This is a genomic window from Sphingobacterium sp. HSC-15S19 (assembly GCF_050433745.1).
Taxonomy (GTDB): Bacteria; Bacteroidota; Bacteroidia; order Sphingobacteriales; family Sphingobacteriaceae; genus Sphingobacterium; species Sphingobacterium siyangense.
In genome coordinates this window covers 1-57671 of record NZ_JBNPWQ010000015.1, presented here as the reverse complement: position 1 = coordinate 57671, position 57671 = coordinate 1, and the positions used below count along the sequence as shown (strand labels likewise).

Sequence of the window (57671 nt, the reverse complement as noted above, 5' to 3'; positions counted from 1 at the left end):
TAGCATTAAAGATAGGAAAATCCTGAGCACACGTTCCAAGACTAAAACAAAATTTTACTTTCCTGGTGGTAAACGAGAGAATAATGAATCCGATATTACCTGTTTAAAAAGAGAAATACTGGAGGAGCTTTCTGTGCACATCGTCGAAGAATCAATGCGCCTTTTGGGCACCTTTGAAGCAATCGCCGATGGACGAAATCAAGGTACGCTCGTAAGAATGATCTGCTACTTTTCTGATTTCGAAGGAGTATTGCATCCAGCGAATGAAATCGAGACATTTGAATGGTTAACCTATAAGGACAAACATAGGACTTCTGCCGTAGATCAGATTATCTTTAGCCGATTAAAGGAAATGAATCTTATCGATTGATAGAACAGATGAGCGTTGTTTCTCATACCAAAATATCAGACAACGCTTTTCCGTAATGTAATAACCGTAATTTCAGGCCAAACACCTATCCGACCTTTTAGGCCGTGAAAACCAAAACCGCGGTTGACATAAAGATATTTTCCTTGTTTTTGATAGAGTCCAGCCCACTGTTTATAAAAATATTGAATTGGACTCCATTTTAACCCAAATAGTTCTATCCCAAACTGCATACCATGCGTATGTCCTGCCAGCGTCAGATGGACATGTTGGTCATAGTCCAAAGTAACATGATCCCAATGTGAAGGATCATGAGACATCAAAATTTTGAAGGTATCCGCGTCCAATCCAAGGGTTGCTTTAGCAAGATCACCATATTGATGAAACCCTCCTTTCCCCCAATTCTCAACTCCAATTAACGAAATACGCTCACCTTGCTTTTCTATTGCTATCGATTCATTTAGCAGCAATTTAAATCCCATTTCATGATGAATTTCCTTAAGCCTATTCAAATTTAAGGCTTTTGATTCAACACTTTCCCATTGTACGTAGTCCCCATAATCGTGATTTCCAAGGACTGAAAACTTGCCCGAAGGAGCTTCTAATCGGTTGAAGTCCGAAACCCAGGGTTCCATTTCGGAAGCTTTATTATTGACTAAATCACCCGTAAACAATACCAGATCACTGTTTTGTGCATTTGCCAATTCGATACCTTTACGTACCCTTTTGATATCAGATAAACTACCAGAATGAATATCCGATAGCTGCGTAATTTTAAAACCGTCAAACGCCGTAGGTAGATCAGGAAAACTCAATACTTCCTCTCTCACTTTATAAAAATAACGACCTTTCGTTAAACCGAAAAAAATAACCAATAACATGGCCCCCGCCAAAAACAATACAATCTCACTCAAAAATATACTACGTGGAGGAAAGGAACGAAAAATACGCATCAGATCTTCAACAAATAAAAAGGGAACAGCAAGCAATTTTGGTATGAAAACAATTAAAAATGCTGTAATCAGACTTGTTGCTGTCTCCTGGACATCATAACCCGCTCTCCGCAAAAAAATTAATGTAAAAACACCAAAAAACAACAGGATATCAATCCCCCAATACATGTTCTGCCAAATCGAACCACGAATAACTGTACTGAAAGCCTGAAAAAAATAGATATCACCCAAAACAAATAAGAATAATATCAGTAAAAGTCTCTTTGCCATATTAACTAAAATATTGATTTTAAATTGCTAATGATATGCCAAAAGAGATTTTTGAGCTATTACAGCCCCTTTCATCGTAAATAGTGATGTCTATGTGACAATTGAAACTTTTTGCACTCCAATCAATCAGAAAACTATCCATAGTTTCCTCCAAAACATGTCAAGATGTCTGATTATCCCATAAATGAACCCAACCGAAATACTGCTTATTACTCCAAAATTCCAGTCTTTTGCATACATGCTCTCATTTTTTGGTAGGTACGCTCAATGTCTTGATCTAGACCAATGGAAAACCTGATCAATCCATCGGAAATACCCATCTTCAAACGATCTTCCTCAGGAATTTCTGACGACGTAGAGCTACCCGAACAGGAGAATAGGGTCTTATAGAATCCTAGGCTGACAGCTAAATACCCTAAATTTTCAGCCTGCATCAGTTCCATTAGTTCATTGGCTTTTTCGGTTGTTTCCACATCAACTGTCATTAAGCCACCAAAACCATAGGTTTCATGCATCATGTTTTTCATTAGTTCATGATCTCGATGCGACTGCAAGCCCGGATAAGATACCTTTAATCCATCTTTCTCAAACCGTTCGGCAAGATACATTGCATTATAACTATGTTGTTTCATCCGTATATGAAGTGTTCTTAAATTCTTCAATATACTTGCCGAACGTAAGCTGTCCATCGTTGGCCCCAATAACATACAGGCACCTGTGTTCACATTTTTCGTTTCATTAATAAACTCCTGACTTCCACAATAAACCCCACCGACTGTGTCACTGCTGCCATTGATAAATTTCGTTAAACTATGAATGACAATGTCCGCTCCCAAAAGTGTTGGTGAGATGGATAATGGAGAAAACGTATTGTCGACAATCAGTTTTAGCTTGTGTTTTTTACAGATGGCCGAAAGTTTTCTTAAATCTGCCACATGCAATAAAGGGTTGCTCACACTTTCACAATACAACACTTTTGTATTAGGTCTTATCGATTTTTCGAGTTCTTCGACATCATTAATATCCAAAAATGTCGTCTCAATCTGGAAAGGCGGGAGAAAATTTTTAAGAAAGGCATAAGTTCCACCGTAGATTGTCCTACTTGAAATGATATGGTCACCACTTTTACATAGTTGTAAAAGAACTGTTGTAATCGCTCCCATCCCCGAAGATGTTACATTGGCCGCAGCGGTATCCTCCATTTTTGCTAAGGCTTGTGCCAAATACAAATTCATCGGCGACGAATGCCTTGAATAGAGATAACAGCCTTCCGCATTCCCTTCAAATGTGTCGAACATTTTTTTAGCGGAAAGAAAAGTATAGGTAGAGCTATCTGAAATTGACGGGTTCACACCTCCAAACTCACCAAAGTATTGCAAATCTTGAATTTCATTTGCTGCATTAAAATTTTCCATGTTTTTATCTTTAAAATTGAGATATTTCAAATTATATTACAAGTAATTTTACTTATCTTAGAATATAAATCTATTATACAAACAATAATTAGTTAAAACATCTAGCTGATTTAAAACGAGCTAGTAAAAACCAAAAAAAAATCTATGCAATTTGACGAGATTGACCGTAAGCTATTGCGTTTTCTACAGGAAGATGCCAAACAAACGACCAAAGAACTCTCCTACAAACTGAGCTTGTCTGTAACAGCGGTCTATGAAAGAGTCCGTAAACTCGAAAATACTGGAATTATCGCGGGCTATGTCGCCATACTTGACAAAAAGAAAATAGCAAAAGACTTCCTTGTATTATGCCACGTAAAATTAACACAGCACAAAAAGGAGTATATTTTACAATTTGAAAAAGAGGTCATGAACCTTCAGGAGGTAACCGAGTGTTTCCACGTGAGTGGCGACTACGACTATATCCTAAAGATTTGTGTCCAGGATATGGCAGATTATCGCAGTTTTATGTTAACGAAATTAACGAGCTTACAGCATATTACAAGCACCCATAGCTCATTTATGATCGCTGAGGTGAAAAATACGATTGCAATTGATCTGTAAGAAAATTTAAACCAAAACACCATTTTTTGATGCTATTGCTTCCGGAAGATCCTCATCTCCCACCATTTGCAACACATCAATTTCTATGGTTCGACAAATCGAAAGCATAGGCACATCAAACATGAGTCCTCCAAAAGGATTTTCGGTATAATCGCCGACCAATTCCATCACAATATAAATCCATCCAATTACCACACAAAAAGGAATACTCGTCCATATCCCCCAGTCGCCCAATTTCGCAAATTCATTTACTAGGCCCAATGGGAGCAGAATGATGAGAATAACATTAAAGACAAATGCTGTACTGGCAAACTGTCTCGGTGAAGGAAATTTTTTGATTCTTTCTGCCTGACCTTGATAGTCGTAAAATTGATTCAGGCAATTCTGCAGTTGCGTTTGGTTAAAATCCGAAATGATTTGATCATTTTTCAATGCATTAACTTCCTTTGCTTGTTTAGAAATCAAATACGTTGCAAAATTTTTATAGGTACTCTGCAACTTAAACTCATCTGTAGAAAGGTATTTGCGCAAAAAAATCGATGTTCTACTGTAATCAGGAAAGCCAGCCTTTATCAGCCTGTTCCGTTTAACATTCATTGAACCAAAGTGTTTTTTCAAACTGACATGCTCCCATTCTGTCGGGATCAACAACTGCTCACGAAAAGTATATAACCAAGCGATATGGCGATAGGCAATCCTTTTCCTCCGCTCCTCCAAATCGGTATGATCACCATCTTGAGTATCAAAGGCATATAACATTGCAGTGAAAGAGCGACTTGAATTGACAATCCCTCCCCAGATTTTCCGGGCTTCCCAAAGTCTATCATAGGCCTGATTATTCTTAAACCCGACATAAAAAGCCTCAGCGGTTCCAATCAAAGCCAATGGCACCCAAGGAATTATCATCCACTGCCAATTAAAAAAATAATAGATGACCGCCACCAGAGAGCACCAAAGCGTCAGCCATATTAAATGTGCGCCCGCTAAATTAAATATTTGTCGATGGTTAAAATACTTGGTTGTGATCATAAAAATTAAATATCTTCCTTTATTAAAAACGTTATGAAAGTACAATTTAAATTGTAACTGTCCAATACGCTAAATTGTTTTCGACACGATGATATTTTATTCCGCTCATTTTTATAACAATAAACCTCGTCGCTTTTAATGGCTTATCCTTAAATTTACGGCTTCCATCCCTAAAAGGTTTCCTTATATCCAAAAAAATTGAAATAAGCCACCAGCGAAACTAGTTTTGAATAATTATTCAAAATTTATGATCAAATTAATTACTTTCAGTCTCATCACCTTTCTTCTTAACAACTTCCTGTTCGCCCAAACCGCCATTGTTGGTAAAGTCTCGGATCAATATGGCGCGTCGATCCCCTATGCTTCATTAGCCTTTCGTGCACTAGATGTAAAGAAAGATTCTCTCATTGAAAAAATAACAGATGAACATGGAAATTTTCAGTTAACGCTTACCGAAAAAGGGACTTACCTCGTTTCGATTCGCGTGGAAAATGTACTCAAAATGCAACAAAAAATTGAAATTAACGACCTTAAAGCCCCGCTAGCGTTCATTGTCCCAAAATCACTACTATCCAACCTCATGTTAGATGAAGTAACAGTAAATAAGCGCAAACCAACAATACAGCGAAAAATTGACCGCATCATTATGAACGTAGCACAAACCGCCAATGCTTCTGGAAAATCAGCTTTGGAATTATTTAAAATGGCTCCCGGGGTATTCGTTAACAATGGTCAAATCTCCATTAATGGAGTTGTAGGAACACGTATTCTTGTCGATGGCAAAAGTATTAACCTCGCGGGAAATGATCTCAGGAACTACCTTCAAACCTTGCGTTCCAACGACATCCAATCCATTGAGATTATCGCACATCCCTCGGCAGAGTTCGATGCAGAAGGCAGTGGTGGTATCATCAATATTGTGCTAAAAAAGCAAGATAAACAGGGACTCAATGGTTATATTGGCAATGACTATGCAATTGGGCTTGGAAAATATGTAACGTACACTCCTTATGCAGGTTTGAATTATCAACTAGGTAAAGTTGGTTTAATGGCAAGTTATTCCCATAGTCGTGCAAAGTCATACGAGGAACTAAAACAACGACGAGATTTTCCAAATCAGGGATTATATCAGCAAGAAACGGAAAACACTCAGACCAACAAAAACGACCGTATACGGCTTGGTGCGACCTATGATTTCACGGGGAAACAATTTCTAGGCTTTTCCTACACCGGTCAATACAGCAGTTTCCTTGGACCATCCATGGCGCATTCGACAATTACCTATCCCGATGCGGCAAAAAACATCCGCTCGCAAGGTAGCTTCCCATCTGAATCAAAATCTAACTACCAAAATCTCGGTTTAAATTATGTTTTGGAAACAGACAGTTTACATTCGAAATTCAGCCTTGCCATCGATTATACACACAATCAACGAAGCGGAAATAGTATCAGCAATAGTGTCGATTTCGATGCGAATGGTAACATACGCAGTGATACTTTGTTCAGATTGGATTATCCCAGCGAAGCAAAAATTTTTACTGGCGACGCAAAGTATAATTGGATAACTAAATCTGGAAGCAATTTATCAATTGGTGTAAAAGCGACCGCAACGGATATCATGAATACCAATCGATACCAGGTCTTTCATCAGGCCTGGATGCCAATGCCTGCCCTTGATTTCCAGTTCGATTACAAAGAACGAATTTATGCTACCTATGCAAATTATACGGGAAAATGGGCCCAAATAGATTATCAATTGGGATTAAGAGGCGAGAAATCCAATATTCAAGGACAACTTTTGAGCGAGCAAAGGGACAAACTCGCACAAGGCTATTTCAATTTGTTCCCAAGTTTTTTTTTAAAGAAGAATTTAAACTCGCAGGGAAGCAATTATGTATCACTTACCTACAATAGAAGAATTAAACGGCCCTCATATTTTGATTTAAACCCTTATAAATATTATATAGATAATTATTCCGTACAGACAGGAAATCCCTTTCTGAAACCGCAGTTCACAAATTCGTTCGAAATTAGTGGATTATGGAAAGAAAAATATTATACTGCTTTGAACTATTCCCATACCAAAAATGCGATCTCGCAAATTATACGCAACCAGGCAGAAGAAGAACTGTTAACGATTATTAAAGACAACGTGGGGACTCAAGGAGTATGGACGGCCACTCTGAGCGCTCCCATTTCATTGCTACCCTGCTGGTCAAGTACGAACACGATTTTATTCACTCATACACGTTCAACTTCCCCCTATTTTAATCTAAAGAAAGCTTCTTTTATATTACAGACAGAACAAGAAATTTCCTTTGGCAAAGGATATAGTATAAATCTGAATGCTTTTTACACCCCCCAAATGTTACTTGGAAATATTGTAACTAAAGCCATCGGCTCCGTTGATCTAGGGATTCAGAAAAAATTAATCAAAGATCAATTGGTTGCCAAGGCAAATATTAGCGACATCTTTTTTACCAATAATTATCGGGCGACAAGTTATTTTAACAATACTAAAATCTGGATAATGCACAAGGAGCAATCGCGTGTATGCTCCATTTCTTTACTATATAACTTCAAAACCGGCACTACCTTTAAAGCAAAACGAATGGAATCAAGCAGTATGGAGGAGAAAGGAAGATTATAAATGTACCACTATTTTTTATCTTTGCGGCTCATTGAGCCGCAAAACTGAACTATCTAAGGATTTATGAAACAATCTCGACTTAATCAATACATCACTAAAGCAGATACATTTTTCAGGAAGCAAGATTTCGATACTTTTTATACAACGAATGTACGTATCCTACTTCATTTTGGAATGTGGTTTACATTTACCCTGCTCCTGTTCAGCAACTACTATTATGTAACTGGAATATCCTCAAACCAATCAATATTTTTGTCATCGCGTGTTTTATTGTCTTCTCTTGTTGTGTTTTACCTATTTTTCTACTTGGTTATACCTTACGCGAGGAACTTAAATTTATGGATATTACCTTTCTTAACTGCGCCAGTATGTATTTTTATTTGGTTATTTATCAATAATTTGTTTTATGTGCTAGCTTACAAATATGATTTTGATATTTCTAATTTGTATCCATTAATGGGTAAGGAAAAGGATTTCATTCCCAACCTGTGGTCCGTATTCAGCTTTAAAGCGGTGCTATTAAATGCATTGTCGGTTATCTATTCATTGTCTCCTTTTTTCTTTACCAAAATATTAATAGACATCAGAAGAATAAATAAAGACCGAATGCGAATCCTAGAGCAGAAGTCAAAATTGTTATTGGAAAATATTAGCGTAGAGAAGGCTTTTTTAAAAGCGCAACTCAATCCACATTTTTTGTTCAACACGCTCAACAACCTCTATCGTTTGACGCTAAAAAAAGACGACACAGCACCTGAGGTCGTATTAAATTTATCCGAAATTATGGGATATACACTATACGATTCGGATGCAGAATACGTCTCCTTAGCTAAAGAGCTGGATTTTATAGAGAATTACTTTTCATTGGAAAAAATGCGTTACCCAAAATCATATAAGATTGAACTAAATATAGAGGGGCGAGCGCATGCTCACGCCTTAACGATTGCTCCGTTATTGACCTTCACCCTTATCGAAAATGCATTTAAATATGGGCTAAAAAACGAAGAAGCATCCTTTGTCATACTTACTATTCACATCAGCAAAGATCAGGTTGCCTTTAAAATAAAAAATGACAAAGATGTATTCAATACCGTGAAAACACCTAGCTTTACGGGTATCGGTATTAAAAATTTACAAAAGCGTTTACAATTGATTTACCCAAACCAAAGCGACCTTCACATCATAGATAGCTCCAATGAATTTAGCGTTGCATTGAATATCGCATTACCACATGATTGAAAAATATAGTTGCATCATCATCGATGATGAACCTTTAGGCATTGAACTTATTACGGATTTCGTCGAACAAGTACCTTTTTTGGAATTAAAAAAGACCTTCAGTAAGCCACTGGAGGCAATGGCTTTCCTGCAGGAAAATCCGATCGATATTGTGTTTAGCGATATTGAGATGCCCCGCTTAACTGGTTTAGATCTGTTGGAAACGCTGGCCCAAAAACCTTACTTTATTTTTATAACTGCCCATCGACATTTCGCCATTGACGGATTTGAAAAAGGTGCCGTAGATTACCTTATTAAACCCATTCGATTTGAACGCTTTTTGAAAGCTGCAAATAGAGTAAAGGAACAAATATCACCCTTTAACAAACTAAATAACCACCCAATAAAAACAGAACGAATTTTTATAAAAAGTGAAAATAAATTTATAAAGATTATGCTTAATGATGTTCTATATATTGAAGCTCAGGGAAACTATTTGAATATTGTCACACATAACAGTGCACATCAAACCCTATCTACCCTTAAGGCGATGGAAGAAATTTTACATAACACCAGTTTCTTTCGAATTCATAGAGCATTCATTGTCAATACAGATAGCATACAATCTTTAAATGGAAATATAGTCCAGCTTTCAAATGGAAAAACTATCCCCATTGCGAGCAATAAAAAAGATCTCTTATATGCGCTTTTAGGATTAAATTAGATCGATTATAGGCGATACGCATGCTGAAAACTTTGGTTGATCCCGCTATCAAAACAAGTATAAAGCACTATTGTATATTGTTACTCGTTTGATTAATTTTAATCTAACGGACATAAACAACTGCCAAACATATAACAAGGATATGATGAAGATAAAAGCATTTACATTAAATATAGGCCTTTTCCTTTTTGCTGCAACGACTTTCGCGCAGAACAAAGCGGAGTTAAAATCATTGCTAAATAAAAACAGTGAATTTGTATTTCCCCAGACAATAGATAAAATAGCGGCTACATTAAACGTAAAAACAGTCTTCTATGAAGATGCCAACGAAGAAAAGTATGCAAAATGGATCACAAAATCCGGCTTGGAACTTTATAGCAATTATGGGGCTGATAAATCCGTCAATGAACTATTTTTTGATATCCCTGAAGACAAGTTTCTGGTTGTCGAAGGGTTGCCTTTTGATCTTGCGATCAATAAAACAACAGTCAAAGAGGCGCTCTCAAAATTCAGCCGACACAATGTTAAAAAGGAAAAACTTGATGCTGGAAGCTCTTTTCCGGGTGGTACCAGACTAACAATGAAAACAGGGACACATTTTACCACTTTACTTTTCGATAGCAAAAATCTTTTAAAGTTCATAGGCTTGACAACCTCTTTAATTGACCCCGCTGCCAATTAAAGACAAGGGGTCAATATACAATTTATTAGCTAGGTTGCCCAAGCATGATCACCCTTTTGATAAGGGAAATCGCCGTTATATTTCCCTGGGATTTTCACATAACGGAACACTTCCGTAGCGCCTAATTTTGAGCTAAAAAAAGTAAGCAGTGTAAGCTGTTTAAACAGCGTAAAAAAATGGGGCAGTTCATTAGCTGCTTTCTTTTTATCGTAATCTTGCGCTTCCTTGTCCAAAATATCAACAAAAGCAGTTTGGTCTTTTTTGTCGAGTTGCTGAAAATTACGCCCGAATTCTTTCTTGGCACGTTCGTCAATTCCGGCTGATCCAGTCAAAAAAACCTGCTGTTCTTCAAGTTTATAGCAGTCTCGCACTAGAACGGGAATTTCAGAACCTACCCCAGCTTCTTTCGCCCCTGGGGTAGTAGTTTTAGGAAGAATCGCCTCCGCGAGATCTCCCAAAAAATCGATTGATTTTGGATCAAAGAGCATTTCTATATCTTTCGAAGCAGACCTCTGGCATCCTTCCAAAAATAACGAAGCACCAATAACTGTTCCTCCCATGAGCATGGCCACACGTTGTATTGCTTCTCGTCTATTCATAATTATTGCATCATAAAATATTAAAGATTCCCTTTTTTTAATTCATTAACAGCAAAATCTACGGCCCTTGCAGTAAATGCCATATAGGTAAGCGATGGATTCACACAGGAAGACGAAGTCATAAAGGCCCCGTCTGTCACAAAAACATTTTTAGCATCCCATACTTGGTTAAATTTGTTTAATACCGAGGTTTTCGGATCATTGCCCATCCGTGCTGTTCCCATTTCATGAATTCCCTGTCCCATACTAAACCCGTTGTCATAGGTTGTTACGTCTTTGACACCAATAGATTCCAACATTTCCTTCATTTCATTGCTTGCATCAATCCGTATTTTCCGCTCATTATCCCTAATCTCTGCATCTATAGCCAATACAGGAAGCCCCCACTTATCTTTTACAGATGAATCCAATACGACTTTATTTTCGTGATATGGAAGTATTTCGCCAAATGAAGTAAAACCTACTCCCCAGCTTCCGGGCTCGGCGATAGCATCTTTCCAAGCCCCACCCACGCGCTTATTATCGACCTTACCTGACCATTGTCCCCTTGAAGCTCCGCCCTGATAGCCAAAACCACGTATGTAATCTCTCTTCTTGGTATCGCCGGCAATATTGGCAAATCGGGGTACATATAATCCATTGGCGCGTCGCCCAAAAATATATTTATCCTCAAATCCTTCAACTCTTCCCCCAGCTCCACTATTTAACATGTGATCCATCAGATTATGTCCCAGTTCACCACTGCTGCTCCCAAGACCACCTTCCCATACATCAGTAGCTGAATTCATTAACACCCAGGTGGAATTTAAAGTCGAAGCACATACAAAAACAATCTTAGCAAAATACTCGTAGGTTTGATTCGTCTCCGCATCAACAATTTCGACTCCTTTAGCTTTCTGCGTATCGCGATTGTAAATAATGCTTTTTACAATTGAAAGTGGTCTTAGGGTAAGTTTTCCAGTCTTCACTGCTGCGGGCAATGTTGCAGACTGTGTGCTAAAATAAGCGCCGAAATTGCAACCCAGCCAGCATTTGTTCTGGTATTGGCAATTAACACGGCCGTGATGGGGCACTGTTATGTTGGCTACCCGGCCAATTATAAAGTGTCTTTTTCCCTGATAACGCGATTTCAAGCGCGCAGCAAGATCTTTTTCCACAATATTCATATCCATTGGCGGCATAAATTCGCCATCGGGCAGCACCGCTATACCGTCTCTATTACCTGAAATACCCGCAAATTTCTCAACGTGACTATACCAAGGTGCTATATCTTTATAACGTACCGGCCAGTCAATACCATGCCCGTCTTTGCTATTTGCCTCAAAATCAACATCCGACCATCGATAACTCTGCCGCCCCCACATAAGCGAGCGACCGCCAACGTGATAGCCCCTGAACCAATTAAAGGGTTTTATTTCCTTATATGGACTTTCTGTCTCATTAGTCCAAAAGTCGATGTTCCCTTCGTTCATCCATTGATTTTTAATTCCAAAAGGTAAGTAGTGCTGTGCTCGATCCAAAGGTACCCGACCCCGATGCGGAAATTCCCAAGGATCTTTGTTTGGTGATGGGTAATCTTTGATATGCTCAATATTGCGTCCTCTTTCTAACATGATGGTTTTCAATCCACGTTCCGTTAGTTCCTTGGCTGCCCAGCCACCTGTGATCCCAGACCCGATGACAATTGCATCATAAACATTATTTGCCATTTATTTATAATTGGTTTATTTGGTTATTACTCAAAGGGAAGTTTCCCTTTAAAATAAAGTCTCCTCCACAATCAAGCGCTGCAAAGATGCCTGACAGTTATACCTAGTTTAGACGCTCCATTCTTATATTTTGGAAAGTGTAAGCATGAATCGTCTAAACAAGTTTAAGGTTTTTTTTTGATTTTATTGCAACCGGTTGCAAATTTTTGTAATATTGTATTAAACAAGCAGGTAGCTTGGATAACCAAATTATAAAGTATAAACGACAGACTGAGCCATTTCTTCCATCGCATTGGAATATTGATCTGTTTTGTACGTAATATAGTCTTTTTCAAAACACAATACATATGACAACAATTAAAGGTCCTGCCATCTTTCTCGCACAGTTTATCGGTGATGAAGCTCCGTTCAACTCTTTGGACTCAATCTGCCAGTGGGCAGCAGCCCTTGGCTATAAGGGTATACAACTACCAACTTTGGATGCCCGTTTTATCGATCTAGAAAAAGCAGCGCTCGATAAAAGCTATGCACTTGATCTAAAAGCTAAAGTACAGTCATTTGGATTGGAAATCACCGAACTTTCAACCCATCTCCAAGGGCAATTGGTGGCTGTGAATCCAAGTTTCGATGATCTATTTGATGCCTTCGCACCACAGCATTTACATGGTAACCCTCAAGCAAGACAACAGTGGGCGATCCAGCAATTAAAATATGCCGTACAAGCTTCCAACAACCTCGGACTTAAAGCGCTAGCAACCTTTAGTGGCGCCTTTCTATGGCCATTTATATACCCTTGGCCACAAAGACCAGCTAACCTTATCGAAACGGGTTTTGCTGAACTTGCAAAATTATGGTTACCCATTCTCGATGAATGTGACTTGTATGATGTCGACCTATGTTATGAATTACACCCTGGAGAAGATCTCCATGACGGTGCTACTTTTGACTTATTTCTCGAAAATGTAAATTACCACAAGCGGGCAAACATTCTCTATGATCCCTCCCATTTTGTTCTTCAATGTCTTGACTATCTTCAATTCATCGACATTTACCATGAGCGAATTAAAATGTTTCATGTTAAAGACGCTGAGTTCAATCCTTCTGGTCGTCAGGGTGTCTATGGTGGCTTCCAGAGCTGGCAGTCAAGAGCCGGTCGTTTTAGATCAATTGGTGATGGCCAAGTGGATTTCAAATCTATATTTACCAAACTCACACAATATGATTATCAAGGCTGGGCTGTACTGGAATGGGAATGTGCATTCAAGAATGCTGAAGATGGTGCGCGGGAAGGCGCGCTGCATATTAAAGACTATATTATCCGTGTTACTGACAAGGCATTCGATAATTTTGCTGCCGTCGAAACCAATGATAGCCTTAACCGTAAACTATTGGGTTTATAATTACAAAAGATATCGGCATTAAAAATTCAACTTTATGCACAATACAAAACTAAAAATGGGCATGGTCGGCGGTGGAAAAAATGCATTTATTGGGGCTGTACATCGTATGGCTGCAGGAATTGATGGTCAGATTGAATTATGTTGCGGCGCACTGAGCGCTGATCCCCTCGTTGCAAAAGAATCCGCCGCGCTTTTAGGTCTTCCAGAGGAAAGGAGCTATGGAAGTTATCAGGAAATGATTGTCAAGGAAAGTAAGCGCCCAGCGGATGACCGCATGAACTTTGTCAGTATAGTCACGCCGAATTTTGCTCATTTTGAACCAGCAATGATGGCGCTGGAACATGGATTCCATGTCGTGCTTGAAAAGCCGATGACGCTGACAACAGAACAGGCCGTATTGCTCCAACAAAAGGTAGCTGAAACAGGATTGATACTCTGTGTTACATACACCTACTCGGCCTATCCGATGGTAAAACAAGCTCGTCATCTTGTCAAAGGGGGCCAATTAGGTTCGATTAGAAAGATTATGGTAGAATATCCGCAGGGTTGGCTCAGTAAGATGATCGAAAATGGTCTTTCTTTGGCCTTTTGGCGAACAGATCCCGAAAAGAGTGGGAAAAGTGGTTGTATGGGCGATATTGGAACACATGCTGCCCATCTAGCAGAATATATTTCAGGTTTAAAAATCACTAAAATGTGCGCCGATCTTCAAACATTTGTGACCGGAAGAAAACTTGAAGATGACGGCAATATATTACTTGGATTCGAAAATGGAGCCACAGGCGTACTATCGGCATCTCAAGTTGCCGCAGGAGAAGAAAACGCATTAAAAATTAGAGTATATGGTGAACTTGGGGGATTGGAATGGAACCAGCAGGATGCAAATACACTCATCTTTAAACAGCTCGATGCGCCGACCCAGCTATTTCGTGCAGGTCAACAGTACCTTTCACCAATCGCCAAACATAACATCCGTCTACCAGCCGGTCACCCCGAAGGATATATAGAAGCATTTGCCAATATTTATAGAAATTTTGCAGCCACGCTATTGGCATCTATGCAAGGTATAGAGCCGCGAGAAGAAGATACAGATTTTCCTACCGTAGCTGATGGTCTGCGTGGCATGAAGTTCCTAGAAACTGTGATTGCCTCGGGAAAATCAACACAAAAATGGACCGATTTTATTCGTTAGATATATACTTACCATAAGTGGCCAATGTCATTTGCTACCTGAACAAACGACATTGGCTGCACACTTTAATTTTTCTGTATTGACTGAGACATCTGGTTCAAATATCCCTCATAGTTTGAATAAGGTTCCTTGATCCTACCATTTGGTTTCAGATAAAGAAATCCTTCCTGATTATCCAAAATGACATTAAAATGGTTCAGAATCTGATTTCCAAATAAACTTGGTCTGCCATTACGCTTGGCCGGATCAGCGGCATTCGTCACAATATCTTTAAATTCAACACCAGCTATTGAAGCATTCAAACGGATAATCTTCCGGTTACTGATCATGGTAAGTGGCTCTAGATCGTCCCAATTGTGTCCTATACTGGTAAAATCTTCACCTAACAACATCGTGCCATCACGACCTGTATCAAAAAGGAACCAAAAATCAAATTGCCGTTGATTATGTCTAAAAGCAGCTTTAAACTTTGGTCGATTTTGTTCGTAAAATATCGGAAGCTTTGTATACTCCTTTGCTTTGGTGGGGAGATCGCGATGAATTACCAATTCCATTTTGTCATAATCGATTTCAATAATGTGATTTCGAAAGAAACTGTTACCTATAATAAGATCTTCAAAGGACTTCATATTGCCGACCTCTGTCATTGATACATTTTTCCATACCATAGACCCAATACGCAATTGATTGCCTAGGCTTGTCCGCTCGCTATTGACCCCGTCGGTATTCGAAACTGTCGTAAACGATGAAAATGATAAATCCAGCTGCTTTGAGTTATTTCTATTAACAACACCTGTTCCTGCTCCTAAATCAAACTGTATCGCGACATTTTTCTTGTTAATTGTTCCATTCAGGAAAATCCTTGAGCCAATAAGACGAAAAGGTATTGGCATAGGAAACGGATCATTTTGATCCAATACAGGTAGATCAGGTGGTAGTTGAGCATTTATACGAATGTGACAAGAATCCGTACCATTCAATAGTACGATGAACTCATACATTGCTCCAGGTTTAGTCATAACAGTTAATTCCTCCTGATCTGTTTTAAAAACGACTGTGCTTTCTTTCGTTGGAATATTCACGAAATAGACATCAGGGTTTGCTTTAGGATCTAATTTCCAGTCGACATGGCAATAGGCGCCATCTTTAATACCGACTTTCTCAGATGAAGCTTTGATCAAAGGTATCCTATTTTGTGGAAAGACGTTCGTCATCGTAAAAAGAGAAAGAAAAATAACAAAGGTAGCCAAGGCCATATGGCTTTTCCTTTTTTGATAGCGTGTTTTCATAATTTTGTATTTTTTTCAAGATCAAAGAAAAAAAATACCAGACGAAGAGTACACTTTTGCATCCCGACAATGTCCCGACAGTTACCCGACAATTGTATAATAGTCGCTATAAAATACAAATATCGGGCAAAATCCGTGCATTTTCACCTTTATTTAATCCGATCGCATTTCGCAGTATAACGATTATATTCATAAGGATCCAACATAGCGGAATAAGCAATTTCACATTGCTTTTAATACCTAGCCAATCGTTGAGTATAAAAATAACAAGCATCAGTAACACCGCGATTAAGGTAGATAAGATTTGTATTGAGATTAACTGACGGACCTTATACGAATGCTGTTTTTTTAACAGCATGATTGCAATGGGCACCAGAACATTTAATGGAGGCAATATAGAAAAGGGTAAGGAAGAAAGGTTGATAATCTTGATCCATGTGAGATTTTCGGATTCAGCAGGCATATCATATGCGGAAAACTCCGATTCGTCCACATGCAATGCCTGTGCAAGTGCACGAAGGGTGTAGCCCTTGGGTGGCTGCCCCGCTTCAATCCGCTGAATTGTTCTTACTGAAATACTTGATTTTTGTGCTAGTTCCTCTTGGGTTAAATTGAGTTTCTCACGTAATAATTGTAATTTGTTCATAAACAATAGATCGATCTTACGACCAAATTTACAGAATTTGGCCGTAAAAATTCATCAAATCTAAAGTTTATGGTTTCTTGGGAAAGTTAGCATCCTCTTCGGTAACCGTCTGCTCGTCAAGCGTTAAAGGAGCTGGAGGTATTTCGGTTACATTACGCTCAATTTCCTGCGTTTCAACGTGCACAGCATATTGCGAGGGTTCAATAGGGATTCCCATTACAGTGGCATACTCCCTTGTGTAGATTGCACCAAAATATAAAATGGCTGCTGTGTAATAGACCCAGAGAAGGATCAGCACAAATGAACCTGCCGCTCCATACGTATCTTGGGTTGCAGAATGCTCCAGGTAGACTCCAATTAAATAACGTCCCAATACAAATAAAATTGAAGTAAATAAGGCGCCCGCACGTACTGTCCGCCAATGTATATTGACATCCGGAAGCGCTTTAAATATGACACTAAATAACAAGAATATAATTCCGAAGGACAATGCAAAGTTAATCCCATCCATTAACATCACCGTTATGTCCGGAAAATAATGCTGTAGCTGATCTGTCAATGCTAATATTACACCATTTACAATCAATGTAACAACTAACAAGAACCCCAAACCAATTACCAAAGATGAAGACAATAATCTATCCTGAATCAATTTTAGCCAGCCTTTTTTCGGCTTCGCCCTTACATGCCAAATCTTATTGATCGAATTCTGTATATCCCCAAAAACAGTCGTTGCTCCTAAAATCAATGTAATACTACTGACAAGCAATGCCAGGTTTGACTTTCCTGAAAGTTGCAAATTCTGAATAACCTCTTGAATCTGTCTTGCGGCACTGCTTCCCACCAATCCACGGAGTTCCAAGAATACTTTCCCTTCAATCGCATCCTCACCATAAAAAATTCCGGCTAAGGCAATCATTAAAACCAATATTGGACCAATAGAGAAAACAGTATAATAGGATAATGAAGCACTATACTTCATCGAATCCTCATTCAAAAATCCCAAGACCGTACTTTTTAAAATTCGCCAATAGGTTTTCACCTTACTTCTACTTTTAGTTCGTTCATCCATGTTCTTGTACTTTGTACTCAAGAACAAACCATTGAGAAGCGAAGAAAGTTTGTAATTAGTGTGTTTTAATGCGAGTAGTCCGCTATAGTTCCCTGGAGAACCAAGCGATTGTGGTCTACAACTTTCAGACTCAGCGTAATATCTGAAGCGATGGTTTTCAATAATAGAATCGGTGATATTTTAGCTTCATTTGGCCAATCTACCAAATGAACTGCAACATGGGATAGCTCAGCTGTTTTATTGTAAGCCACATTAAGTTTATCTATATCCTTTGACGTGGTCAGCAGACTAAACTCCTTATCTTGTTTTTGAAACCATTGATAAAATAATTTACTGGGGAGGAACCTGCGCATGTCGTTATCTCCACGAATCGCTAATCTTACTTCGGGAACTTTCGTTTCGTAGGGTGTTTTCTCTTCGATCGTTTCGAAATTTTCGTCAACCGCATAATTAATAATGGTATCTATTTGAATGACCTTGTTTTTCAAAATTTCAATATCGACGTAATTTCCATCCAAATGTGCCATAATAGAATCAGCGGCTATAGGAAGTTCGCTAACTAATTGCTTTAGCTGATTTTTAAGTTGACTATTAGGGATATTGATCCAAGCTTTACCTATGTATTTTGCGGAAACAAGTTCTCTAACAAGATATTCCTTCGGAAAGTTCCAATCTGTTGAGAAAAATTCGCCAGACACATCGAGATGGTTTCCTTTCAAATCAAGCTCAATAAAATTATCCGTTGAAATATCACTATAACGCAGTGATTTACCTGTCAATGTACTTGGACGGTTAATAAATTGTTCGATGGTAACCCGGTCTTCTTTTGATTGAATTAGCTGAAGCATTTCTTCTTTCTTTGTATCAAGATCAAAGCCTAGACTTAGCAGCAGATCATCCCCTTTCCAGATAAATGCGATTTTGCTCGGTTGATGATAGGCATAGCTCACATCAGGGACTAGATTACTTTCCACTGCACCAACCTGTATCACATCTTTTAGAAAGGTCAAAAATTGTTGCTTATCCTTTAGCTGAAAAAAAGCATAAAAGTTTTTGGGATGGGGCTCCAAAGCAAAAAGAAATACATTCGCTTTGATATCAATTCCGTTGTCTTTGAGTTTACTTAGTTTTTGGCCAAAATCTTGCCCCTCTTTCGGCGCTGACTGCCATTTATTAAAAAACTGATTCAAAAGAATATCATCTAATGATACGGTCAACAAAGCCTTACTTTTTTTATGGACCAATGATTTGTAGGATTCTTGCTGTCGTAGTATGTAACCGCCCCAGGCAACGATCGCCAAAAGTACGAGGACAGCTACCGTCCAAAGTATTATTTTTTTAATCATATCAATTGAATCAGTAATTTTGGTTGTTTATCTCCTAAAAGCTCCTCTGAAAGATCCCTCAAGCTGAAAAAGTTATATTTCGCAGTATTAGGCGCTCTAAGAAAAACCTAGATTCGAAATTTTGTTCTGAAACAGATTCTATTTAAAATAGACCGATGAATCTTAAAATAGAGCAATGAATCGAAGACCGAAACAATGTCTTCTCTTGAAATAGCGCAAAATACTAGTTTTCAACAATGCACTTGATACCTCCTATTTTAAATCAGTAATAGCAAAAGTATCAAATGCCTGGAGATCTTTTCATCCCTGAAATCAGGGAATTGGGGAATTTAATTAGGTTTCCCGAATTAATCCGTATTCAATAGCCGATTTTACTGCAGCAGTAACACTTTTGGTTTGAAATTTCTCCATTAGATTCTTGCGATGGCTTTCTACCGTATGTGAACTGATAAACAATGAATCTGCAATTTGGTTTGTTGTCATTCCTTGCGCTACGAAAGTAAGCACTTCTTTCTCACGACGTGTTAATTTTGGCACTTGCTTAAGCCCCATTTCCACTTTCTTATTCAAGATAGCCTGAGTTTTTTCACAAAGATATCTTCTTCCAACAAGAACAGCGGAAATGGCAGCAAGTATTTCATCACCATTCGCATTTTTCTGTAAATAGGCATTTGCCCCCTCATTTAAAATGCTGTTGATCACTGCAAATTCATTGTGGACACTAAACGCAATAATTTTTAAATCCTTATTACTATCCTTCAGGTCTTTAACCAAATCGATACCGTTAGCATCCGGTAGATTGATATCAAGTAGCAATACCAATGGCATATCAGTGGCAATACGATGGAACAGTTCAGTCGCGCTCGAATACATGCCCACTACTTCAAAATCCTCATGCGCATTTATTATGTTTTTCAATCCCTCAAGTAGCAAAGGGTGATCGTCTGTAATCGCTATTTTTATCATTTTCCAAAAATTTAAATCATGGGTAATTCCAATTCAATGGTTGTACCCGCTCCATTCTCCGACATAACCTTCATTTCCCCGTTTAGAAACGAAAGTCTTGATCGCACATTATGCATTCCTGCAGAATGCTGCAAATCGACACTTTCCATATCAAAACCCTTGCCATCATCTTCAATTGTAATGTGTAAACGTTTATTATGTGAAGAAAGCTGTATTAAAATGTTGGTCGCATTGGCATGCTTCAACGCGTTATTCACCAATTCTTGAATAATTCTATACAAAGAAATCTCCTGTTCCGTACTTAGGCTTGATTCAAATTGTAAAAATTCACATTCAACTTGACATGTAGATTGACTCATTCGGCTTGCATAGTCTCTTAAAGTTTCTTTCAAACCATATTTTACAATTAAATCGGGCATAAGATTATGCGCAAGACGGCGAAGTTCATCGACAGCCCCGTCTAGCAAATCAATGCTTCGATCGATTCCTGCTTTCATGGTGTCTTGCTCCAAAGCATTTTTATTGATGGCTGATAATCCCAATTTGGTATTTGACAGTAAACCTCCCAATCCATCATGAAGGTCGCGAGCAAGACGGGTACGCTCTTTCTCTTCCCCAGCCAACATCGCAGTCAGGTTTTTAATGGCATGTTGTTGATTATTCTTTTCTATCTCAAGCTCATGCAAATGTTCCTTTTGTTTCAATGCCTTTGAACGCTGCCAATAGGCGTAAAATAACAATACGATCACAATCAAACAACTGATAAATAACCAGATATAGATCGAATTCATCCGTGATTTGAAAGCAATCTGTTTTTTGGAAACATCAAGCTCCTGTAAGCGTTGTTCATTTTCCAGCCGGCTTAATTGCAGATCCTGCTCCTTCTTATCCCGTTCGAGCTGCAATACTTTAAGTTGCTGGGTTCGATTCAGTTCATTTAATTTCAAATTCTCCACCAGTTGATGCTGCCTATCATTCAAGGCTTTCATCAACTTGATTTGCTGTTCCTTTTTCTCCCCTTCCAATCGAAGCCGCATTAACTTTTGGTTTTGCAGTTCACGCTCATACTTCAGCTCCAGTTGCTTCGTCTTATCGAGTTTATCCGAATTAAATGCTTTTTCAAATACATCTATGTAGCTTTTTTGATAATTGAAAGCCTCTTCATATTTACCTTCTTCAACACTTACTTCAGCCAGTCTACTAAATAGGCTTAGCCCCACTTGATAATCGTAATGGGCCTCTCTTTGAAGATTGTACAGTGCCTGCTGCAGATATTTTTTCCCTTCCTCGCGATGCCCCACTTTGAAAGACTCATCAGCGAGGATACCATAAGCAGGTATTGTAATGGCATATTGCCCCGTTTCAGCAGCAATATCTAAAGCCTGTTTGGCGTAGGATATCGCTTTCTTACCGCCATTATCAGGATAAAACTCATGGTACAGATTCGCTAGATTAACTGAAACATACGCTAGATCAGTCGGATTAACCAGATGCTTCTCATTGTTATTGATCAAATTATAAGCCTCAAGATAGTGTTGTTCAGCTTTCCTCAATAGATCACGATCTGCATTATTTGATCTATACTCCTCTTCAAATAGATAACCAGCCTGCATGTAGGCGTCAAATAGGCTATTGACATTCTTCCCTTCTTTAGCCGTTTCTAACAAAAGAGAGGTATACTTTTCTTGAAAATCATAATTGCGTTGGTTTGCATATATTGCTGTCAGTTCCTTATAGACGGCTAGTTTTCGAGCGATATTTGCGTCAGTCTGTGAAGCTTTCTCTAAAAATGAAATTGCTTTATGAAATTGAGAAACGGCTTCATCCTCCTTATTCTGCCGTGTCATAACCCATCCATCACAATAATATACATAGCCTTTAATTCCATTATCGCGGACAATCGGTAGCACAGATTTAGCATGTTCTAAATAATACCGTGATTTTTCATATGCATGATCGTTAAAGCTGTTCATTGCTGCAATACAATTCAAATAAGCATAATATTGCTTGTCAGGATAATTTCTTGCCAACTGAATATTATCATTAAGCAGTTGACTGGCCAGTACTTTTTCATTATTAAAATATAAGGCCTGCGCATATTTTCCAGTCAATACAAACCGCTCCTTGCTTCCTAAAGCAAGACTGTAATATGATTTCTTTAACTCTTGCAGCTGTTCTTGGGCAAGAATATCACTACAAAGGCACAAAAAAACAAAAAATATTAGTACCGATCTCCAAAAATTTTGAATATGCCCCATAAAAAAATAATTGTTCTAGCTATGTGAATTGGCCAAACTTAGATAAATTTGCCCTTATACGCAATTCATTCACTCGAAAAAAACTTAACTTCTCGCTGTTATTGACCTAATTAACCGAACCTTACCAAACAAAAAATTGTACCTTTGTAACAATGAAGTACATCTATCTTTTTCTTGCCATAGCCGCTGAGATATTTGCAACCACTTTTCTAAAGAAGTCTGCAGGTTTTACCCTTATAAAACCTACCCTTATCTGTATTGTAGGTTATATTATTGCCTTCTATTTTTTAAGTATCACACTTAAATACCTCCCCGTCGGAATATCCTATGCAATTTGGTCTGGGGTTGGTATTGTAGCCATTACGCTGATTGGTATGTTCTTATTCAAACAGATCCCCGATACAGCAGCCATTATCGGCATGGTCTTGATTGTCGTTGGAGTCATTATTATTAATCTCTTTTCAAAAATGGGCGCACATTAGCTGATCAAAGATCTAAATTTGTACTTTTGTAACTTACATAAATAAAAGGATACGTGTCGTTAGAGAAACTAAAACTTAGCAAAAGATTGACTGCTACGATGACCGAACTCGGTTACTTAGCTCCAAAGGAAATTCAAAGTAGATGCATTTCCAGAATTCTTGGTGGACAGGATGTGATTGCCATCGCTCCGGAAGGTGCTGGCAAAACCACAACTTATGTCTTATCTACCTTGATGAAGTTGAAATTCACAACAGATGAAGCTCCGAAGTTTTTGATCTTGGCGCCTAATGAAGAACGTATCGACGAAATTGTTGAGAGATTCTACCAATTAAGCAAAAATAAAGGTCTTCGCATCATTGGATTACGGGCTTCAGGTAGCATGGAAGAAGAAATCGAAGAACTGGTTGATGGAAAAGATATTGTTGTAGCTACTCCAAATCGTGCAAGAGCGATCTATCTTAAATTGGCCTTGAATCTCAACCGTATTCAGACACTAATTATTGATGATGCTGAAGAGATTATCAAACAAGGAATGCAAAATACAGTAAGGGAATTAGCCGAAAGCTGTGGAAAGGTACAACATTTGGTTTTCAGTACTGTTGAACACCAAAAACTTTATGACATGATCGACAATTTCATGAATGAAAATTGTGCCTCAGTCGAAATAGATGAACTTGAAAATGACACTGTCGACACCCTGGATCTATTATTATATCATGTTCCCAATTTCACAACAAAGATCAATTTATTAAATCTTCTGTTGCAGGATAAAGAAGTATTTCAAAAAGTAATCGTCTTTGTAAACTCGAAACTTACTGCCCAAAAGTTGGCCAGCAGTTTGTTCAGTAGCAATAAAGAAGAAATTGCTATCCTCAATCCATTGTTCTACGATGATCTTGGCTACGAGACCATGGAAGATTTCAAGGAAAATAATCAATCTCGTGTCTTGATTATTGCACGGGAAAATACAAACGATGTGGACCTTTCCGCTATTCCATTCATTTTTCAATTTGAGTTACCGAATGAAAAGGAGGAATTCTTAAATCATCTTGTTAAAAATGACGATAATGAAGAATCAGTCGTGTTGACTTTCACAACAGATCTGGAATTACCAATGGTCAAAAAAATAGAACAGGCCGTCGGTAAAAGAATGGATGTTTTGGAATTGCCTGAGGACCTTGCAATCTATAATCCCATCGCCGACAAAAAGAAAAAGTCGAGCAAGGAGGAAGATAAAGAAGATCTTTCCCGTGGCGGTGCTTTTCACCAAAAGAAAGAAAGCAATGCCAAAACCTTTAATTATGGGGGTGGTGAAAAGGCAAAAATGACGATGAAAATGAAAAAGAAATAAAAATAGAAAAGGGAAGTTTTAAGCTTCCCTTTTCTATTTTTATTTCTTGTGCTGACGGATGTATGCTAATCCAATAAATCTGTTTCATATACGATGCCCTATTATTGATTCAGTGAATTCCGAACGCCCATATCCAGAGCGTCTCCGTTAACAATAGCCTACTTTAGAATTTTTTTCAATAATTTAATATACGCATTTGCGATTCTTTCCATACCTTGATCATTTGGATGAGCATAGTCTACAGTCGAATTCAGATCCAGATTAAGCTCTTGGCTCGACAATAAGAAAAGCTGGCGAACCCCTTTCGATTGTAATTTTTCAAACGCAGCTTTCAGTACACGGCTACTTTGCTGATACTCTGCATTTTTATCTTCATTAAAGACTTCTGCTATACTTCCCGAACTATGCTGGGTCAAAATGATAGGCGTTGCGGGATGTTCTTTTCTTAAAAATGTCACCGCATGGACCAACAAAGAATCCAATTGTGTCTCTGTTAACGATTTCGAAATAGCCAGATTGGGAATACAATCGAGAATATAGCAGGCGGCATCTTCTTGGTTCATCATATTTAAAATAGGCTGTTCAAGTCGACCATTTCCAGAGAAACATAAATTGATCACTTCGTTATTAAATGCCCTTCCTACCTGACTGGTCCAAGCCAAACCAGGACGGCTTGTACAGGCCCCCTGTCCGATCGAGGTTCCATAGACAACAATGGGCTTTGCTGCTGTGGTATGAGTATACGTTAATTTAGCCGTATTTGGCACACCAATCTTTAACCACTTAACAGTATTGTAGAGCGGAAGATATAAGCGATAATTAAATTTTTCATTGCGCCCAATATTCTTCCACGTATAAGAAATAGTATCCGAAAAATCATAACTGCCATAAGCCCACTTCCATTCTTTCTTTACCGTATCATAAGCATAAAGATCCAGCCCACTAACACCTGTTGTTGGCATATGGGGCATATTTAAGCCTCCGGCAACTTGGTATTGAACTGTAATCTCAGGCGAAGAAGTTTGAAAGTCAATATAGAATCCTGCGCTATTCTTACCTAGCTCCCATACTGGTTTACGTACCTGACTTTCCAATTCATCGGGAAGTCTGTTGAAGGCTGAAAGCTTCTGATTCTCCAACCTACCTTCCACATGTTTATCTTCTAGTGGAGAAAACCAACTATAATTCTCCTGCGCTTTAATGGCAGAAAAAGACAACAGAAAAAACGCTGTCAACGCAACTTTTGATAACATATAATAATTTAGCTTTAAGTTTGATATAATTGATTATAAAAAAGGAGCCTATTGGCTCCTTTTTATTGTGATTTATTTATTATACTATAAAATAGCTTGTCTAACTCGTACCAGTTTTTCCATCAAGCCTTCAAGTAAATCCAAATGTAACATATTGGCGCCATCAGATTTCGCATTTGCCGGATCAGGATGTGTTTCTATAAACAGACCGTCAGCTCCCACGGCGATAGCTGCTTTCGCTATCGTTTCAATTAAGGCTGGTTTTCCTCCTGTTACGCCAGAAGTCTGATTTGGTTGTTGCAAGGAATGTGTACAGTCCATCACTGTTGGGACGTTAAAAGCACGCATTTCGGGAATCCCTCGATAATCTACAATGAGATCCTGATAGCCGAATGTATTGCCACGATCAGTTAAAAAAACCTTTTCATTTCCTGATTCCACGATCTTATCTACTGCAAATTTCATAGATCCCGCACTCAAAAACTGACCTTTTTTTACATTGACCACCTTATTCGTTTTTGCCGCCGCAACCAATAAATCAGTCTGTCTGCACAAAAATGCTGGAATTTGAAGAACGTCAACGTATGCAGCTGCCATTTCTGCCTCGTGGCTCTCATGGATATCTGTCACCGTCGGTACACCAAAAGTTTTCCCTACTTTTTCTAAAATCTTCAGCGCCTTTTCATCACCTATTCCCATAAATGAATCTAGGCGGGACCGATTGGCTTTACGGTAGGATCCCTTGAAAATGTAAGGAATATTAAGTTTATCTGTAATTGTAACAATCTTTTCAGCAATACGCAAAGCGATTTCTTCTCCCTCAATTGCACACGGCCCCGCCATTAAAAAGAAATTCTGCGATGTCCCATTCTTTATTTCGGGAATGTATTTGTTAATCATATAATTATAAAAATATTAATTGCCAAGCTCTGATAAAAATTTGATTCGCATCAATTGGAGATCTTCATAACTGTAATCATCCCCTCCAAGTTCTTTAAGCGCATCATTAATTGAATCAGTCTCCGCTGTCTTAAAATAGTCATATACCTCATCCTGGCGATCCTCATCAATAATCTCGTCAATAAAATAATTGATATTGATTTTTGTGCCCGCATTTACAATCGTTTCTATTTCCTTCAATATTTCCTCATAAGTTATCCCCTTAGCTGAAGCAATATCATCCAATGCTATTTTACGATCGATATTTTGAATAATAGATACCTTTAATGCCGATTTATTTGCTGTACTTTTAATGACAAGATCCACGGGTCTATCGATTTCATTTTCCTCAACGTAGTCTTTGATCAAGGCAATAAATGGTGCGCCAAATTTAATCGCTTTACCATTCCCTACTCCCTGGATCTGTTTCAACTCATCGATGGCAATTGGATAATGTGTACACATTTCTTCCAGCGAAGGATCTTGAAAGATGACAAATGGAGGCAATGACTTCCCTTTTGCAATTTTCTTGCGTAGGTCTTTAAGCATTCCCAACAAGACGGTATCTAAGGCTCCTGTGCCGTGGCCTGTATCTTCCGAATTTGTGCTATCTCCTCCTTCTATTGGACGATTCAAAACAAATTTTAGTTGATAAGGGTTATCTAGATAATGACGGCCAATATCTGTCAATTTTAAAAGGCCATAGTGATCAATATCTTTTTCGATAAAGTTGTCAAGCGCAGCCTGTCTCAGCAAAGATTTCCAATAAATAACACCTTTCTCTTTACCCGTTCCGAAAAGACGATGTTCATCATGTTTATAGGAAGATACGGGTTGATTATTTTGACCCATCATGACGTTGATCACGTGATGATCATCAAATTTCTCGCCCTGCTCCTGAATGAAACCCAGTACATTTTTCAAGGAGTCTTCGGCCTCAAAATATTCTTTCTCCGAGCGGCAGTTGTCGCACATATTATTACAGCCCTGCTCGTCAAAATTTTCTCCAAAATAATGAAGAATTTGTTTACGACGACATACTGCAGACTCCGAATAATCAATAACCTCTTTTAAGATCTGTGTACCGATCTCGCGTTCGGCCACAGGTTTATCTTTCATAAACTTGGTCAGCTTTTCAACATCTTTTTCCGAGTAAAAAGCCAAACAATAACCATCCCCCCCATCACGTCCAGCACGTCCAGTTTCCTGATAGTAACCCTCCATGGATTTAGGAATATCATGGTGAATGACATAACGAACGTCAGGTTTGTCTATTCCCATACCGAAAGCGATGGTAGCAACAATCACTTCCACATCCTCCATCAAAAATTTATCCTGTGTATCAGCTCTTGTTTTAGCGTCCAATCCCGCATGGTAAGGTAAGGCTTTGATGCCATTTAGGTTCAAAACCTCACTGATTTCTTCTACCTTTTTACGGCTCAAACAATAGACAATACCGGTCTTACCCGATTTGGTTTTGATAAAACGAACAATCTCCTTAACAACATCCTTTTTGGGCCGCACCTCGTAATACAAATTGCTTCGATTAAATGATGATTTAAATAAAACAGCATCATTCATCTGTAAATTTTTACGGATATCCGACTGAACTTTAGGAGTAGCAGTCGCCGTAAGAGCGATAACAGGGATATTGGCACCTATTTCGTTGATTACCTGGCGTATTTTACGATATTCTGGTCTGAAATCGTGCCCCCATTCCGAAATACAATGCGCTTCGTCAACCGCTACGAAAGACACGGTAATCTGATGTAAGAATTCCAAATTATCTTGCTTGGCAAGGGATTCTGGAGCTACATACAGCAATTTGGTCTTCCCGGCGAGTACATCATCCTTAACCTTTGTAATTTCGCTCTTATTCAATGATGAATTTAAAAAATGAGCGATACTATCTTCGCCACCGAATGCACGAAGCTGATCTACCTGGTTTTTCATTAAAGCAATCAGCGGAGAAATAACAATTGCAGTTCCCTCACTCATAAGAGCAGGAAGCTGGTAGCAAATTGATTTTCCTCCTCCGGTTGGCATTATTACAAAAGTATCTCTTCGTTGAAGAATACTAGTTATAATTGCCTCTTGATCCCCTTTAAAAGTATCAAAACCAAAAAAATCTTGTAAATTGTCGAAAAGTGATTTTTCTATTTCCATTGCGCCTTGGGCAAAAATAAGATAGATAAATGAAGAAATAATCTTGAAAAATAATCTATTTTTGCAATCTATTCTAATACATAAAAGTAAGAGTATTTTTTGTGAAAAACAACTACGAAATAAAAAATATAGCTATTCAAGCTATTCAAGAAGAAGCCAAGGCGGTAGCTGCTTTAGCTCAATATATTGATGATGATTTTGTTACCGTTGTCGATCGTATTCTAAATTTACAGGGCCGCGTCATTGTAACTGGAATCGGCAAAAGTGCCATTATCGCTCAAAAGATAGTTGCAACGCTAAATTCGACAGGCACACCATCGATCTTTATGCATGCAGCTGACGCTATCCACGGAGACCTTGGTATTATCCAACAAAATGATTTAATTATTGCGATCTCTAAAAGTGGTAATACACCTGAGATTAAAGTACTTGTCCCCTTTTTAAAACAGACAAAGAATGTTTTGGTTGCTTTGGTCGGAAATACGGAATCCTATCTCGCTAAAAATGCAGACTATATTTTAAATACCACCGTTGAGAAAGAAGCTTGTCCTAACAACCTTGCGCCGACTTCAAGTACAACTGCTCAGCTAGCCATGGGCGATGCGCTTGCTGTCGTTTTACAAGAGTGCCGCGATTTCACGGATAAAGATTTTGCAAAATACCACCCGGGAGGAGCATTAGGAAAAAAACTGTACTTAAGAGTCGGCGATCTATCCGATCAGAACGGCAAACCTAGTGTCCAACCGCAAGCCACTGTAAGTGATATCATCATCACCATAACACAGTTTAGACTGGGAGCTGTAGCGGTGTTGGCTGCTGACCGCATACTCGGCATCATCACAGACGGTGATATCCGTCGTATGCTGGAGAAACACACCAATTTAGCGGCAATTACTGCCGCCGATATCATGGGAAAATCACCAAAAATCATCGACAAAAATGAATTGGCAGCCAATGCTCTCCATATTATGCGTGAAAATAACATCACACAACTACTGGTTTCCGACAAAGGGAATTATGCTGGTGTTATCCACATACAGGATCTATTGAAAGAAGGTATAATATAACTGTAATAAAGTTGTTAGATGTACAATAAATTGGCAATAAATATTAAATTTGGCATATCAGTTGTACTATTTTAATCGTAAAGTAATATTTTAGAAGCATGAAAAAGTATATAACAATCTTAGCAGTGATCATTTCCTTTATAGGTTTTTCTTCGATGCAGACAGGACAAGGGGAATTTAAATTCGAAAAAGAAACCCATGATTTTGGCAAAATTCCGGCCGGTACGCCCGTTTCGTATAATTTCAAGTTTTCAAACACAGGCAGTGAGCCAATTATCATTTCAAATGTTGTGCCTACCTGCGGATGTTCTGTAGCAGAATTTACGAAAACACCAATTAAACCAGGCGAAAGCGGAACGATCAAAGTAACTTACAATGCGGCGGCAAAAGCTCCATTCACAAAGAGTTTCACCGTACAGTCGAACACCAAGACTCCTGTAAAAACGCTATATATTAAGGGCATTGTAGAATAACAATGCTCGTAAATAAAACGAAAAAAGCCACATAATCATGTGGCTTTTTTCGTTTTATTTTGGTTAGCTTTGCACTACTAATTTTAAAAAAACTATAATGCCAGTAATATCAGAAAAAGGGCTGAATATGCCTGCGTCGCCTATTAGAAAGCTGACGCCATATGCTGATCAAGCAAAAAAAGAAGGTAAAAAGATATACCACCTCAATATCGGACAACCTGATATCCAAACACCTGAAGTGATGCTTAATGCTTTGAAAAATATACAGTTCAAAGTGTGGGCCTATACACCTTCTGAAGGTACAGCCTCTTATCGAAATAAGTTAGCAGAATATTATAATAAGCTAAATTATAATATTGAGCCAACAGATATATTAGTAACGAATGGCGGTTCAGAAGCGATTATGATCGCTATGCAAGCCTGTTTAAATGAAGGAGAAGAGATTATCATTCCAGAGCCATTTTATGCAAATTACAATGGTTTTGCGTGTTCCTCTGATGTTGTAATCAAACCAATCATGTCCTATATTGAAAGTGGATTTGCATTACCTTCTATCGCTGAATTTGAAAAAGTAATTACCCCTAAAACCAAAGCGATCTGCATCTGTAATCCAAATAACCCGACGGGTTACCTTTACTCCAGAGAAGAACTCGAAGCTCTTCGTGAACTTTGTCTAAAATATGATCTTTACCTTTTCTCAGATGAGGCCTACCGTGAATTTTGTTACGATGGCAGAGAGTTTATCTCACCAATGCATTTAGAAGGTCTCGAAAATAATGTGGTTATTTTTGATACAGTATCAAAACGTTACTCTGCTTGTGGTGCGCGTATTGGATGTATCATTACCAAAAATAAAGAGCTATATCAGACTGCACTGAAATTTGCGCAAGCTCGCTTAAGCCCTTCGCTGGAAGGTCAAATTGCGGGTGAGGCTGCTGTTGATACACCAGACAGTTACTTTGAAGCAGTATCCAAAGAATACACAGCAAGAAGAGATACCCTCGTGAAAGGACTTAACGCCATTGAAGGAGTTTACTCTCCTAACCCAGGTGGTGCATTTTACGTCGTTGCCAAACTACCGATTGACAATGCTGATAAATTCTGCCAATGGATGTTGGAAGAGTTCTCTTACAATAACGAAACAGTAATGATGGCTCCCGCTACGGGTTTTTACAGTACGGAGGGTGCTGGTGTAAATGAAGTACGCCTTGCCTATGTGCTTAATCAAGATGATCTTAATAAAGCATTGGTTTGCCTAGAGAAAGCTCTTCAAGTGTATCCGGGACGTACAAATTAATAACAAAATAACAGGACTTATGAAAGGTGGGACAGGCATGTTCCGCCTTTTTCTTTTTTGTAGTTCCTTCCCACAAACTCCTCTTCTATTTGCATTTTTAAAAAAAACAAAACAAACTTTCGAGGCATCTTGTTCTTATTATAGTAACCAAAACGATTTCATATGGATAAATTGAAGAAATTCCAATTGATGGAAAAAATAGCAAGAGAATTAGAAGATGTCAGAAATAGTCAACAAGCTGTTTTGGAAAAAATAGGCAAAATCGAAGTTGATAACATTGAACTCGGCGATAAGAATATTGAAAAAACAATTCCCGATATCTATCAGCGTACAGCAGATAATTCAGATGCTATCAAAGCTCTTCTGGAGTCTTTTCAAGAGCAGACAGCAGAATTCGGAGAGAAAAACAACGTTGGAAAACTATTGGAACAGCAGCAGATCAATAGTGTAAAATAGCTAAAAAAAGGAGGCCGACTAAATAGTCGGCCTCCTTTTTGTTTTATGATTGTGCTTTTGCAGCCCTAGCTTTTAAATATTCTTCTTCAACAAAATGAAGCTGTTGTTCTGGTGTCAGATTTGAATTGTCCAAAACAATAGCGTCTTCGGCTTGCCGTAATGGACTTTCCGCACGCGTACTGTCGATACGGTCACGTGTAGAAAGATTCTCCACGACTTCTTCTAAAGTCACGTCCTCTCCTTTTTCCGTCAACTCCAGATAACGCCTCGCGGCACGTACTTTAGGGTCTGCCGTCATAAAAATTTTCAGATCAGCATCTGGAAAAACAGTAGTACCAATATCACGGCCATCCATAATAATATTTCGTCTGCTACCCAATTTTTGCTGCTGGGCAACCATAGCAACCCGAACAGCTTTGATTGCACTCACATCGCTGACTTTATCAGAAATATACATCTGACGGATCTCTTCCGAGATATCCTCATCATTTAGATGAATTTCTGTTTTTATTGCATTTGGGATAAAATCAATGTGGATATCTTTCAGTGCATTTTCGATCGCTTCTTGATCATCCAGCGCTATCTCATGCCGGATAAAATAGAGTGTGACGGCCCTATACATAGCTCCACTGTCAATAAAGGCAAACTTCAGTTTTTTTGCCAAGGCCTTTGCGAGGGTACTTTTACCGCAGGAGGAAAAACCATCTATGGCGATAATAAAATTGTGACGTCCACTCATTATTCGTTTCCTCCTATGATTACACCGGGACGATTGACCAAAGGAACCTTAGTCAGGTTACCATCCACAATGCTTTCGGGTAAAAAGATATATTTTTTATCGTAAATAATATTATCAATATAAAAACTCAACCAATATTCATTTGTCAGCCCGAATACCTGTTCGTCAATCGCTTCAACACGATCGAAAGATTTAGCTTCTATATTTCCAATAAAATGACGCAAAGTTGTTGTTGTTACTTGTCGGCCATCCTTTTCGCCATAACCTTTTGAGCTGATCAGCACATTCTGAATGGCAATGTTCTTGTCATTGATCACATAGACAGTCCAATTTTTTGTCTCCACCGTCTCACCTTCCAAAACAACGGCGATCATAATATCTTTGACAATATTTTCAGGCAAATCTGCTTTCATCCTTATTTAGACTTTGTAGTTTTTTTAGCTGGAGCCTTCTTTGCTGTAGCTTTTTTTGCTACAGTTTTCTTTTCTGTTGTTTTTGCTTTGGTCGCTTTTCCTTTCGGAGCATCCGCCTCAGCCCATTTCAGCACATCCGCATACGTGATTTTTTCAATCTCGGTTCCCTTAGGGATTTTCAGATTTTGCTTACCAAATCGAATAAATGGTCCCCAGCGTCCCTGCTCGATTTGAGCATCTGGATTTTCATCAAAAACCCGAATCACTTTCTCGATATCTTTCTGACGTTTGTCTTTGATAATCTGTATCGCCTCTTCTTCTGTTACATCCAAAGGATCAACACCTTTTGGTAAGGAGTAAAACGATGAATTGTGACGTATATAAGGTCCAAATCGTCCAACCGCGACAGTCATTTCTTTATCTTCAAATAAACCGACTTTTTTCGGTAATTTGAACAATTCCATGGCATCCTCAAAAGTAATGGTTTCGATCATTTGGCCCTTCCGCAAGGACGCAAAACGAGGTTTTTCTTCATCGTCGGGAGAACCAATCTGTACCAATGGGCCGAACTTACCAATACGAACCGAAACGGGCTTTCCGGAAACTGGATCCACACCGAGCTCACGCTCATTATTCGCACGATCTGCATTTACTAAAGTATCTTCTACTTCGGAATGAAAAGGTCCATAGAAATCATGCAACATTTTTGTCCATTCGGTCAGTCCATGCGCAATATCGTCAAATTCTTTTTCTACGTTGGCCGTAAAATGAAAATCCACAATACCGTTGAAGTGTTCAACCAAAAAGTCATTCACCACAACACCGATATCCGTTGGAAACATTTTTCCTTTTTCGGCACCGGTTATTTCGGTTTTTGTTACCGCTGTTAATTCGGCATCCTTTAATGTCAGTACACGGTAATCGCGCGATTTACCTTCACGCTCTTCCTTTATAACATAACCGCGGTTTTGAATAGTTGAAATCGTAGGGGCGTAGGTTGAAGGACGGCCAATTCCCAATTCCTCCAATTTTTTCACCAAAGCAGCTTCCGTATAACGTGCTGGAGGTCGTGTAAAGCGCTCCGTTGCCGACATGTTTTTCAAAGTCAATGGCATACCAATGGCTAACGGTGGAAGAATAGCATTGTCACTATCTTCGTCCATCGCGTTGTCTTGATCGTCATCCAAGGATTCCATGTAAACTTTCAAGAACCCATCAAATTTCATAACCTCTCCTGACGCATTCAAATCTTCGGTACGGGTTGAGATGTCGATCTTTGCCAATGTACGTTCAAACTCCGCCTCACTCATTTGGGAAGCAATTGCTCTTTTCCAAATAAGCTCATATAATCTTTTTTCGGATGCATCCCCATCAATGGTGTGCTCAGAGAAATAAGTAGGACGAATAGCTTCGTGTGCTTCTTGAGCACCCGATGTTTTTGTTTTATATTTTCTGAGTTTATGGTACTGATTGCCGTAAGCCGATTTGATTTCCTTTTCAGCAGCCTCAATCGCCGTATCACTCAAATTAACAGAATCGGTACGCATATAGGTAATTCGTCCTGATTCATACAGCCTTTGCGCCACCTGCATGGTGCGGGCAACCGAAAATCCAAGCTTTCTACTTGCTTCCTGCTGTAATGTTGATGTGGTAAATGGCGCCGCTGGTGAACGCTTTGCAGGTTTTGTTTCTAGATTTTTTACTGAAAACAGCGCTGCTTTACAATCTTCCAAAAATTTGGTCGCCTCTGCTTCTGTTGCAAAACGCTGCGGAAGTTCGGCTTTAAAACTATCTTTAACTTTTCCCGTATGAAAAAAAGCAACGATCTTAAAAGCCGCTTCGGGTTCAAATTTATTGATTTCACGCTCACGATCTACAATCAGACGAACTGCAACAGACTGCACCCGACCAGCAGATAAGGAAGGCTTCACCTTTTTCCATAGAACCGGAGATAATTCAAAACCGACTAATCGATCTAGAACTCTTCGCGCTTGTTGTGCATTTACTAAGTTATAATCTATTTTACGCGGATTGTCAATAGCCTTCAGAATAGCTGGCTTCGTAATCTCATGAAACACAATCCTTTTTGTACTTTCATCTTTTAATCCCAAAGTCTCAAATAAGTGCCATGAAATAGCCTCTCCTTCGCGGTCCTCATCGGACGCTAACCAAACGGTTTCTGCAGCTTTAGCCAATTTCTTCAGTTCACTTACAACCGCCTTTTTGTCGGAGGGAACTTCATACTTTTGTTCAAAATTCTTTTCGGTATCAATTGCATCATCGGTTTTCACCAAGTCGCGAATATGTCCATAACTTGACTTGACCAAAAAATCCTTTCCTAAATACCCTTCTATCGTTTTCGCTTTCGCTGGAGACTCAACTATCAATAAATTTTTCGCCATCTAATTTGAGATTTGTGCAAATAAAGGGAATTCTGAAAGGAATGACAATAATTTCTTGCAAAAAAGACAAAAAAAATAGATTTCATGTCAACAATAAAGAAATTTATCCAAGGACAAAGGACCGCGCAACGGAGTTGAGCTCGACACAGAAACGCTGTCAGATCAAGCGAATTTGCCACTCCAACCACTTTGTTTCCGTCTATTTCAGACAAAAACAAATTCATTTAACTTTATTCGGTTTCGAATCAACCTTCATAAAGTTGCAAAATCAAATATTCGAAACAGTTAAAATACGTATAAGTAAAATATATATGTATATTCGCTTATTCAAAAGGGCAATATATAACAACTCCCCTATTTTGTTTAAATATTTTAATAATGAAAAGAAGTCTTCTCAGAATTGCCTTTTGGGGCACGTTATTACCATTTGTATCTTGTTCAGTTATGAAAGATTCAGCAAAATCAAATTCAGGCAATTTCCCTAAACTTAGTCTGGAAGCACATCGCGGCGGCCGCGGCCTATATCCTGAAGAGTCTATCGCTGCCATGAAAAATGCAATAGATCTGGCAAAGGTGACCACACTGGAAATGGATTGCCACATTACCAAAGATCGTAAGGTTGTTGTCTTTCACGACGATTATCTTAACCCAAAATTTGTACTGAAACCCAATGGCTCCGAAATTTCTGACAAAGATAAACCGCTGAGAATTTATGATATGCTTTATAAAGAGCTGATTAAATACGATATCGGATCGAAATTTTATAAAGAGTTTCCTGAACAGAAAAAACAGGTTACGCGTATAGCAAAACTATCAGACCTTATTGACAGTACTGAAGCCTACGCAAGTGTAAAAAGGAAAGCGCCGATGTTTTATAATATCGAAGTGAAGAGTAAGGAAGATAAAGATGGTATTTTCCATCCAAGGGTAGAAGAATTTGTGGACCTTATGGTGCAGGTGATCACTGATAAGAAAATTGCTTCACGAACCGTCATCCAATCGTTTGATAGTAGAGCTATTAAATATCTGCACAAAGCATATCCTCAAATCAAAGTTTCTTATCTTATTGATGCAAACTATACCAAAAGCGTTGAGCAAACAATTGCAGCTTTGGGCTTTACACCTTTTATTATAAGTCCGCACTATAAAATAGCTACACGCGATTTTATTGCACAGTGCCACAAAGCCGATATCAAGGTTATTCCATGGACAGTCAATACAAAGGACGAGATAGAACAGCTGAAGGCTGTAAAGGTTGATGGAATTATTAGCGATTACCCCAATTTGTTTTAACAAACACCTTGCTTGTTTCGCTTAGAATGAAAAAAATTGAGTTCTAGTTCATCTCAATGCCAGGAGAAACCAAGCCACACCAAAGCAAAGCAGTTCGTTAATCGCCTCAACTACTTTGCTTTGGTTTTGTTTTTTAATGCTTTTTCAATATATTCCCGTCCCTTTTGAACCAAAAATTCAGAGCGGTGATAATCCCAAAGGTTACAGATATTATAGGGAATATCCACCACCACATCGGGATGGTATAAATCAACAATCATACGGCTCATTTTCCTGCGCATCACATAGTACGAGGCTTGTAGAATATCCAAGGAATTCGAAGTCTTCGGATCCAGTTTTTTGATAACAGAATATTGTTTATCCGGTTTAGATTCCAGATTGACAGCAATGATTAAATTCTCTTTCTTGGTTACATGATTTATGGGCAATGGATTCAGTACACCACCGTCAACGTACACATGGTTCTCCTCCTCTACCGCTGTAAATACAGCTGGAATTGCAATCGAAGCCCGAATGGCATCATACATACTCCCAAAATCCAGCACAACCTCCTTTTCGTAGTTTAGATCTGTCGCAACGGCTTTAAACAAAATTGGAAAAGTCTCTATATTAGCATCGGGGATCACAGATTTCAAGGCGTTAAACACCTTGACCCCCTTCATCATTCCTAGTCCCTTCCAGCTAAAATCCATCATATTAAAGACCGATTTCTTCGTCAGGCGCTGCATCCAATCTTCGAGAACATCCATCTTCCCCTGCGCATAAATACCACCGACAAGTGCTCCTATTGAACAACCTACCACCTCATCGATTTCAAAGCCCAGCTCTTCAAGCCTTCGAATAATACCAATATGCACAAGACCTCTTGCACCACCTCCGCCCAGGACAAGGGTAACTTTACGATTCAAAAAAGCTTTCTCCAACATAATTATACAAGTACATGAAACACTTGTTTACATCCAAGCAACAATGTAAACAGATAATCATCGTTATTATATGTATTTTTGATTACAATATACGCAGTAAAAAAAGAAATATGAAAATAGAAATTTGGTCGGACATTATTTGTCCATTTTGTTATATTGGCTTGACAAAGCTTGAATTGGCTCTTCAACAAACCGCAAGTAAGCCAGCCGCTGAAATCATCTGGAAATCGTATCAGCTTAACCCCGACTATCCCGAAGATGCTCCGGCAATGCCAACCTACGATTACCTCGTTCAAACGAAAGGCATGAGCATGGACGATGTTGTTGCAATGACTTCACAGCTCAGTGCGCAGGGAAAAGAGCTGGGTATTGACCTGAATTTTGAAAAAGCAATCGTTGTAAATACAAAAAAAGCTCATCGTCTGATCCATTTTTCCCAGGCGCAGCAAAAAGGCACTCAGATCAAAAAAGCCTTATTTAAGGCTCATTTCACCGATGGTCTCGATGTAAATAACAATGAGGTTCTCGTCACTATCGCAACGAAAGAGCAGCTTTCCGCTCAGGATGTAAAAAACTTATTGGAATCGGATGAATTTGCTTATGATGTTGCACAGGATATCCAAGAAGGTGTCAGCTTAGGACTCCGAGGTGTTCCTTTCTTTGTATTTGACAGAAAATACGCTATCCCCGGAGCACAGCCCATGGAAGTCTTTCACAATACAATAAATGAATGCCTGGCCGGTCAGCCTGCACCTCTTGAACGCAGAGGCGAAGAAGGCCCTTCATGTGATCCTGAAACAGGAAAATGTGAATAAAGAAAGAAAAAATTATTGTTTAATTTTACTATTTTCGCAAGCTTATAACGACAAACAAATTTGGTATAAATGCAGTTAACCAAACTAGAAATTAAAGGATTTAAGAGTTTCGGAGACAAGATCACGATCAACTTCAATGATGGTGTCACAGCGATTGTCGGTCCCAATGGATGCGGAAAGTCCAATGTGGTCGACGCCATACGCTGGGTACTGGGGGAACAAAGTACAAAGATGCTTCGCTCCGATAAAATGGAAAATATTATCTTCAATGGAACGAAAAATAGAAAGCCGGCAAACCTTGCAGAGGTTTCGCTGACCTTCAACAACAACAATAATATTTTACCAACGGAATTCTCTACAGTGACGGTCACCCGTAAGCTGTTTCGCAACGGCGATAGTGAATATCGATTGAATGATGTCAAATGTCGTTTAAAAGATATCACGGATCTGTTCCTGGATACCGGAGTTGGTGCCGACAGTTATTCGATCATCGAATTGAAAATGATTGATGAAATTATCAACAACAAAGATAATTCACGTCGCAACCTCTTTGAAGAAGCATCCGGAATCTCTAAGTATAAAGTTCGTAAAAAACAAACTTTAGCAAAGCTGAGAGATACTGAAGCCGATCTTTCCCGTGTTGATGACTTGCTTTACGAAATCACAAAGAATCTCAAATCATTAGAAAATCAAGCTAAAAAAGCTGAAAAATATACCTCCCTTAAAGCAGAATACCGCCAGAGCAGTATAGATTTGGCTTATTATAGAATTGCTGATTTTTCGACCGAATTAGAAAGACTTCAGACACAAGAATCCAAGGTTCAAAAAGATGCCGTCAATGCACAGCAAAATATTCTGAACGCGGAAACTGAACTCCAAATACTCCGCCAGACAAATTTGGAACAGGAAAAAAACCTTTCGGTACAGCAAAAGACAACACAGGAATTTGTCAATAAAATCCGAGGTTATGAATCGGAAAAGAAGATCAAAAACGAAAAAGTCAAAAATCTTCAAGATAAAGAAAACCGACTGAACCTCGATATCAACAGCGATAAACAACAGCTTAATCATGTCCTCTACACCATCAAACGACTGAATGAGGAATTGTTTGATGAGCAAAATAAACTCGATTCGTTAAAAACAAATCTTGAATCGGATAAAACCGAAGTCGACGAATTGAGAGGACAGCAACAATCTGCAAAGGGAAAGCTCGATATTTTTAATAAGAGCAATGCTGAATTACAGGCAAAAATATACAAATTAGAAAAAGATCTTGCGGTATTCACAATTCAGAAAGAAGCTCTTCTGCAAGAATCTGTTCGCAATAGTGTAGATACAGAAGCAAAAGAAGCCGAATTGCAGCAGTTCAATTCCTCTGTTATGGAATTGGAAGGCCGTGTAGAAGCACAGCAGCTACAGTACGATTCAGCAAACCAGCAGGAAGAAGAGCTCCAAGGACAGATTAATCAGTGCCAGGCAAACCTCGAGGAATTTAAGGCCCAGCTTGCCAAAGATCTCCGCCTGGTAGATGCCAAACAAAACGAATACAACCTCACGAAATCCCTTGTTGATAATTTAGAAGGTTTCCCCGATTCCATTCGCTTCCTCAAGAAAAATGCAGGCTGGAAAAAGCAGCCCCCACTCCTATCAGATGTCCTTTTCTGTCAGGAAGATTACCGTGTGGCTATTGAGAACTACCTAGAGCCTATTATGAACCATTATGTTGTCGAAACACAACAAGATGCCGTTCAGGCTATCCAACTATTGAGCGATGCAGCAAAAGGAAGAGCTAATTTCTTTGTTTTAGATGCCATAGTAGATTCCCCAAGCGCTGCCCCCGCACCAAATGACAATTTGATGTCTGCGTTAGATGTGATTAACGTAGACGAAAAGTACAAGGCTTTATGTACGATGCTGCTCCAGCAAGTCTTCATCCTTAAACATGAAAATGAAAAGGAGCTGGATGAAAAGCTACCTGCTCTAGGACAGGTGATTCTACAAAAAAATGGACGTTATTCGAAACATCATTTAGGCCTTTCGGGTGGTTCAGTGGGATTATTTGAGGGCAAACGTATCGGAAGAGCGAAAAATCTGGAAGTGCTATCCCAAGAGATCAAAACCTTAAATCAGGAAATAGCAAAACTTGAAGATAAAATAACGGCCGAAACAGCTCGTTTGGATGCACTGCGTGGTAATTCACAGAAAGAGTTAATCGATGAGCTGCGCTTTCAGCTCAATAGACTGAATAATGAATTAATTACCGTCAAAACAAAGCAAGAGCAATACCAAGCCTTCATCAATAACTCCCAGGCCCGTAAAAAAGATATTCAGGAGAAAATTGAAGGTATAGAATCGGATTTAAAAATTGCGGAGCCACAGCTTCAGGAGCTCCGTCTGGAAAAAGAACAGAGTATAGCCGAATTATCGACTTTACAAGATCAGTTCCATGAAATATCTGAGGTACTTAACGAAAAATCAACCGCATACAATCAAGAGAATATCGCTTACCATCAACAGTTAAACAAAGTTTCCAATATCACAAAAGATCTCGAATTTAGAGAGACGCAGAAAGATGATCACGAAATCCGTGTGGAGCGAAACAGTGCAGAATTAGTTGAAGTGCAGGAAGCTTTAAGAACAACCATTCCATTTGAAGATGAAGAAGATCAGGATCTTATTGCGATGTATGAGCAGAAGATCGCCCTGGAAGATGGTCTCAAAGAATTGGAAGACGGCTACTATGCAGATAAGCAGAAAATCAATAACCTCGAAGATGCTCTGACACAGCAGCGTCGTTCAAAAGAACAGAGTGACTTTCTTGTTTCAGAGATCAAAGATAAAAAAACGGGTCTTCAGATCGACCTCAATGCCTTGAAAGAACGTCTTTCTGTTGAATTCAACGTTGAACTGAAAGACCTGATTGACCGTGAAGATGTGCCTGAGATCACAGAAGATCAGACGACATTGGCAACCAAATGCAGTAAACTCAAGAAACAGCTTGATGAATTTGGAACGATCAATCTAATGGCAAAAGAGGCTTTTGACGAGATGAATGAACGCTATGATTTCATTAACAAAGAGAAAGCTGATTTAATCGAAGCAAAAGGCTCATTGATGGCAACAATAAAAGAAATTGACGATACCGCTCAAGTTCAGTTTATGTTTACATTCGATGCCGTAAGGAATAACTTCGTCAAGGTATTCCGTTCGCTATTTAACGAAGAAGACAGCTGCGACCTGGTGCTCACAGACCCAAGCAATCCGCTGGATTCAGACATCGACATTATTGCAAGACCAAAAGGGAAAAGACCGCTGTCTATCAATCAGCTTTCGGGTGGTGAAAAGACCTTGACTTCAACAGCCTTGTTATTCTCACTCTATCTTTCTAAACCGGCACCTTTTTGTATATTCGATGAGGTGGACGCTCCGTTGGATGATACTAATATTGATAAATTCAATAATATTATCCGGGATTTTTCCAAGAATTCACAATTTATCGTGGTCTCACACAATAAAAAAACGATAGCAAGTACAGACATCATCTATGGCGTAACCATGGTTGAACAAGGTGTATCCCGTGTAGTTGCAGTAGATCTAAGAGAAGTTGCTTAGTGAGCAACGAAATACACAATAAATAAGACGGACTCAGGGGATCTACACCCGGTCCGTCTTATTTATACAGATCAATTTAATTTCCTCTCGCCTTTAATGAAATTCTTTGCTGCAACATGCTGTGAATTTCCGTAAGCTTATTTCCTGTTGCAGATCAATATAAGGATAGACAGCAGACAGCTGATTCCCCCAAATAAATAGACCGACTGATAACCAAACGAGCCCGCGATCATTCCCGCCAATGGTCCTGCCAGTCCCAGCGACAAATCCACAAACGCAACATAAGCTCCAAGTGCTGTACCACGCATCTGCGGTGCAACTTTTTTTATGGCTAGCACACCCAAAGCCGGGAATACCAGGGAAAACCCTACACCTGTAAGTCCGCAGCCTATTATTGCAAGCATTTTGGATGTGGCAGTCCAGATCAGCGCTTGTCCCAGAACTTCGATAAACAATGATATCAAAGCTATTTTAAGACCGCCAAATCTATCTGGAAATGATGCAAAGAACACTCTGGTCAACACATAACATGTCCCAAAAACCATAAACGCCAATGAAGCCTCCCCCCAATTCATTGCCTTGAAGAACAAGGCAATGAAGGACGCAATACAGCCAAATGCCATGGAAGAGAATGCCAGGCTAAGCCCTTGTCCAGAAATCGCCCCTATCACCTTATAAAACGGTGTACGGATATGGTCTTTATCAATGGCTACGGCTGGCAGTTTTACCGTGGCTAGCCAGCTCATCATTGGCAATAATAACATAAGAAAACAGGCGGAAAGGTCTCCGGATACTCGTCCCAACCAAATACTTAGAGGGGCGCCGATAGCGATACCAGCATACATCGCAATACCGTTCCAGGTCATCACCTTTCCTGACTGCGCCGGTCCAACCAACCCGATGCCCCAAGTAAGCGCTCCTGTGACCAGAAAACTTTCTGCAATACCATGCATTACCCTGGCAAAAAGAAGCAATGCAAGCGCTGTACCGCTGCTAAATTGAAAAAAAACAGCTAAAACATAGGCTGATCCCGCTAGAACAGCTAAAATAGCGCCCGACATCTTGCTCTTCTTAGCGCCCTTCGTATCGGTAATTTTACCCGAGTAAGCGCGTGTAAGAAGTGTCGCGAGCGATTGCAAACCAATAACCAAACCAACAATAAAACTGTCGTATCCTAATTTCTCCTCAACAAACTTCGGAAGTAGCCCCAAAGCAATTCCAATAGTCAAATAGACTCCAAATACCGATACAATAATGGGAATTATGGCTTTGTAGAAACCAATTGTTTGTCCTTTTTCTAAAATTACACTCATAAATTTTTTGTTTAACTATATTTCGAGTGCAAATATGCCGCGGATCAAAAAGCTAAACATTGACTCAAGTCAAAAAAAGAGTCTGCAAGTCAAAAAAGGAAGCTGAAAAATAAAAAGCCCAGAGTGGGGAACTCTGAGCTTTCGTTAGCCATATATTAACCTATTTTATGAAAAGTATTTGTAATGAAAACGCCACATTTTTGAATTCATTATAACAAGAATAGTCATTTAACATTTTTTAACGTTTAGAAGAGATTAATATTAAACTCTATTTGAGCGTGGCAAAAACCATAATTTTTCGTGTTCTTGTCAGGGATCCTCCGATCCTGTTCACAAAAAAAGCTCGAAGTGGGGAACTCCGAGCTAACCTAACCAATTATTAACCTAAATTTATGAAAAGTCTAATTTATACAAACAGCCTCTTTCGCTGTTTTGACTATTAAACGTAAACCATAAGCTTATTATTACGCAGCTCTTACGGATTTATGTGAAATTTGACATTTTTTAACAATTCAATAAGTAACTTTAGGAAAACGAACATATAAATAAATATCATATGGCAGAGTACGATTTAAATGAACTTCAGAAGATCCACGAAAACAAAGATGTTTTAAACTATCTGGAACAACATGGCATTCTGGAAATAAAAAAATTCAATGATGTTTACGATTATGAGAAAGAACTTTACGAGCTTCAAGTCAAGCTCTTAAAGCTTCAATATGAAATCATTGAAAAAGGAAAACGGGTCCTTATTATTTTTGAAGGTAGGGACGCTGCGGGTAAAGGTGGTACAATAGGCCGCATAACCCAATATCTAAATCCCAAAAAGGTACGCGTTGTTGCATTGCCCAAACCAACCGAAGAGGAAGCTGGACAATGGTATTTTCAACGATATATCAAACAGCTCCCTAATGCCGGCGAAATTGTGATTTTTGACCGTAGCTGGTATAACAGAGCTGTTGTTGAACCTGTATTTGGATTTTGCTCCAAGGAGCAACATGAGCTGTTTATGAACCAGGTCCCTGAATTTGAGAAGCAGTTAATCGATGATGGCATCATCCTTATCAAATTATTCCTGAACGTCAGCAAAGAAGAGCAAGCCGAAAGGTTAAAAGAGCGAAAAGAAGATATCCTAAAACAATGGAAAATCGGTGTGCTAGACCAGCAGGCACAGGAGAAATGGGATGTATATACGGGCTATATTGAGGATTTATTTAAAAAGACAAGTACAAAAAAATCGCCTTGGCTAGAAATCGCGAAAGATAATAAGAAAAAGGCTCGCCTGGCGTCCTTCAGACTTATTATCAATGCTCTTGTTGGAAGTGAACAGGAAAAAATAGATTCTTTCGTCACAAAACACGATTAAAGGTCTGTCGATTAGGAAAGGTACAATTATAACAAACAGGAGGAAAAGTATTTCCTCCTGTTTGTTATAATGGCAGAACGAATTAGGACACCAGAACTGTAGTTTCTATTTTAGGTCCTGCTGCGTGCACCGAGGGTGGCATCTCATTATTGAATTTTTCAAAATTCGAAATAAACAGCTTCGCCAGGCGTTTTGCCTGCATGTCATAAGCCTCGTCATTGTTCCATAAGCCTCGCGCATCTAAAATTTGTGCAGGAACATGCTCTCCACAGCTCGTTGGATACTCCAGTCCAAAAATATTGTGCTTGTTGAAGTGAGACTCCAGCAGTGAACCATCTATTGCTGCTCGAATTAGCGATCGCGTATAATTTAGCTTAATACGTCTGCCTATTCCGTAAGGACCGGCAATCCAGCCCGTGTTCACTAACCAAACTTTGATATTGCGATTTTGCTCTAGTTTTGAACGCAGCAAAGCCGCATATTTTGAAGGATGAAGCGGCAAAAATGCCTGTCCAAAACAGGTTGAAAATGCTGCTGTAGGCTCCTTTACCCCTACCTCTGTACCCGCGACCTTTGCTGTATAACCACTAACGAAATGATATACTGCCTGATCGATGGTCAACAATGAAATGGGAGGAAGTACACCAAAAGCATCTGCCGTCAGGAAAAAAATATTTTCAGGTTCACGACCAATACCGCTCATTTCGGCATTTTCCATGAAATCTATTGGATAGGATACGCGGGTATTTTCCGTCTTGCTAATATCGTTGTAATCAGGTCGATCAAATTCATCCAAAACAACATTTTCAAGCAGAGACCCAAAACGAATTGCGTGAAAAATCTCAGGCTCTTTGTCCTCCGATAAACCTACACATTTGGCATAGCAGCCACCTTCGAAATTGAATATTCCCTTTTCGCTCCATCCATGCTCGTCATCACCGATCAACTTTCTATTTCTATCAGCTGACAAGGTCGTCTTCCCTGTACCCGAAAGTCCAAAAAACAAAGCAGTCTCCCCTTCTTTCGAAGTATTCGCCGAACAGTGCATAGAAAGCACATTATGCTGAAATGGCAAAATAAAGTTCAATATTGAAAAAATGCTCTTTTTAATCTCCCCTGTATAACCGGTCCCTGCAATCAGAACTATCTTTTTTGTAAAATCAATCGCAACAAAATTTTCGTTGATAATGCCATATTGATGCGGCTCTTCGATAAGCAGCGTCGGGGCAGCTAAAATCGACCAAGCAGGCTGAGCATCCAAATTTGGTTCCGGACGCAGAAACAGGTTATTGGCAAATATACTTTGATAAGCTGTCTCCGTAACAACACGCAAATCTATTTGATAAGCTGGGTCAGCCCCTGCAGCACAATCTCTTACATAGATGATTTTATTACTTAAGTGAGCAGCTACTTTCGAAAATAGTGCTTCAAAATTAGCCGGAGACATCCGTTGATTGATTTCTCCCCACCAAACGCTATCTTTTGTTAAAGAATCTTCGACCAGAAACCGATCTTTTGGCGATCTCCCAGTAAATTTTCCCGTATCAGCAGCGAGTGCTCCCGTATCAGAAAGTCGACCTTCGTGATTTGCTAAGGCATGTTCGACCAATTCAGAAACAGGCAATTGATAAAATACATTTTTTGTACTATCAATTTTTAAATATTTCAAATCAGGCGCGTTTCCAATGTTACCCTTTTTCATATTTTTTGTTTGTTTTAAAATGTGCCCAAATTTAAAGGCATTTTTCGCTAAAAACAAAACTTAATTATCTAAAAATCAAGCTTATTGTACAAAAAACACAAAAACAAAACACTCATTAACAACAACTTACGCAAGTAAAAAAAAATAAACTTTTTAGCATATTTTTTTAGCACATCAATTTATCACTATCAAAAAATATCACATATTTTTCGTAAATTGTTCCAACCTTTACAAATATTAATAAAGTAAAAAAACAGAAGGTGTAACGTCCATCAGCCATTGATCGTTGAAAGTGGCAGCAATGTCCAGGCCGACGGACTAACATGAGTAAAGATAAAGAGATGAAATAGCTAGAATTGTAGCACGAACACGGAAGAGCACAGGGTGGCTTTCATGCTATCTGACAAATAATTGCTTGTGCTTAAAATAAACTGGATATGCTATATAACCATTAAAAGACACATAATCTGCGAATGAAATTACATGCTATAGAAACGGGATTTTTTAAACTCGATGGCGGTGCAATGTTTGGCGTTGTTCCAAAGAGTATCTGGAACAAAACAAACCCGGCCGACTCAAACAATATGTGTACCTGGGGAAACCGCCTGCTCCTCATCGAGGACAGTAATCGATTAATGCTGGTCGATACAGGACTGGGAGACAAACAGAATGAAAAATTCTTCAGCTATTATTATCTTCACGGCGATGCAACGCTGGATAAATCATTAAAAAATATTGGATTTAACAGAAGCGATATCACCGATGTCATCCTTACACACCTACACTTTGACCATTGCGGCGGCGCTATAGTGCGCGAAGGTGAACAGCTGGTTCCGGCTTTTAAAAATGCTCATTTTTGGAGCAATAGTGACCATTGGTCTTGGGCGACCGATCCTAACCCGCGCGAAAAAGCTTCTTTCTTAAAAGAGAACATTTTACCGATACAGGAGAGCGGACAATTAAAATTTGTCGAAGATCATCAAAATCCTTTTGGAAACAATATCGCTATCCGTTATGCACACGGCCATACAGAAGCTATGATGTTGCCACAGATACAGTATAAAGGCAAAACAATCCTCTATATGGCGGATCTATTGCCTTCGGTGGGACATATTCCCATTCCTTATGTTATGGGTTATGATGTCAGACCCCTCGTGACCATGGAGGAACGCAACAGCTATTGGAATGAGATCGTCGATAATGAATACATCTTATTTTTCGAACACGATCCCATACATGAATGCTGTACACTTCAACGTACTGAAAAAGGTATCCGGGTAAAGGATATTTTCAAACTAGGCGAGATTTAGCTGGTCTTTTTAAAGAAGATCAAATAGGATATGAAAAAGGATAAACAAAAAAGGCTACTTTGAAAGTAGCCTTTTTTTGTTTCATGAATATGTTTAGAATCTAAAGCCCAAAGCCCAATAATTCTCAAAAAACCATATTTGTTGGGATGCTTTATCTACCCCTCTTCTTCCTGTTGTACGAATGTTTGTTAAATCAGTCCAGCCCGTTTTGAAGTTCCCCTGAAGATAGAGTCCTTTATAAAAACGGTAGTGCAAACCAACTTTTGCCGAAGCACCATAACCCGCAATGTTCCAAAAGTGGTTGGCCCCTTCGCCAAAAAGATGCACGTCGGAACGAGGAATCAATAGACCTACATCCACACCAGATTCCATTGTCAGCACCTGTTGACCTTTGCGATTATTGATGATGTCATCATAACGCTCCAGACCTACTGAGGCAAAGTTATAACCATCTGTATGCTCAAATGTCAGCATAGCAGAGTCTACAGTAATCAATTCACCGTTATATTGACCGGCGCGGTTTCCCGTCGGGATACCAGGATTAGAAATTTCTTCACCGATAAAACCGGAAATTTTCACCTGCTGCGGAATATCGACCACATATTTCATATGATCCCATCCCAATGAAATTGAATAATTATCTTTGATATAATAACCAAAGTGCAGATTAAATTGTGGAATAGTTAACCGGCTTGGATCAAAATACGTCGAACCAAATTTAGTTGGCCTATCACCCGCTTTTACATCATGGAGTATAAAGTCATAATTAGGACCCGTAAAATGAATATCTGATTTTGCGTAAGAAGAGAAGTTGTACCCCCAAAAGAAGAAGAATTTGCCCTTGTTACTTTCTGTTCTCAAATTTTTCGGTTTGAAAATGCTTTTTCCTATCTCAGGATTTTCTTGGGCAAATAAGGCAGAAACACTTAATGCAAGTGCTCCAATCGTTAAAAATATTTTTCTCATATCGGTGCTAAAAACGTTGGGCAAAAGTACCTGCATTCTATTTTATAAGCAAATAAAATCAATGGGAATTGGAAAAATATGACGAAGATCACAGAAATGTCATTCCACGCCAGAAACGAAAAAAGCTGCCTTCCAGGAAAGCAGCTTTTCATTTATTTTATTTCCAAGGAATTGTTACCCTTGATTTTTACGAATGATATTCAAAGCCCCACCAGCTTTAAACCATTCAATTTGTTGCGCGTTGTAGGTATGGTTCGCCAAAATCTCTTCTTGCGTTCCGTCGGCATGATGTAATACAAGTGTTAAAGGTTTACCTGGTGCAAATGTTGTCAAGCCGAGAATATCAATGGTATCATTTTCCTGAATCTTGTTATAATCGTCTTTGTTTGCAAAAGTTAATCCCAACATACCTTGTTTTTTCAAGTTCGTTTCGTGAATACGTGCGAAAGATTTAACTAAAACAGCACGAACACCCAAATGACGAGGTTCCATCGCAGCATGCTCGCGGGAAGAACCTTCACCGTAGTTTTCATCACCGACTACAATTGAACCAATACCGTGTGCTTTATAGTCCCGCTGTGTTGCAGGAACAGGACCATATTCGCCTGTGAGTTGATTTTTAACGCTATCAGTCTTCTCATTGAAGAAATTCAAAGCGCCAATCAACATGTTGTTTGAAATATTATCTAAGTGACCACGGTATTTCAACCAAGGACCAGCCATTGAAATATGGTCAGTAGTACATTTACCTTTTGCCTTAATCAATAATTTCAACCCTTTCAAATCCGTACCTTCCCATGGCGCAAAAGGCTCCAACAGTTGAAGACGATCAGAAGTAGGAGCTACATCAACCACCACCGAACTACCATCAGCCGCAGGTGCTTGATATCCAGGATCATCTACCGCAAAGCCTTTCGTTGGCAACTCATCCCCTACAGGCGGATCTAGCTTCACTTGTTCACCTTTATTGTTTGTCAAGGTATCAGTTACCGGATTGAAACCCAAATCACCAGAAATCGCGATTGCAGCTACCAATTCTGGCGATGCAACAAATGCATAAGTATTTGGATTGCCATCTGCACGTTTTGCAAAGTTACGATTGAAAGAATGAACGATTGTATTTTTCTCTTGTTTATCGGCACCTACACGATCCCACATACCGATACAAGGACCACATGCATTGGTAAAAATTGTCGCATTGAGGTCTTCAAAAGTTTTCAGCAAACCATCACGATCAGCCGTAAAACGTACTTGCTCTGACCCTGGATTAATACCAAATTCAGCTTTTGTAATCAATCCTTTATCAACTGCTTGTTTTGCAATGGAGGCAGCACGGGATAAATCTTCATAAGAAGAGTTTGTACACGAACCGATCAATCCCCATTCCACTTGCAATGGCCAGCCATTCTTTTCAGCTTCTTCGCGCATGCGCGAAACTGGTGTATACAAATCTGGTGTAAAAGGACCATTTAGAGAAGGCTCCAGCTCAGATAGATTGATTTCTATTAACTGATCAAAATACTGCTCAGGATTAGCATAAACTTCGGCATCCGCTGTCAGGTGCTCTTTAATCACATTTGCCGCATCCGCCACTTCGGCACGACCGGTAGCACGTAAATAACGCTCCATGGATTCGTCGTACCCAAAAGTTGAGGTTGTCGCACCAATTTCAGCGCCCATGTTACAGATTGTTCCTTTTCCTGTACAAGATAAAGACTCCGCACCTTCGCCAAAATATTCAACGATAGCACCTGTTCCGCCTTTTACAGTCAAGATACCTGCAACTTTCAAGATCACGTCTTTTGCTGCAGCCCATCCGCTGAGCTTACCCGTCAATTTTACACCGATCAGCTTAGGAAACTTAAGCTCCCAAGGCAAACCTGCCATAACATCACAAGCATCAGCTCCACCCACACCGATCGCAACCATTCCTAAACCGCCGGCGTTCACCGTATGCGAGTCTGTTCCGATCATCATACCGCCTGGAAAAGCATAGTTTTCCAAAACAACCTGGTGAATAATACCTGCTCCGGGTTTCCAGAAACCGATACCATACTTATTGGACACAGAACTCAAAAAGTTAAATACTTCAGAGCTTTCGTTTTTAGCTCGTGCTAAATCTTTGTCTGCTCCTTCTTTCGCCTGAATCAGGTGATCACAGTGTACAGTAGAAGGAACTGCTACCTTTGGACGCCCAGCTTGCATAAATTGCAATAATGCCATCTGTGCAGTTGCATCCTGCATAGCAACGCGATCTGGAGCAAAGTCGACGTAAGAAACGCCACGTTTGTAATCTTCAGTAGCATTGCCATCCCAAAGGTGGGCATACAAAATTTTCTCAGATAAAGTCAAAGGTTTGTTAACCACTTGACGAGCCGCAGCAATGCGCTCGTCATATTGGCTATAGACCTTTTTAATCATATCTATATCAAAAGCCATATCTCTCTAATTTATGTTGTTTAATTAAGTTACTAAACCCTAATCACTCATTATTTTGTTGGAATAGGCGCAAACTTTGTCAAGTTAATGCCTTCCACAGCAGCTTTATATTCTTCGATATTCGGAATACGGCCCAAGATCGCTGAAAGAACAACAACTGGAGTTGATGCTAATAAAGACTCCCCTTTTTTACCATCCCTGTCTTCAACCACACGTCCTTGGAATAAGCGTGTTGAAGTAGCCATTACCGTGTCACCTTTAGCTGCTTTTTCCTGGTTACCCATACAAAGGTTACAACCCGGGCGTTCCAAGTACATAATATTCTCGTATTCAGTACGTGCAGTACTTTTTGGTAAAGCATCGCTAAATTCGAATCCAGAGTATTTTTGTAAGAATTCCCAATCGCCTTCAGCTTTCAGTTCATCAATGATATTGTACGTTGGAGCTGCAACGACCAAAGGAGCTTCAAATGTAACGACACCTTTTTGCTGTTCAATGTTTTTCAACATCTTCGATACAATTTTCAAATCGTCTTTGTGAACCATACAAGAACCGACGAAACCTAAGTCTACCTTTTTGTTTCCACCATAGTACGAAAGGTCGCGAATTGTATCGTGCGTATAACGTTTGGAAACATCCGCATTATTCACATCCGGGTCAGCAATCATTGGTTCTTCAATGATATCCAGATCAATAACAACTTCTGCATAATATTTCGCATTGGTATCTGGAGTTAAAGCAGGCTTAGCACCAGATTTAATTTCCTCAATACGTTTATTCGCCTTGTCAATTAAGCCTTGCAAAACGTTGTTTTTGTTTTCCATGCCTTTATCGATCATAATCTGGATACGGTTTTTAGCGATCTCCAATGATTCGATCAATGTATTATCCTGTGAAATACAAATAGAAGCTTTCGCCTTCATTTCTGCAGTCCAGTCAGTAAAAGTAAATGCCTGATCGGCTAAAAGCGTTCCGATATGAACTTCAATAATTCTGCCTTGGAAAACGTTCTCGCCAGCAAATTGCTGCAGCATCTGTGCTTGTGTAGCATGAACCACATCACGGAAATCCATGTGTTCTTTCATACTGCCTTTAAATGTAACTTTTACCGATTCTGGGATTGGCATAGAAGCTTCACCTGTCGCTAAAGCTAGCGCCACCGTACCAGAGTCAGCACCAAAAGCAACACCTTTAGACATACGGGTATGTGAATCACCTCCGATAATGATCGCCCATTCATCAATTGTAATATCATTTAATACCTTATGAATAACGTCTGTCATCGAATGATATACACCTTGAGGGTCACGTGCTGTGATCAATCCAAAGTCATTCATAAATTTCATCAGTTTTGGAATATTCGCTTGTGCTTTTTTATCCCAAACCGATGCCGTATGACAACCCGATTGATAAGCGCCGTCTACAGTAGGTGCAATTACAGTCGCAGCCATTGCTTCAAGCTCCTGCGCTGTCATCAAACCTGTTGTATCCTGAGAACCAACAATATTTACTTTAACGCGAACGTCAGAACCGGCATGTAACACTTTACCTGGAGTTACACCAACCGCATTTTTATTAAAAATTTTCTCTACAGCAGTCAACCCTTGTCCTTCAATCGTGATTTCTTTTGATGGAGCAAACACTGTAGGTGCCTGAATGCCCAGCGTAGCAGCGGCAAAAGTCTGTATCTTTTTACCGAAAACGATCGCATAAGAACCACCCGCTTTGATAAATTCCATTTTTTGTGGAGTCAAAGCTTTGGAAATATCGATCAGCTCCTGCTCGCCATTATATAATTTTTTAGTCTTGGTATTGATTGTTAAGACAGTACCTGTAGCGACAGAATAAGCTTCTTCAAGGATTGGCTCATTTTTCTCGTTACGGATTACGTTACCATTTTCATCCACTTTCTTCACCCAGTTTTTAAGGTCTATACCGATACCTCCGGTCACATCCACTGTGGTCAAGAAAATAGGTGAGATACCATTTGTACCGCCTACAATTGGTGCGATGTTCACAAAAGGAACATAAGGACTCGCTTGTTTACCCGTCCATAATGCAACGTTGTTGACACCCGACATACGAGATGACCCCACACCCATTGTTCCTTTCTCAGCAATTAACATGACACTTTTACCAGGGTGTTGCGCCTGTAACTCAACGATCTGTTGCTGTGCTTCAGGTGTGATCATACATTTTCCATGTAATTCACGATCTGAACGCGAGTGCGCCTGGTTACCTGGCGACAATAAATCTGTCGAGATATCACCTTCACCAGCGATAAAAGTAATCACCTGAATTTCCTCAGCAACCTCAGGCAGTTTTGTGAAAAACTCTGCTTTTGCGTAGCTTTCTAAAATATCTTTTGCAACCTCATTGCCTTGTTCAAAAGCTTCTTTCAAACGAGCGGTATCCGCGTCATATAAGAAAACTTGTGTTTTAAGAACCTCAGCCGCCTGTTTTGCAATAGCTAGGTCTGTACCCAAAGCCAGGTCCAATAAAACCTTGATTGAAGGACCACCCTTCATATGTGACAACAATTCAAAAGCGAAATCAGGTGTAATTTCAGCAACAACTGATTCACCCAAAACAATTTCCTTTAGGAATTGTGCTTTAACACCCGCTGCAGGCGTAGTACCCGGCAACGTATTGTAAATAAACAATCTTAAAGATTCAGCTCTATTTTCATTGTTTAAATCTTTAATCTGGGCAATTACCTCACTTAGTAATTCTGCTCCGTCAATAGGCTTAGGATGTAATCCTTGGCCTTCTCGTTCTACAACCTCTTGTACGTAATCGTTGTAAATACTCATAGATATCTATCTTTCTATTTTATGGGCAGCATAAAAACACCTATGTCTTTCTACACTACCATGTCTGTAATATAATTAAGCTAATACGCCATCTATCAGGTCCTCCCTGACAAATCACAAATTAGCCCTTCCACTTCATGTTTTGAAGCTGATCTATTTGTCGTAAATCAACTTGTATGACTAATTACAAAAATAGTGAAAATCCAACTTTAAACGCATGCATTCCATTTATTTAAATCAATTTGGAATTGTTCTAAACAGCATTTATGCAATCCTGCCATCTTTTTTTGAAATCCGCTATATTGTATTTATTTCTTTCAAAAAAAAGGTGATTTAAATTATTAAATCACCTTTTCGTTTTATATACTTTCTACAGTTATATCAATGTCTTTTAATGCTTTCACGGTTTCTAGAGGATCAGTCGCGTTGAATACAAATGAACCTGCCACCAGCACATCTGCTCCGGCTTTCAATAACTGTGCTGCATTCGCAGTCGTTACTCCCCCATCGATTTCAATCAGCAGACCATCATTCACTCCCTGTGCCATGGTCCTTAGTTCCTGTACCTTGGCATAGGTATTTGGAATAAATTTCTGACCGCCGAACCCTGGATTGACCGACATAATACAAACCAAGTCGAGATCCGCAAGAACATCTTTTAAAAGTGCTACTGGCGTATGAGGATTCAATGCAACGCCTGCCTTACAGCCCAATTCTTTAATAGCAGCCAGTGTACGATGCAAATGTGTACAGGCCTCGTAGTGCACGGTAATGATTGCTGCACCTGAGTCTTTACATACCTGCAGATAACGGTCTGGATCAACAATCATCAAATGTACATCCAAAGGTTTAGCAGCATGTTTTGCAATAGCCTGCATAACTGGAAATCCAAAAGAGATATTTGGAACGAAAACACCGTCCATAATATCAATATGAAACCAATCTGCCTCACTGTTGTTTACCATGATGATATCATCGTATAATTTTGCAAAGTCTGCAGCAAGAACGGATGGTGCAATTAGATGTGATTTTGTTGACATGTTGTATTTTTTTTGCAAAGATAACAAGTATTTTTTGTTCATCACAGCGTTTACCCGATTTAATACCTATAAACGACAATTGGCTGAAGCTGCAGAAAATAATTATAATTACATTTGTATATTAACATGATAATAAAATACAGCTCACCGTGGGAAGACTAAAAATAAAATACAGAAGAGAATTAAATACAACGGAGAACCTCGTCCGAAAAATTGGATTAATACTTATCACCATTATTCTGATCTGTATATTCCTTCCCAAACAACCTCGTTTTCGCTATGAATTCCAAAAGGGAAAAGTATGGAATCATGAGAATCTGATATCACCCTATAATTTTGCCATATTAAAAACGCAGGAGGAATTGAATGCGGACAAGAAAAGTATCTTAAACACGATTCAACCGATTTATAATGCCAATACGACAACAAGTAAAGAGCAAATTGATCAGTTCAACACGGATCTGGCCGAAAAGTGGCAAAGCAGCAAATTAGATACAACGCATGAAAATATAGTAGATTATAGAAATGCCGGTAATGCCATCTTAAGCCATCTCTATGGCAAAGGCATTCTGTCATTGAACAATCGGTTTCAGAACCGCAGCAACGACAAATCTCCAGCTTCCAAGCATTACAACTTTACACTGATCCAGGACAAAGTTGCCAGCCAAAAAAACACAGCCGACTGTTACACCATCGAAAGCTCTTATGGTTATATGGATGAGATTATGCCCAAATTGACCAAGATAAAGCAAAAGAGCTGGCTGGAGGAAACTTTAAAAAATTACATTACCATTAACTACATCTACAACGATCAACAAACAGAAGCTTTAGAACAAAATGCCATTGCAAACATATCTGCTACGCGCGGTGTGGTCCAAAAAGGAGAACTGATCGCTGAAAAAGAGAAAATAATTTCCAATGAAACCTACCAAAAACTTGAGTCATTACGCAAGGTATATGAAGATGAAGGCAAGATCAGTGGAAATCAAAACTATGTGACCTTAGGGCAATTTCTGATTATCTCGCTCGCCTTGTCTATCTTGATGGTATTCCTTTTTCTTTTCCGTAAGGACATCTATTTTAACAATAGGTTGCTGGTCATTATCATGATTGTGATCATTGGTATGCTCGCTGTCCTATCTTGGGCGATCAAAATCAAGATTCCTAATCTCTACTATATCCCATTTTGCGCCGTCCCCATTATTATTCGTATTCTATTTGATACACGTGTAGCACTCAATATCCATCTGCTGATGGTTCTGCTAGCAGGTCTTTTTGTACCGAATAGTTTTGAGTTTGTCTTTTTACAATTTATGGCGGGGATAGTTGCGATCTATAGTATTAAAACATTGGTCAAACGAGAGCAGCTGTTCATTTCCTCGGCTATTATCCTCGGTACCTATTGGATTGCTTACATTGGCTTGGTCGTTACGAGAAATGGATCTATAGACACCATTTACTGGTCCGACCTCCTTCCCTTTTTCGTAAGTGTCATGATTACCTTGTTGGCTTATCCAATGATCTATGCATTCGAAAAGTTATTTGGTATTGTATCTGATCTAACACTCATGGAGCTTACCAATAGTAACTCCAAGTTATTGCGGGAGCTCTCTTTTAAAGCTCCGGGAACATTTCAACACTCCTTACAGGTGGCTAATCTAGCGGAAGCCGCTATCTACAAAATTGGCGGGAATCCGCTGTTGGTCCGCGCCGGAGCCCTGTACCACGATATCGGGAAATTGACAAATCCCCAGTTTTTCATCGAGAATCAGAAGACAGAAAAAAATCCGCATGATGAGCTTTCACCGGAACAAAGTGCACAGATTATTATATCACATGTCATCAAAGGCGTCGATATCGCCAAAAAACATCAATTGCCTGACGTGATCCTTGATTTTATCCGCACACACCACGGAACAACGCGTGTTGACTATTTTTATAACGTTTTTGTCAAGAACAACCCCGATAAACTGGTTGACGAGTCTTTATTTACCTACCCCGGACCTATTCCTTTTTCCAAGGAAACAGCTGTACTTATGATGGCGGATTCGGTCGAAGCCGCATCCCGTGCATTAAAAGAACCATCTGAAGAGTCTATCAATAACCTTGTCGATAAAATTATCGAACATAAATTGATGCGGGGGCAGTTCAATAACAGTAACATTACGCTAAAAGATATCACCGAATCTGCAGTTATTTTTAAAGCAATGCTCAAAAGTATCTACCATGTTCGGGTAGATTATGATTTAAGCAAAAAAACAATGTAATTTTAATTGTCAAACAACAAATTGAATTTCAAACGCTTATTGCAACGTTACATTTTTTTTGCATTTTTTTTAGTATTTAGACTTTGCAGAATCAAATAATTGCCTTATGTTTGCAATGTCAAAACGAGGAAGGGTGCCTGAGTGGCCGAAAGGAACAGTTTGCTAAACTGTCGTACTGGAAACGGTACCGCGGGTTCGAATCCCGCCTCTTCCGCAGACAAAAGCGCTTTCAGAGGATTCAGAAAGCGCTTTTTTTGTTTCTGGTGGGAAAACAGCACCAAAAACAGGGATCATACCGAAAGTTTGGGGGAGGAGAAGTTTTTAAGCATACAATTTCATTACTCTATATAGGAAGAATGTGGTGTCTCTTACACCGCGAAAG

The 57671-nt window shown here is 39.2% G+C and carries 44 protein-coding genes and 1 tRNA gene (1 of these 45 running past the window's edge); 21 read left to right on the top strand and 24 right to left on the bottom strand.

Translation table 11 applies throughout. The annotated features are described in order from the left end of the window. Positions 1 to 370, top strand: the 3' portion of a protein-coding gene (locus tag L1283_RS13835; RefSeq protein ID WP_075992819.1) for an NUDIX hydrolase. Its footprint begins 35 nt before the window's first position; 370 of the gene's 405 nt are visible here — the last part of the coding sequence; its start codon lies beyond the left edge, outside the window; the stop codon is at positions 368 to 370. Positions 371 to 405: 35 nt separating this feature from the next. Here the strand turns inward: L1283_RS13835 and L1283_RS13830 are convergent, their stop codons facing one another. Then, a complete protein-coding gene (locus L1283_RS13830) occupies positions 406 to 1590 on the bottom strand; it encodes a metallophosphoesterase (RefSeq protein WP_088161732.1) in 1185 nt (394 codons plus the stop codon). Positions 1591 to 1799: 209 nt separating this feature from the next. Continuing rightward, a complete protein-coding gene (locus tag L1283_RS13825) occupies positions 1800 to 3005 on the bottom strand; it encodes an aminotransferase class I/II-fold pyridoxal phosphate-dependent enzyme (RefSeq protein ID WP_075992820.1) in 1206 nt (401 codons plus the stop codon). 144 nt (positions 3006 to 3149) lie between these two features. On the opposite strand from L1283_RS13825, the gene L1283_RS13820 reads away from it, so the two are divergent. Continuing rightward, the gene (locus tag L1283_RS13820) at positions 3150 to 3608 is read left to right on the top strand and encodes an Lrp/AsnC family transcriptional regulator (RefSeq protein ID WP_088161733.1); all 459 of its coding nucleotides are present in this window, start codon (positions 3150 to 3152) and stop codon (positions 3606 to 3608) included. A gap of 6 nt (positions 3609 to 3614) precedes the next feature. On the opposite strand, the gene L1283_RS13815 is transcribed toward L1283_RS13820, so the two are convergent. Then, positions 3615 to 4637, bottom strand: coding sequence for a bestrophin family protein (locus L1283_RS13815; protein WP_075992821.1), 1023 nt, complete (start codon positions 4635 to 4637; stop codon positions 3615 to 3617). Between the two features lie 247 nt (positions 4638 to 4884). Between L1283_RS13815 and L1283_RS13810 the strand changes: the two genes are divergently transcribed. The 4 genes from L1283_RS13810 (at position 4885) to L1283_RS13795 (ending at position 9911) form a co-directional block, all read left to right on the top strand. Beyond that, positions 4885 to 7287, top strand: a complete 2403-nt coding sequence (locus tag L1283_RS13810; protein ID WP_075992822.1) for an outer membrane beta-barrel protein — start codon at positions 4885 to 4887, stop codon at positions 7285 to 7287. 63 nt (positions 7288 to 7350) lie between these two features. Beyond that, entirely contained in the window at positions 7351 to 8526 is a 1176-nt protein-coding gene (locus L1283_RS13805) for a histidine kinase (protein WP_088161734.1), read from the top strand. Continuing rightward, the gene (locus L1283_RS13800; RefSeq protein ID WP_198385915.1) at positions 8519 to 9229 is read left to right on the top strand and encodes a LytR/AlgR family response regulator transcription factor; all 711 of its coding nucleotides are present in this window, start codon (positions 8519 to 8521) and stop codon (positions 9227 to 9229) included. The genes L1283_RS13805 and L1283_RS13800 overlap by 8 nt, the downstream gene beginning before the upstream one ends. 142 nt (positions 9230 to 9371) lie before the next feature. Beyond that, positions 9372 to 9911, top strand: a complete 540-nt coding sequence (locus L1283_RS13795) for a hypothetical protein (protein WP_145326854.1) — start codon at positions 9372 to 9374, stop codon at positions 9909 to 9911. Between the two features lie 29 nt (positions 9912 to 9940). On the opposite strand, the gene L1283_RS13790 is transcribed toward L1283_RS13795, so the two are convergent. Next, entirely contained in the window at positions 9941 to 10510 is a 570-nt protein-coding gene (locus L1283_RS13790; RefSeq protein WP_088161736.1) for a gluconate 2-dehydrogenase subunit 3 family protein, read from the bottom strand. A 20-nt stretch (positions 10511 to 10530) separates the two neighbouring features. After that, the gene (locus L1283_RS13785; protein ID WP_088161737.1) at positions 10531 to 12219 is read right to left on the bottom strand and encodes a GMC oxidoreductase; all 1689 of its coding nucleotides are present in this window, start codon (positions 12217 to 12219) and stop codon (positions 10531 to 10533) included. Between the two features lie 347 nt (positions 12220 to 12566). On the opposite strand from L1283_RS13785, the gene L1283_RS13780 reads away from it, so the two are divergent. Both L1283_RS13780 and L1283_RS13775 read left to right on the top strand, forming a co-directional pair. Beyond that, entirely contained in the window at positions 12567 to 13619 is a 1053-nt protein-coding gene (locus tag L1283_RS13780) for a sugar phosphate isomerase/epimerase family protein (protein ID WP_075992828.1), read from the top strand. A 34-nt stretch (positions 13620 to 13653) separates the two neighbouring features. Then, positions 13654 to 14811, top strand: a complete 1158-nt coding sequence (locus L1283_RS13775; RefSeq protein ID WP_075992829.1) for a Gfo/Idh/MocA family protein — start codon at positions 13654 to 13656, stop codon at positions 14809 to 14811. Between the two features lie 65 nt (positions 14812 to 14876). On the opposite strand, the gene L1283_RS13770 is transcribed toward L1283_RS13775, so the two are convergent. The 6 genes from L1283_RS13770 to L1283_RS13745 all read right to left on the bottom strand — a co-directional run bounded on the left by L1283_RS13770 (position 14877) and on the right by L1283_RS13745 (position 22337). Beyond that, positions 14877 to 16100 (bottom strand): retropepsin-like aspartic protease, encoded by a 1224-nt coding sequence (locus L1283_RS13770; RefSeq protein WP_088161738.1) that lies wholly within the window; start codon positions 16098 to 16100, stop codon positions 14877 to 14879. 106 nt (positions 16101 to 16206) lie between these two features. Beyond that, positions 16207 to 16746: a helix-turn-helix domain-containing protein gene (locus tag L1283_RS13765; protein WP_088161739.1), complete on the bottom strand. Its 540-nt coding sequence runs from the start codon at positions 16744 to 16746 to the stop codon at positions 16207 to 16209. A 67-nt stretch (positions 16747 to 16813) separates the two neighbouring features. After that, positions 16814 to 17818, bottom strand: a complete 1005-nt coding sequence (locus L1283_RS13760) for a YihY/virulence factor BrkB family protein (protein WP_088161740.1) — start codon at positions 17816 to 17818, stop codon at positions 16814 to 16816. Positions 17819 to 17883: 65 nt separating this feature from the next. Next, positions 17884 to 19164, bottom strand: coding sequence for a hypothetical protein (locus tag L1283_RS13755; RefSeq protein ID WP_088161741.1), 1281 nt, complete (start codon positions 19162 to 19164; stop codon positions 17884 to 17886). Between the two features lie 333 nt (positions 19165 to 19497). Further along, positions 19498 to 20130 carry a response regulator gene (locus L1283_RS13750; protein WP_075992833.1) on the bottom strand — a complete coding sequence of 211 codons (633 nt, stop codon included), beginning with the start codon at positions 20128 to 20130 and terminating at the stop codon, positions 19498 to 19500. Positions 20131 to 20141: 11 nt separating this feature from the next. Further along, positions 20142 to 22337, bottom strand: a complete 2196-nt coding sequence (locus L1283_RS13745) for a sensor histidine kinase (protein WP_312352444.1) — start codon at positions 22335 to 22337, stop codon at positions 20142 to 20144. 203 nt (positions 22338 to 22540) lie between these two features. Between L1283_RS13745 and L1283_RS13740 the strand changes: the two genes are divergently transcribed. Together L1283_RS13740 and L1283_RS13735 are read left to right on the top strand one after the other, a co-directional pair. Further along, entirely contained in the window at positions 22541 to 22870 is a 330-nt protein-coding gene (locus L1283_RS13740; RefSeq protein WP_075992835.1) for a DMT family transporter, read from the top strand. A 53-nt stretch (positions 22871 to 22923) separates the two neighbouring features. Continuing rightward, the gene (locus tag L1283_RS13735) at positions 22924 to 24222 is read left to right on the top strand and encodes a DEAD/DEAH box helicase (RefSeq protein WP_312352443.1); all 1299 of its coding nucleotides are present in this window, start codon (positions 22924 to 22926) and stop codon (positions 24220 to 24222) included. Between the two features lie 158 nt (positions 24223 to 24380). Here the strand turns inward: L1283_RS13735 and L1283_RS13730 are convergent, their stop codons facing one another. From L1283_RS13730 to recQ, 3 genes are all read right to left on the bottom strand, one after another. Beyond that, positions 24381 to 25475 (bottom strand): SGNH/GDSL hydrolase family protein, encoded by a 1095-nt coding sequence (locus tag L1283_RS13730; protein ID WP_145326865.1) that lies wholly within the window; start codon positions 25473 to 25475, stop codon positions 24381 to 24383. Between the two features lie 84 nt (positions 25476 to 25559). Continuing rightward, entirely contained in the window at positions 25560 to 26375 is an 816-nt protein-coding gene (kdsA, locus tag L1283_RS13725) for a 3-deoxy-8-phosphooctulonate synthase (protein ID WP_120334127.1), read from the bottom strand. 15 nt (positions 26376 to 26390) lie between these two features. Then, on the bottom strand, positions 26391 to 28580 hold the full coding sequence (gene recQ / locus L1283_RS13720; protein ID WP_145326866.1) for a DNA helicase RecQ: 2190 nt from the start codon (positions 28578 to 28580) through the stop codon (positions 26391 to 26393). A 101-nt stretch (positions 28581 to 28681) separates the two neighbouring features. Here recQ and L1283_RS13715 point away from each other — a divergent pair, with 101 nt between their 5' ends. The 4 genes from L1283_RS13715 to L1283_RS13700 all read left to right on the top strand — a co-directional run bounded on the left by L1283_RS13715 (position 28682) and on the right by L1283_RS13700 (position 31873). Further along, positions 28682 to 29647 carry a KpsF/GutQ family sugar-phosphate isomerase gene (locus L1283_RS13715; RefSeq protein ID WP_145326867.1) on the top strand — a complete coding sequence of 322 codons (966 nt, stop codon included), beginning with the start codon at positions 28682 to 28684 and terminating at the stop codon, positions 29645 to 29647. Between the two features lie 98 nt (positions 29648 to 29745). Then, positions 29746 to 30120 (top strand): DUF1573 domain-containing protein, encoded by a 375-nt coding sequence (locus L1283_RS13710; protein WP_075992841.1) that lies wholly within the window; start codon positions 29746 to 29748, stop codon positions 30118 to 30120. Between the two features lie 97 nt (positions 30121 to 30217). Then, positions 30218 to 31417 carry a pyridoxal phosphate-dependent aminotransferase gene (locus tag L1283_RS13705; protein ID WP_120334125.1) on the top strand — a complete coding sequence of 400 codons (1200 nt, stop codon included), beginning with the start codon at positions 30218 to 30220 and terminating at the stop codon, positions 31415 to 31417. Between the two features lie 162 nt (positions 31418 to 31579). Beyond that, complete coding sequence (locus tag L1283_RS13700; RefSeq protein ID WP_075992843.1) at positions 31580 to 31873, top strand: hypothetical protein; 294 nt, start codon at positions 31580 to 31582, stop codon at positions 31871 to 31873. Positions 31874 to 31916: 43 nt separating this feature from the next. Here the strand turns inward: L1283_RS13700 and cmk are convergent, their stop codons facing one another. The 3 genes from cmk to topA are packed head-to-tail and all read right to left on the bottom strand — an operon-like array spanning position 31917 to position 35427. After that, positions 31917 to 32612: a (d)CMP kinase gene (gene cmk / locus L1283_RS13695; protein WP_075992844.1), complete on the bottom strand. Its 696-nt coding sequence runs from the start codon at positions 32610 to 32612 to the stop codon at positions 31917 to 31919. Next, positions 32612 to 33025 carry a hypothetical protein gene (locus L1283_RS13690; protein WP_046672862.1) on the bottom strand — a complete coding sequence of 138 codons (414 nt, stop codon included), beginning with the start codon at positions 33023 to 33025 and terminating at the stop codon, positions 32612 to 32614. The genes cmk and L1283_RS13690 overlap by 1 nt, the downstream gene beginning before the upstream one ends. 2 nt (positions 33026 to 33027) lie before the next feature. After that, the gene (gene topA, locus L1283_RS13685) at positions 33028 to 35427 is read right to left on the bottom strand and encodes a type I DNA topoisomerase (protein ID WP_145326868.1); all 2400 of its coding nucleotides are present in this window, start codon (positions 35425 to 35427) and stop codon (positions 33028 to 33030) included. Positions 35428 to 35805: 378 nt separating this feature from the next. Here topA and L1283_RS13680 point away from each other — a divergent pair, with 378 nt between their 5' ends. Beyond that, positions 35806 to 36720: a glycerophosphodiester phosphodiesterase family protein gene (locus L1283_RS13680; protein WP_145326869.1), complete on the top strand. Its 915-nt coding sequence runs from the start codon at positions 35806 to 35808 to the stop codon at positions 36718 to 36720. Positions 36721 to 36830: 110 nt separating this feature from the next. Here the strand turns inward: L1283_RS13680 and L1283_RS13675 are convergent, their stop codons facing one another. Further along, positions 36831 to 37646, bottom strand: a complete 816-nt coding sequence (locus tag L1283_RS13675) for a patatin-like phospholipase family protein (RefSeq protein ID WP_145326870.1) — start codon at positions 37644 to 37646, stop codon at positions 36831 to 36833. 110 nt (positions 37647 to 37756) lie between these two features. Between L1283_RS13675 and L1283_RS13670 the strand changes: the two genes are divergently transcribed. Beyond that, on the top strand, positions 37757 to 38461 hold the full coding sequence (locus L1283_RS13670; RefSeq protein WP_158638766.1) for a DsbA family oxidoreductase: 705 nt from the start codon (positions 37757 to 37759) through the stop codon (positions 38459 to 38461). Positions 38462 to 38530: 69 nt separating this feature from the next. Continuing rightward, a complete protein-coding gene (smc, locus tag L1283_RS13665; protein ID WP_312352440.1) occupies positions 38531 to 42073 on the top strand; it encodes a chromosome segregation protein SMC in 3543 nt (1180 codons plus the stop codon). Between the two features lie 137 nt (positions 42074 to 42210). On the opposite strand, the gene L1283_RS13660 is transcribed toward smc, so the two are convergent. After that, entirely contained in the window at positions 42211 to 43386 is a 1176-nt protein-coding gene (locus L1283_RS13660) for an MFS transporter (RefSeq protein ID WP_120334417.1), read from the bottom strand. A gap of 556 nt (positions 43387 to 43942) precedes the next feature. Here L1283_RS13660 and ppk2 point away from each other — a divergent pair. Continuing rightward, on the top strand, positions 43943 to 44752 hold the full coding sequence (gene ppk2 / locus L1283_RS13655) for a polyphosphate kinase 2 (protein WP_145326873.1): 810 nt from the start codon (positions 43943 to 43945) through the stop codon (positions 44750 to 44752). Between the two features lie 82 nt (positions 44753 to 44834). Here the strand turns inward: ppk2 and pckA are convergent, their stop codons facing one another. Continuing rightward, entirely contained in the window at positions 44835 to 46454 is a 1620-nt protein-coding gene (pckA, locus tag L1283_RS13650) for a phosphoenolpyruvate carboxykinase (ATP) (RefSeq protein ID WP_145326874.1), read from the bottom strand. 473 nt (positions 46455 to 46927) lie between these two features. Between pckA and L1283_RS13645 the strand changes: the two genes are divergently transcribed. Then, positions 46928 to 47764 carry an MBL fold metallo-hydrolase gene (locus L1283_RS13645; RefSeq protein WP_145326875.1) on the top strand — a complete coding sequence of 279 codons (837 nt, stop codon included), beginning with the start codon at positions 46928 to 46930 and terminating at the stop codon, positions 47762 to 47764. A 93-nt stretch (positions 47765 to 47857) separates the two neighbouring features. Here L1283_RS13645 and L1283_RS13640 read toward each other — a convergent pair whose 3' ends face one another. The 4 genes from L1283_RS13640 to rpe all read right to left on the bottom strand — a co-directional run bounded on the left by L1283_RS13640 (position 47858) and on the right by rpe (position 55022). Beyond that, positions 47858 to 48730 (bottom strand): hypothetical protein, encoded by an 873-nt coding sequence (locus tag L1283_RS13640; protein ID WP_046672928.1) that lies wholly within the window; start codon positions 48728 to 48730, stop codon positions 47858 to 47860. A gap of 174 nt (positions 48731 to 48904) precedes the next feature. Beyond that, the gene (locus L1283_RS13635) at positions 48905 to 51169 is read right to left on the bottom strand and encodes an aconitate hydratase (RefSeq protein WP_145326876.1); all 2265 of its coding nucleotides are present in this window, start codon (positions 51167 to 51169) and stop codon (positions 48905 to 48907) included. Positions 51170 to 51219: 50 nt separating this feature from the next. Further along, positions 51220 to 53982, bottom strand: coding sequence for a bifunctional aconitate hydratase 2/2-methylisocitrate dehydratase (locus L1283_RS13630; RefSeq protein ID WP_286733306.1), 2763 nt, complete (start codon positions 53980 to 53982; stop codon positions 51220 to 51222). Positions 53983 to 54341: 359 nt separating this feature from the next. After that, positions 54342 to 55022 carry a ribulose-phosphate 3-epimerase gene (rpe, locus tag L1283_RS13625; protein ID WP_201671535.1) on the bottom strand — a complete coding sequence of 227 codons (681 nt, stop codon included), beginning with the start codon at positions 55020 to 55022 and terminating at the stop codon, positions 54342 to 54344. Positions 55023 to 55171: 149 nt separating this feature from the next. Between rpe and L1283_RS13620 the strand changes: the two genes are divergently transcribed. Both L1283_RS13620 and L1283_RS13615 read left to right on the top strand, forming a co-directional pair. Next, on the top strand, positions 55172 to 57289 hold the full coding sequence (locus L1283_RS13620; RefSeq protein ID WP_088161752.1) for an HD family phosphohydrolase: 2118 nt from the start codon (positions 55172 to 55174) through the stop codon (positions 57287 to 57289). A gap of 127 nt (positions 57290 to 57416) precedes the next feature. Next, positions 57417 to 57503 (top strand) — tRNA-Ser (locus L1283_RS13615). The last annotated feature ends 168 nt before the right edge of the window (positions 57504 to 57671 follow it).

Excerpts from the sequence above, each read along its gene's own strand:
- L1283_RS13765 (WP_088161739.1), bottom strand. The coding sequence starts at position 16,746 with ATGAACAAATTACAATTATTACGTGAGAAACTCAATTTAACCCAAGAG.
- L1283_RS13770 (WP_088161738.1), bottom strand. The coding sequence starts at position 16,100 with ATGAAAACACGCTATCAAAAAAGGAAAAGCCATATGGCCTTGGCTACC.
- L1283_RS13790 (WP_088161736.1), bottom strand. The coding sequence starts at position 10,510 with ATGAATAGACGAGAAGCAATACAACGTGTGGCCATGCTCATGGGAGGA.
- L1283_RS13670 (WP_158638766.1), top strand. The coding sequence starts at position 37,757 with ATGAAAATAGAAATTTGGTCGGACATTATTTGTCCATTTTGTTATATT.
- L1283_RS13830 (WP_088161732.1), bottom strand. The coding sequence starts at position 1,590 with ATGGCAAAGAGACTTTTACTGATATTATTCTTATTTGTTTTGGGTGAT.
- L1283_RS13680 (WP_145326869.1), top strand. The coding sequence starts at position 35,806 with ATGAAAAGAAGTCTTCTCAGAATTGCCTTTTGGGGCACGTTATTACCA.
- ppk2 (WP_145326873.1), top strand. The coding sequence starts at position 43,943 with ATGGCAGAGTACGATTTAAATGAACTTCAGAAGATCCACGAAAACAAA.
- L1283_RS13755 (WP_088161741.1), bottom strand. The coding sequence starts at position 19,164 with ATGATTAAAAAAATAATACTTTGGACGGTAGCTGTCCTCGTACTTTTG.
- L1283_RS13820 (WP_088161733.1), top strand. The coding sequence starts at position 3,150 with ATGCAATTTGACGAGATTGACCGTAAGCTATTGCGTTTTCTACAGGAA.
- kdsA (WP_120334127.1), bottom strand. The coding sequence starts at position 26,375 with ATGATTAACAAATACATTCCCGAAATAAAGAATGGGACATCGCAGAAT.
- L1283_RS13700 (WP_075992843.1), top strand. The coding sequence starts at position 31,580 with ATGGATAAATTGAAGAAATTCCAATTGATGGAAAAAATAGCAAGAGAA.
- L1283_RS13800 (WP_198385915.1), top strand. The coding sequence starts at position 8,519 with ATGATTGAAAAATATAGTTGCATCATCATCGATGATGAACCTTTAGGC.
- L1283_RS13635 (WP_145326876.1), bottom strand. The coding sequence starts at position 51,169 with ATGGCTTTTGATATAGATATGATTAAAAAGGTCTATAGCCAATATGAC.
- L1283_RS13810 (WP_075992822.1), top strand. The coding sequence starts at position 4,885 with ATGATCAAATTAATTACTTTCAGTCTCATCACCTTTCTTCTTAACAAC.
- L1283_RS13645 (WP_145326875.1), top strand. The coding sequence starts at position 46,928 with ATGAAATTACATGCTATAGAAACGGGATTTTTTAAACTCGATGGCGGT.
- L1283_RS13690 (WP_046672862.1), bottom strand. The coding sequence starts at position 33,025 with ATGAAAGCAGATTTGCCTGAAAATATTGTCAAAGATATTATGATCGCC.
- pckA (WP_145326874.1), bottom strand. The coding sequence starts at position 46,454 with ATGAAAAAGGGTAACATTGGAAACGCGCCTGATTTGAAATATTTAAAA.
- L1283_RS13740 (WP_075992835.1), top strand. The coding sequence starts at position 22,541 with ATGAAGTACATCTATCTTTTTCTTGCCATAGCCGCTGAGATATTTGCA.
- L1283_RS13750 (WP_075992833.1), bottom strand. The coding sequence starts at position 20,130 with ATGATAAAAATAGCGATTACAGACGATCACCCTTTGCTACTTGAGGGA.
- L1283_RS13815 (WP_075992821.1), bottom strand. The coding sequence starts at position 4,637 with ATGATCACAACCAAGTATTTTAACCATCGACAAATATTTAATTTAGCG.
- L1283_RS13785 (WP_088161737.1), bottom strand. The coding sequence starts at position 12,219 with ATGGCAAATAATGTTTATGATGCAATTGTCATCGGGTCTGGGATCACA.
- L1283_RS13710 (WP_075992841.1), top strand. The coding sequence starts at position 29,746 with ATGAAAAAGTATATAACAATCTTAGCAGTGATCATTTCCTTTATAGGT.
- L1283_RS13805 (WP_088161734.1), top strand. The coding sequence starts at position 7,351 with ATGAAACAATCTCGACTTAATCAATACATCACTAAAGCAGATACATTT.
- smc (WP_312352440.1), top strand. The coding sequence starts at position 38,531 with ATGCAGTTAACCAAACTAGAAATTAAAGGATTTAAGAGTTTCGGAGAC.
- L1283_RS13780 (WP_075992828.1), top strand. The coding sequence starts at position 12,567 with ATGACAACAATTAAAGGTCCTGCCATCTTTCTCGCACAGTTTATCGGT.
- L1283_RS13795 (WP_145326854.1), top strand. The coding sequence starts at position 9,372 with ATGATGAAGATAAAAGCATTTACATTAAATATAGGCCTTTTCCTTTTT.
- topA (WP_145326868.1), bottom strand. The coding sequence starts at position 35,427 with ATGGCGAAAAATTTATTGATAGTTGAGTCTCCAGCGAAAGCGAAAACG.
- cmk (WP_075992844.1), bottom strand. The coding sequence starts at position 32,612 with ATGAGTGGACGTCACAATTTTATTATCGCCATAGATGGTTTTTCCTCC.
- L1283_RS13660 (WP_120334417.1), bottom strand. The coding sequence starts at position 43,386 with ATGAGTGTAATTTTAGAAAAAGGACAAACAATTGGTTTCTACAAAGCC.
- L1283_RS13775 (WP_075992829.1), top strand. The coding sequence starts at position 13,654 with ATGCACAATACAAAACTAAAAATGGGCATGGTCGGCGGTGGAAAAAAT.
- rpe (WP_201671535.1), bottom strand. The coding sequence starts at position 55,022 with ATGTCAACAAAATCACATCTAATTGCACCATCCGTTCTTGCTGCAGAC.
- L1283_RS13730 (WP_145326865.1), bottom strand. The coding sequence starts at position 25,475 with ATGTTATCAAAAGTTGCGTTGACAGCGTTTTTTCTGTTGTCTTTTTCT.
- recQ (WP_145326866.1), bottom strand. The coding sequence starts at position 28,580 with ATGGAAATAGAAAAATCACTTTTCGACAATTTACAAGATTTTTTTGGT.
- L1283_RS13760 (WP_088161740.1), bottom strand. The coding sequence starts at position 17,818 with ATGGATGAACGAACTAAAAGTAGAAGTAAGGTGAAAACCTATTGGCGA.
- L1283_RS13825 (WP_075992820.1), bottom strand. The coding sequence starts at position 3,005 with ATGGAAAATTTTAATGCAGCAAATGAAATTCAAGATTTGCAATACTTT.
- L1283_RS13705 (WP_120334125.1), top strand. The coding sequence starts at position 30,218 with ATGCCAGTAATATCAGAAAAAGGGCTGAATATGCCTGCGTCGCCTATT.
- L1283_RS13675 (WP_145326870.1), bottom strand. The coding sequence starts at position 37,646 with ATGTTGGAGAAAGCTTTTTTGAATCGTAAAGTTACCCTTGTCCTGGGC.
- L1283_RS13630 (WP_286733306.1), bottom strand. The coding sequence starts at position 53,982 with ATGAGTATTTACAACGATTACGTACAAGAGGTTGTAGAACGAGAAGGC.
- L1283_RS13640 (WP_046672928.1), bottom strand. The coding sequence starts at position 48,730 with ATGAGAAAAATATTTTTAACGATTGGAGCACTTGCATTAAGTGTTTCT.